Below are 57,189 nucleotides of genomic sequence, written 5' to 3' on the forward strand. Positions count from 1 at the left end.
GCCACCGGGTCAAGCAGCTGGAGCAGATTCTGGGCGCGCGCCTGTTTGGCCGCACGGATTTCTCGCTGACCACGGACGGCAGCTCCTATCTGGCCCACGTGCGCGAAGGCCTGGGCGCCTTGCAGCGTTTTCCCGGCGCATCGGCCTCGCCCGGACGCAGGCGCCTGAAACTGGCCGTAACCCCCACTTTTGCGCGCGTGATACTGATTCCTCGGCTGCGCCAGTTCACCGAGGCCTATCCCGAAATCGACATCGCGCTGCAGGTTTCGATTCCGCTGCTGGATGTCATCGGCGAGGATGCCGATCTGATGGTGCGCTTCGGCGCCGGCCACTATGCCGACGTGGAGCATATCGAGCTGGCCCGCGACACCGTCACACCGCTGGCCTCGCCCAGCTTCATCCGGGAACACGGACCGTTCGAACGCCCGGAAGACCTCGAAGGCATGCCGTTGCTGCGCAGTCCGCTGGAGCCCTGGCGCACCTGGTTCGCCGCGACCGGCCTCGACATGGCGGAGCCCAACGAAGGCTCCCAGTTCAACGATATCGGCCTGATGTGCGACGCTGCATCGGCCAGCATGGGGATCGCCCTGGTGCGTCACAAGCTCGGTGCCCCCTGGCTGGAAAACGGCACGCTGGTGCGCCTGTTCGACGTCGACGCACCCAGCCCCCATGCCCACTATCTGTGCTGGAAGACCGGCATCATGGACCGCTGGGAATGTGCGGCCTTCGCAGAGTGGCTGCGCAAGGCCATGGGCTGAGCGCCGACCGGCCGCTTCGCTGGGACGCAGCCTGCTGCACGGACCGCGGGATCGATTACGAAGATGGAGCACTCACGGCATGAACCTGCAGCCCAGGCTGTACCCCGGCCTTGACCAGAACCAGGCACTCAACAGCGAGGCGTCCTCGCTGCTCATTCGCGCCCTGGCCGGCACGGGCAAGACAACCACGCTGACCATCAAGGCCGTCGACCTGATCCGTACCCAGGGCGCGCGCCATGTGCTGATGCTGGCCTACTCGGAGGCCGGCATCAAGGCCATCCAGGCACGCCTGGACCGGCTCACCACCGCCCCCCTCGAAGGCCTGCACCTGCTCACTCTGGAGCAGTTTTGCGCCCGCCTGCTCGAAGAGCAGGGCGACCCGGTGCCCAGACTCTCCTCCGGCCTGGAAAAGAACCTGCTCATCCAGCAGGCCCATGAAGCACTGTTGCAAGAGGTCGAGCGGCATGCGGAGCTCGAGATTCCCGAGCTGGCCGACTTCTTCGCCCGCCCCCTGGACATCAGTGCCTTCCTCGCCTTCGAGGCCCAGGCCAAGCAGTGCATGCTGGAACTCGGCATCGACGACAGCGGCCTCGGCGCGCTTGCCTATTGCCGCGACAACGCTCTGGACTACGGTCTTTGCCGGCTGCTGCGCAGCTATGAGCGGCTGCGCGCGGGCCCCACTCGGGAGCCGCTGTTCTATGCGCCCGGCGACTGCACCTACGCCCTGGCCTGCCAGCTGGCCGCACTGGACTTCGATGCCGGCTTCCCGCTGCTGCAGGGCCGCTTCGACGCCGTACTGTTCGACGAGCTGCAGGACCTGGACGAGGCCGCCCTGCTGGTGCTGCGCCATCTGGCCCGCGGCAACGGGCGCTTCATCGGTGTCGGCGACTTCAATCAGCGCATCCTGCCGGGTGCCTCCTCCATTTTCGGCGACAGCGCCCAGCGCATCCTTCAGGAGCTGCCCTCGGGCACCGGCCTGGCCACGCTCAACACAACCTATCGTTTCGGCCCCGTCATCTGCCAGGCACTGAACCGGCTTTTCGGCGTGGGGTTCGACGCCCATTACCGCAACGCCTCGGCCTGGTTCGAACATCGCCGTGGCGATGATGAGGACTGCGCCCGGCAGTTGCTGGACATCCATGCCGCCGTGGCCCGTCTGCCCCGCAAACCGCAGGACCCGCCCGCCGTGCTGCGCGTCATCCTGCGCTCGCCCGAAGATTCGATACGGCTTGAATGGCTGTTCGCCCACGAAGGCGTGCACTATGCCTGCAAGGGCATGCAGCGCTTCTACCAGCGCCGTGAAATCGCCCTGGTGCTGGCCATGCTGTGGGCAATGCCCGGCTGCAGCGGTGCCGCCCGGCTCTCGCAAGGCATTCTGAACAGCGCCGCCGAAGGCCTGATGCGCTATGTGCGCCATGCCAGCCCACCGGACCGGGATCTGCTGGCCAACGGCCTGTTCGACATGAGCGCATTGGGCGAAGCCCCGCCGGAGTCCGACACGCTGCGCATCGCCGCCGAACTCATGGGACGGCAGAGCGCCATGCGCCGTTTCCTTGCCGTCCAGATCGCACCGGACTCTGCCGCCGCCCGCTTGCTGGCCCTGCCCGCCGAGCAATGCGCCGATGCCGGACAGCTGTGCCGTCATCCTCTGCTGCGGCAATTCTTCGCCCAGGCTCCCATCAGCCGGGAGGAGCTGCGCCAATGCCTGGCCAGCCTGCAAGCGCTGTCGCAGATCTGCACCGGGCTGTCCGTCGATGAGTTCCTGGGCCGCCTCAGCCTCATGGTCCAGTCGAGCATCGCGCAGCATCAGCGCCAGGAAAAACCCAGCCTGCAGCTGCTCACGGTGGAGCGCAGCAAAGGCCATGAATACGAATATGTGGCCGTGCCCTTCGTTCACGCCAGGCATTTCTCCTCCGATGCGAACGACCCGCAGCGCAATCTGCTCTACGTCGCCATGACCCGCGCCAGCAAGCGGCTGTGGCTGCTGGAAAGCCGCTGACAATGCAAGACCAGGGACTGATGCAGGTCAAGCCTGCGCCCCGCATGCGAGTCAAAACTGCGTAACGTCGCTGCGTGCAGACACTGCCGCAGTTGCCCTCTTTCCCCGCTCCGCTCCGCCGCCCACCATGAGCGCACAACAAGGAGGAGGACACCTATGCCAAACCGATTGCGCTGCGCCTGGCTTCTGGCCGGCGGCATTGCCGCCCTGCCCCTGCATGCGCAGGACAGCCCCGTCACCATCGGCGCCAGCCTGCCGCTGTCCGGTGCACAGGCCGAGGCCGGCAAGGAAGGGCTGAGCATCATGCAGGCCCAGGTGGAGGCGTTCAACAGGCAGGGCGGACTGGGGGGCAAGTCGCTGACGCTCAGGGTGCTGGACGATGGCTACGAACCGCAGCGCGCCGCCGGCAATGCACGCCAGCTGATCCAGGCAGGGGCCGTGGCCCTGCTCAACTGCTGGGGAACGGCGAGCTGCGCCGCCATGCAGACCGAAGTGCAGCAAGGCCAGACCGCGCTGGTAGGCGTGATTGCCGGAGCCGGCAGCATGCGCCAGCAGCCCAGCCGTTTCGTCTACCCGCTGCGCGCCAGCACCCAGGCCGAAATTGCGGCCATGCTGCAGCAGATGCAGACACTGGGCCTGAAACGAGTCGCCATCGTCCACCAGGACGACGACTTCGGCAAAGACAGCCTGCAGATTGCCCTGGCCGCCTTCGCCGCCAAGGATCTCCAACCCGCCATCACGCTGGCCGTGGAGGCATCCGGCGGCAACGCCCCGGAGCTGGCCAGACAGCTGGCCGCCCAGCCCGATCTCCAGGGCGTCATCGTGCTGGCGGGCGCTCCGGCCACCATCGGCCTGATCACCCTGGCCAGGCAGGCCCATGTCACCGCACCGTTCTACAACCTGGCCGCTCAGGCCAATCGCGCCGTGGTGCAAGGGCTGGGGTCGTATACGCGCGGCATCGCCTTCACCACCCTGGTGCCCAGCCCCTGGAAGGGCGCGATCCCGGCCATCAAGGATTACCAGCAACTCGTTGGCCAGCCAGGCATGCCGCCAGCCTCCTATCTGGGGCTGGAAGTCTTTCTCAACACTCGCACCCTGCTCGATGCGCTGCGCAAGGCCACGCCCTCCAATCAGCGTGCGAGCCTGACTGCTGCACTCGACGCCATGGGGGAGGTTCGCTATGGCGCCATGCACCTGCGCTTCACGCCGCCACGCAGCGGCTCCAGCTATGTCGGGTTGACCATGATCGACGCAGGCGGCCATTTCAGAGAATAAATCGACTCAATCGCTTACCCAAAAAGCGGTTGATGCTCTCATTTCAAAAGCCTTCTTGACTGTCATCGCAAAGCATTTCAAGCAGCTTTGCAATAAAGCTCACACCAAGGCGCGGGCGCATCCCCTACATTTGCAGGCATGACGTCCGCCAGCACATTCACCGATCTCGTCGCCACCTCCAGCACGGCGGCCAACGCAGCGCATCACCTGCCCGAGCCGTCCGAGCGCGCCAGACGCCAGGCCGAGGTGCTGGCGGCACTGCGCCCCCATGTACCGGTGCATGCCCTGCTCTATCAGAGCGAAGACACCACTCCCTACGAGTGTGACGGACTGACCGCCTACCGCCAGCGCCCACTGCTGGTCTGCCTGCCCGAGACTGATGCACAGGTGCAGGCCGTGCTCAAGGCCTGCCACGCCATCGGTGCCCCCGTCATCGCGCGCGGTGCGGGCACAGGGCTTTCGGGCGGCGCCATGCCCCACCCCATGGGCGTGACGCTGTCGCTGGCGAAGTTCAACAGAATCCTCGACGTCGACGCCTACAGCCGCACGGCCCTGGTGCAATGCGGCGTACGCAACCTTGCCATCAGCGAAGCCGCTGCCCCGTACGGCCTGTACTATGCGCCCGACCCCAGCAGCCAGATCGCCTGCACCATCGGCGGCAATGTGGCCGAGAACTCGGGTGGCGTGCATTGCCTCAAGTACGGGCTGACGGTGCACAACGTGCTCAAGGTCAAGGGCTTCAGCATCGAAGGCGAGCCTGTCGAATTCGGCTCGGATGCACTCGACACCCCCGGACTGGATCTGCTGGCCATCATGATTGGCAGCGAGGGCATGCTGGCCGTGGTGACCGAGGTCACGGTCAAGCTCGTGCCCAAGCCTCAGCTGGCGCGCTGCATCATGGCCAGCTTCGACGATGTGCGCAAAGCCGGCGACGCAGTGGCCGCGGTGATCGCGGCCGGCATCATTCCGGCCGGGCTGGAAATGATGGACAAGCCCATGACGGCCGCCGTTGAGGACTTTGTGCGTGCCGGCTATGACCTTACGGCGGAGGCCATCCTGCTGTGCGAGAGCGACGGCACGCCCGAGGAGGTGGAAGAAGAGATCGCCCGCATGAGCGAGGTGCTGCGCCACGCCGGAGCCACGGCCATCACCGTGAGCGAGAGCGAGGAAGAGCGCCTGCGCTTCTGGAGCGGGCGCAAGAATGCCTTTCCCGCCAGCGGCCGCATCAGCCCCGATTACATGTGCATGGACTCCACCATTCCACGCAAGCGCCTGGCCGACATCCTGCTGGCGATCCAGGAGATGGAGAAGAAATACCAGCTGCGCTGCGCGAATGTGTTTCACGCCGGAGACGGCAATCTGCATCCCCTGATCCTGTTCGACGCCAACAACCCCGACGAGCTGCACCGCTGCGAACTGTTCGGAGCCGACATTCTGGAAACCAGCGTGGCCATGGGCGGCACGGTGACGGGCGAGCATGGCGTCGGCGTGGAAAAGCTCAACAGCATGTGCACCCAGTTCACCACCGCCGAGAATGCGCAGATGTTCGCGCTCAAGTCGGCGTTCGACCCGCAGTCCCTGCTCAATCCCGGCAAGGTGATCCCCACGCTCAACCGCTGCGCCGAGTACGGCAAGATGCTGGTGCGCGGCGGCCAGATCGCCCATCCCGACCTGCCGCGCTTCTGACAACGTATCCAGGGCCTGCACGCCACCGCCCCATGGGCCGGCCATGGCAAGATCACGGCTGCTGAATGCATTTGTGGAGCCGTTTGATGATCTCTTCCATCGGTAGGACACTGGCCATGCTGCTGGTCCCGGCACTGCTGACGCTGGCTGCGAGCCCGCCCGCACAAGCGCGCGGCTACACCTCCACCGGCAAATGCGGCAACTATCCGCGCCTGGCCATCACCAGTCCTGCCGGCACCTGTGTGGGGCTGATTGCCGACGAGGCCCACGGCCTGCGCTTTCCGCGCCGCGTGCTGGAGATTGCACCGGGCCGCATCTGGGTGCTGGACATGGGCAACTGGATGCCCCATGTGGGCCAGCTGATCGAGCTCAGGCTGCCGCCTGACGCGGCCACTGTGGCCAATGCCAACACCACGGCCAAGGCGGTGGAATCCCGGGTGCTGCTGAGCAAGCTCAACTACCCTTCGGGCATGGTGCGCGGGCCGGACGGCAAGGTCTATATCGGCGAGGCCGACAAGATATGGCGCACCGCAGTGCCCGCACTCGGCCAGGCACCTCAGCCCGAGATGCTGGCCAGCGGCCTGCCGGCCGACGGCGCCCACCTGCTCAAGGAACTGGCGTTTGCGCCGGACGGCAGCCTCTACGTGAACATGGGCTCGGCCACCGATGCCTGCCGGGGTGAAGACCAGAAGCAACCCGTGCCCTGTCCCGAACGCGGCACGGCCATGCCGCGCGCTGCTGTCTGGCGCATGGTGTTGCAGCACGGCCCTCAGATCGTCAGGGAATTCAAGCCCTTTGCCGGCGGCCTGCGCAATTCCATGGCGCTGGCCGTGATGCCCGACGGCCCGGCGGCAGGCACGATCTGGCAGGGCGAAAACAATATCGACTACCGCGATCCCAGGCAGCCGCCCGAGGAGCTCAACCTGCTGCGCGCTGGCGCCGACTACGGCTGGCCTTATTGCATAGGTGCACGCCAGAGCGCGCAAGGCTATGAAAAACGCTTCGACTGCAGCAAGACTGAAGCCCCGCACATGCTCTGGCCCGCCCATGTGGCTCCGCTGCAAATGCTGGCGACTCCCATCGGCAGTGCATTTGGCGGGCAATTGCTGGTGGCATGGCATGGACAGCGAGCCGAGGGCCAGCGCCTCGTGGGCTTTGCACGCGACGGCAAGGGCCAGCCCTCGGGACCGGCGATTCCATGGCTGAGCCACTGGGATGCCAGGCCCGGCCTGCGCCCCGGCGGCCGCCCCACGGGCATGGGTATCGACCATGCGGGCCGGCTGCTGGTGGTCGAGGACTTCAACCGCAGCCTGCTGATGCTGATGAGCGAATCTGGCATGGCACCGCTGCCCAGGGGAGCCAGGTAGGCCGCGCTCAGCGCAGCAGATCGCGTCCGCGCGCCAGAAACCGCGCGTACTCTTCGTCCGGAACAAACAGACCGCCCGTGGTCCATACGATATGCGTGGCGTTCGCCATATGTGCCTGCAGCTTCTGGCGCTTCAGATAATCCTGTCCCGCAGCGCTGTCCAGCAAGGCGTGCGGACCGCCAAAGCCCGCTGCGGCCGATGGCTCGATCTGCAATCCCTCGCTGCCTTGCAGCAGGGCCAGATGGCGAAACAGGGTTTCGTCCTCCACCGTGAACACACCGCCGAGAAAGCCGCGCACCACGTCTGCCGCCAGCTGCGACGCTTGCGGCACGGCCAGGCCGTCGGCCTCGGTCCGGTTGTCCAGGCCCAGGTCATAGACCGAAGGATGAGCGCCCAGACCTGGCAGGGCTGCAGCGCCGGACAGCATCTCCACCATGAAGCACGGCGACTGCACGGGTTCCGCAAAAAAGCAGTGCGCGTGTGGCCCGAATGCCTGCTGCAGACCCAGCGCCACGCCACCAGGCGCGCCCCCCACTCCGCAGGGAAGGTAGACAAACAGGGGGTGCGACTCATCCACGACGAGCCTGTTCCGTGCAAGCTGAGCGGCCAGATACGGAGCCGCCGCCGCATAGCCGAGCAGCAGCGAGAGCGAATGCTCGTCATCCACAAAGTGACAGTGCGGATCCTGGTCGGCCAGCGCTCGGCCTGCAGCCACGGCCTGGGCGTAGTCGCCGGCATGCTCCACGACCTGCACGCCCCGCGCGCGCAGGCGCTGCTTTTTCCAGTCCTTGGCATCGGCAGACATATGGACCACCGCCTTGAAACCCAGGGCCGATGCCATGACGCCAATCGACAGGCCCAGATTGCCCGTGGAGCCGACCGCCACCTGGTACCGGGCAAACACCGCACGCGCAGCATCGGAGGCAAGCTTCCGATAGTCGCCATCGGCCAGCAGGCCATGCTGCAAGGCGATCCGTTCCGCATACTCCAGCACCTCGTGCACGCCGCCGCGCGCCTTGATGGAGCCGGCCACCGGCAGGCTGTGATCGGCCTTGAGCCAGAGTCGGCCCATCTGCTCGGGCAGTTGCAGCGACCGCTGCATCTGCGGCACGGGCTGCAGCGCCGATTCAATGCGCCCGCCAGACACCTCCAGCTCGGGAAACAGCCGCGCCAGCAAGGGGGCAAAACGCTCGAAGCGCTCTACGGCCTGCTGAACCTGGGCCGCGTCTATGACCTGCGAGGAGTGTTCTGCATCGCTGCGCCCGGCCCACAGCGTGGGCCGGGCATGGCGCAGATCTTCAACCAGGTCGTGCAGCACGGAAAAAGTCATGGCATGCATCCATCGTCATACAAGACAGCCATATTAGGGCCAATGGAGCATGCCGGACGGGACGGCCAAGGCGTGGCTGCTATGCCTCTCCCATGGCAGGGTCGCTGACCGTGTGCTGACCGGTTTCCACGCGGCCCGCAAAGCGCCGGTAGTACGCCGGATCGCTGTCGCAGGTCACGGCGAAGTCATACCACTGGCCGCTGGCCTTCAGCTCCCAGTGCCTCTCGGCACTGGCGGCGGCGCCAACTTCGACCGTCCACGGGCCGTCGCTGCGGTAGGCCATGGGCGTGATGGTGAACACCGCAGCCTGCACGCCCTTGTTCATCAGATCCACATAGACATTGCCGTTGGCGATGTCGTAGCAGACCCGCACCTCGGGGGATGCCTGCACACTGCCCAGGTGATTCAGGTCGCCCTTGAAGTGGCGATGGAATCCGTTGGGGCCCAGTACCCAGAGGTCGTACTTGCCGAAGTTGTCGCGCACGGCATCCCAGGTATCGGACAGCGTCTTGCCCGCTTCCACCATGTAGCGGCGAGGCGTGCGGTCCAGCTTGTAACGGTCATAGACATGAAAGACGGCTGCCTGCGTGCCGGTATTGGCAAACACCAGCTCCACCGGGCCGTTGCTCTGGCAGCGCGCACTGGTATGCAGTTCGTAGGGCAAGGCCCGCGACGGACGTGTGCCTGCGGCCTGCAAAGGCAGCTGCATATCGCGAGGCACAGGCACGGCGGGCAGCTTTTGCTGATCGGCACGCAACTTGTCGGCGACATCGCGCGTGGAGCGGCCGGCCAGCACGGGCAGGGTCTCGTTGTTCGGCGTCTTGAAATTGAAGCTGCTCAGCAGATCGCCGCAAACCGCCCGGCGGAACGGGCTGATATTGGGCTCCTTCACGCCAAAGCGGGCCTCCAGGAAGCGCAGCACCGACGTATGGTCGAACACCTGCGAGTTGACCCAGCCGCCGCGGCTCCAGGGCGAGATCACATACAGCGGAACGCGCGGCCCGGGGCCGTAGACACGGCCATCGGGGGCAGGCTGGCTACGGCTGCCGGCCGGTGCGCCATGCGTGAAGTATTCGGCCTGCAGATCGGCCTCCGGCAGCGTGGTCTTGCCTGCATAGCTCTTGTCGGCGTTCTGCGATGGTGCCGAGGGCGAAGGCATATGGTCGAAGTAGCCATCGTTCTCATCGAAGTTGACAAGCAGCACGGTCTTGCTCCAGACCTCGGGATTGGCCGTCAGCGCATCCAGCACTTCCTGCAGAAACCAGGCGCCCTGCACCGGGCTGGATGGGCCGGGGTGCTCGCAATAGATGGACGGCGCGTTGACCCAGGACACCTGGGGCAGCTTGCCTTCGCGGATATCGCGCTTGAAGGCGTCCAGATACTCCTCGGGCTGATTGCCGGGCAAGGTGTTGGCCACGCCTTTGTACAGCGGGTTGGCAGCGTCGTCGCTGGCCGCGTCATAGGCATGGTAGGGCAAAGCCTGGCCGGTGTTGGTATACGGTGCATTGGGCGCGCCGCCACTGGAGACAGGAAAGCCCGAAGCCAGATTGGCGCGACGAAAGCTCTGGAACGCGCCCAGCATGTTGTCGCCCCACTCGTCAGGCATGTTCTGATAGCTGATCCAGCTCACTCCGGCCTCCTGCAGCCGCTCCGCATAGGTCTTCCATGTATAGCCGGTGGTGGCATCGCTGGTCACGCCATTGATGGCATCCCACTCGTTATTCACGAAAGCCACGTTCTGGGGCATGGCCCCGTTGGTGCCCGTCATGTGGAAGGACCGGTTGGCATCGGTGCCGGTGTGCATGGCGCAGTGGTAGGCATCGCAGATCGTGAAGGCATTGGCCAGCGCGAACTGATAGGGCAGCTCCTGCTCCTTGAAATAGCCCATGGAGGTGTCCGTCTTGGCCACGGGCCAGCGCGACATGCGGCCGTTGTCCCAGGCCTGCTGACTGTCCAGCCAGGAATGGGGGGTGCCGGAAACGCGCTGCGCATTGTTGGCCGTACCGTCCAGGTGATAGGGGGTGATCACCGTGCCGTTGGCTCGCTCCTGCTGCCAGACCTTGCGGCCGTTGGGAACGGGAATGGTCATGCGGTCGCCAAAGCCGCGCACGCCCTTGAGCGTGCCGAAGTACTGATCGAAGGAGCGGTTTTCCTGCATCAGGATCACCACATGCTGCACGTCCATGACCGTGCCCGTGACATTGTTGGCGGGAATGGCCAGCGCACGGCGGATGCTGGGAGGAAAGGCGGCCAGTGCGGCAGCGGAAAAGGCAGCGTTCTTGCCGGCCTGCAGAAGATTGCGTCGCGAAATCATGGTGAAGCCTTGTTTGTCACCGCGCTCAGGGAGCACAGCGCATCTCCGGCTTGGCCGGCTCGGTGGGGTTCGTGGGGGTCGTGGGATTGGTCGGGTTCGTGGGAGCAGGCGGGCTGTCATCGCTGCCACCACAGGCGGCCAGCGTGGCGGCCGTCAGGCAGGCGAGCGCCAACGCCTTGATCAAACGCTTGTTTTGCATGGAGTCTTTCGCTTTGATGTCGACAGGTTTCGACCGGCAAGAATCTAGGAAAAGCTCATGTCATCCCGATGACGTCCATGTTTGAGTCCGTTTGCTCGCATCGCTGCTGCGTTCGAAGCTCGCGAGCCCTCTTCAGCGCGAAGCGCCATGCAAAAAGGGCCGACGCACCCACGTCGGCCCTTTGCAAGAAACATCGCAACGCCAGTCAGAACGCTGGCGCTTGCGCGGCTATTGCCGCTTTCCGTATCCCAGCCGATACAGCAGCGGCAGCACCAGCAGGGTCAGTACCGTGGACGAGAGAATGCCGCCGATCACCACCGTGGCCAGGGGGCGCTGCACCTCGGCTCCGGTGCCGGTGGCAATCGCCATGGGCACAAAGCCCAGCGATGCCACCAGGGCCGTCATCAGCACGGGACGCAGGCGCGTGAGTGCCCCTTCGGTCACGGCCTGTTCCAGATCCATGCCCTGCTCGCGAAGGCTGCGGATATAGGAGATCATGACCAGGCCGTTGAGCACGGCCACGCCGCATAGCGCGATGAAGCCGATGGCCGCCGAGATGGACAGCGGAATGCCGCGCAGCCACAGCGCTGCAATCCCGCCCGTCAACGCAAACGGAATGCCGGTGAAGACGATGAGGCCGTCGCGCACATTGCCGAACATGGCAAACAGCAGGGTGAACACCAGCGCCAGTGCCACGGGCACCACGATCATCAGGCGCTTGCGGGCGGACTCCAGGTTCTCGAAGGTACCGCCCCAGCGGCTCCAGTAGCCGGCCGGCAGTGCAATACCTTCAAGCTCCTGCTGGGCCTGGGCCACGAAGGAGCCGATATCGCGCCCGCGCACATTGGCGCTGACCACAATGCGGCGCTTGCCGTCCTCTCGGCTGACCTGGTTGGGCCCCGGCGCCAGCTCCACGGTCGCCACGGAGGACAGAGGCACAAAGCCCAGACGTCCGTCTCCGCCGCGCGGCAGCGCGATCGGCAGGCGACCTATGCCGTCCACATCGCTGCGCATGGCCTCGGGCAGGCGCACCTGGATGGCGAAACGTCTGTCGCCCTCGAATACCGTGCCGGCCTCGCGTCCACCAAAAGCCGTGCTGATGGCATCCTGCACATCGCCCATATTGAGGCCGTAGCGCGAAGCTTTCTCGCGATCGATCTGCACCGTGAGCATGGGCAGGCCCGTGGTCTGCTCGACCTTGACCTCGGAGGCACCGGGGATCTTCTGCAGCATGGCGGCCACGGCCTGCGCAGACTTCTCCAGCTGGGCCATGTCGTCACCGAAGATCTTGACGGCCACATCGCTGCGCACGCCGGAAATCAGCTCGTTGAAGCGCAGCTGGATCGGCTGCGAGAACTCGTAGTTGCTGCCTGGGATCCCTTCCACGGCCTCCTGCACGGCGCTCAGCAGATCGTCGCGCGAACGCGCCGGATCGGGCCACTGATCGCGCGGCTTGAGCATGATGTAGCCGTCCGAGATATTGGGCGGCATCGGGTCCGATGCGATCTCGGCCGTGCCGGTACGCGCAAACACGCGCTCGATTTCTGGGAACTGCTTCTTGAGCTCGCTCTCGAGCTGCATCTGCATCTGCACCGACTGCGTGAGGCTGGTGCCCGGTATGCGCAGCGCCTGGATCGCAAAGTCGCCCTCGTTGAGATTGGGCGCAAACTCGCTGCCCATGCGGGTGGCCAGCAGCAGGCTCAGTGCGACGATGACCCCTGCCGCCGTCAGCACCACGGCTGGCGCATGCATGACCTTGTCCAGCACCGGAGCATAGACACGGCGCGCCCAGGCCATGAGACGGTTTTCCTTCTCGGCCACCTTGTCGCCCATGAACAACGCAATTGCGGCGGGGATGAAGGTGATGGACAGCAGCATGGCACCCAGCAGCGCAATCACCACCGTCAGCGCCATGGGATGGAACATCTTTCCTTCCACGCCGGTGAGCGCAAAAATGGGCAGATAGACCACCATGATGATGAGCTGTCCGAACAGCAAGGGACGTCGGGCCTCCCTGGCTGCCGCAAACACTTCCTCGAAACGTTCGCTGCGGGTCAACGATCGGCCTGCTGCGGCCTGCGCATGGGCCAGACGGCGCACGCAGTTCTCCACGATCACCACCGCACCGTCAATGATGATGCCGAAGTCCAGAGCTCCCAGGCTCATCAGATTGGCGCTGACGCGCATCTGCACCATGCCCGTGAAGGTGAACAGCATGGACAGCGGAATGATCAGCGCCGTGATCAGCGCGGCGCGCAGATTGCCCAGGAACAGAAACAGGATCGCCACGACCAGGGCCGCGCCTTCGATCAGGTTCTTCTTGACCGTGGCAATGGCCTTGTCCACCAGATTCGTGCGGTCGTAGACCGTCACGGCCTTCACGCCGGGCGGCAGGCTTTTATTGATCGCCTGCATGCGCTCGTGCACGGCCTGGGCCACGGCACGGCTGTTCTCGCCAATCAGCATGAACACCGTCCCCAGCACCACTTCGCGGCCGTTGTCCGTGGCCGCACCGGTGCGCAGCTCGCGGCCCAGGCCCACGTCGGCCAGATCGCGCACGCGGATGGGCTGGCCTTGCGCCGAGCCCACGATGACTTCTCGAATATCGGCAATGCCGCCCACCTGCCCCGGGGCGCGGATCAGATACTGCTCGCCCTGGCGCTCGATATAGCCGGCGCCCACATTGGCGTTGTTGCGCTCCAGCGCGGCCACGATATCGGCCAGCGTGAAGCCGTAGGCCGCGAGTTTCTGCGGCTGCGGTGCCACCAGGTATTCCTTGGCGAAGCCGCCAATGGAGTTGATCTCGGTCACGCCCGCCACATTGCGCAGCTGGGGCTTGATGACCCAGTCCTGGATCTCGCGCAGATCCATGGGCGTATAGGGCGTTCCGTCGGGCTTGGTGGCACCGTCCTCCGCCTCCACGGTCCACAGGTAGATCTCGCCCAGACCCGTGGAAATAGGCCCCAGTGCAGGCGCTACGCCCGCAGGCAGCGCATCGCGTGCCTGCTGCATGCGCTCGTTGACCAACTGCCGCGCGAAGTAGATATCCGTGCCGTCCTTGAACACCACAGTCACCTGGGACAGGCCGTAGCGCGAGAGCGAACGCGTCTGGTCCAGCCCCGGCAGGCCGGCCATCACGGTCTCGATGGGAAAGGTGACGCGCTGCTCGGTTTCCAGCGGTGAATATCCGGGTGCCGACGTATTGATCTGCACCTGCACATTGGTGATGTCGGGCACGGCATCGATGGGCAGGCGCTGGTAGTTGTAGATACCCAGGCCCACCAGGGCCAGCGTGGCCAGCATGACCAGCCAGCGCTGGGCAATGGCAAAGCGGATGATGCGCTCAAACATTCAAACTCCAAAACAGGATTCAGGGTCCGCGCTCATTTGCGAGCTGACAGAGGGACACCGAGCAAGGGCCGCCTTGCGGCGGGGCCAGGGGATCGTCCCCTGGTGGAGGGCGCGCCGCAGAGGCTTCCATTCAATGCACATGCTCGGCCGATGCCTTGCCCAGCTCGGACTTCAGCACGAAGCTGCCATCCTTCACATAGCGCTGGCCGGGGCTCAGTCCCTGGAGCACCTCGGTGTTCCGGCCGTCGGTCTGGCCCAGCTTCACGGCCTGCGCCTTGAAGCCGCCGTCCACCGGCACGAACACCACGGGCTGGTCGCCGTCGATCTTCCGGATGGCCGCATTGGCCACCGCCACCGCCGCCTTCTGGCCTGCCGCCGTCAGCTGCACATTCACAAACAGGCCCGGGCGCCAAATGCCGTCCGGGTTGTCCAGCGTGATGCGCGCGGGCGCCGTACGGGTTTCCTGCCCGATCAGCGCGCCGACATAGGCCACGACTCCCGTGGCCCGGGATTCGAAGGCTGTCGCCTGCACCACGGCCTTTTCGCCCACGCGCACAAAGGGCAGATCGCCGGCCGCCACCTTCATTTCGGCCCATACCGAGCGCAGGTCGGAGACGGTGAACACGGCCGTGCTGTCCTGCACGGCTTCACCCACGGCGAGGTGCTTTTCCACCACCACGCCATCGAAGGGCGCGCGCAGCTCGAAGCGGTTCAGAGCGCCGGCAGAGCCTGAGCCAGCACCGATCGCGGCCAGCTTCTGCTGCGCATTGGCAGCCGCGATCTCGGCCTCGCGCAATGCCTGCTGGGCCTGCAGATAGTCCTGCTCGGCCGAGATCTTTTCCTGCCACAGCTGCTTTTCGCGCTCATAGGTGGTGCGCGCCAGCGACAGGCGCTTTTGCGCCGCCATCAGCTCGCTGCGCTGCTCGGAGACTGCCGGGCTGGTCAGCGTGGCCAGCAACTGTCCCTTCTTCACCACCTGCCCCAGATTGGCCGCCACGCTCTCCGCCACGCCAGCCACCCGCGGCACCACATGGGCCGTCCGGTCCTCGTTGAAACGGATTTCGCCGGGCAGCTGCAGCGTGCCGGCGATCGATGCCGGGCCGGCCTCGGCCAATGTCACGCCCGCCGCACTGGCGCGTTCGGCATCGAGCTTGAGCAGGCCTTCCTCCTCATCGGCATGGCCGGCCTCGGCAGCGGCTTTGCCCTTGTCCGGGCTCTGCCCGGCATGCCCGGCTTCGCTGCCATGGTCATGCTCCTTTTCTTCATGGGAATGGCCTTGTTCTGCAGCGCCGTGTTCATGGCCTTGGCCTTCCACGGCTAGGGCTGCCGGCCGGGTGCCGTAGACAATGGCCACGGCAGCTGCCGCGCCCAGCGCCAGAATGATGGCAATCGCAATCGCCGTGCGGCGGGGCTTTGGGGAGGTGGAATTCATGATGCGTGCTCTTACTCAAGGCCGGGCACATCGCCCAGCTGGCGGGTGATGTCGGCGGCCGCCTGATGGGTGGCCACCAGCTGCTCCAGATAGAGGCTGCGTGCCTCGGCCAGCGTACGCTGGGCATCCAGCACGTCCAGATAACTGAACTTGCCCAGGGCAAAGCCCTTGGCTGCGACTTCATAGGCCGATTCGGCCGCCGGCAGCACCTGCTGCGCGAGCTGCTCGGCCTGGGCCCGACTGGTCTGCAGCTGCTCGCGCTGCTGCTGCAGCAAGGCCTGCATCTGCTGGCGTGTGGCCAGCAGCTCGTCCTCGGCCTTGTCGGCCAGGCGCAGCGCCTGCAGCTGATTGCCGCGGTTGCTATCCAGAATCGGCAGCGGCACCGAGAGCCCCACCACCAGCTGATTGCGGCCCACTTCCTGGGCACGCTTCATGCCCAGGCTCACGCTGGGGTCGGGCAGGCGCTTGGCGCGCTCCAGTTCGGCGATAGACCTGGCCTGGAACACGGCCTGCTGCCCGCGCAGCATCTGAGGCGACTGCTCCAGTCTCTCCAGCATCAGGGCTTCAGCGGGCAGCACCGGAAGCTGCGCCAGATCCCCCACCGCTGCACCGAACGCTGAAGGCTGCGCTCCCCACAGCGCTGCCAGTTGCTGACGCGCCACACGCAGACCGGAGCGCGCCTGGGCCAGCGCCAGTTCGGCACTGCTCTCGGCCACGCGGGCCTTGGTTTCCTCGAGCGGCGCCACCTTGCCCGCCTGTACACGCTTGGCCGCCGCATCGCGGGCACTGCTGGCGATCTCCAGCGTCTTCTGGTGCAATTGCACGCGTTGCTGGCCGGCCAGCACATTGGCAAACGCCGTGCGCACATCGGCACGCAGGCCGGCCTGGGCGGCCTCCCACTCGGCCCGGGCCAGCTCGCGGCCATGCTCGGCCGCCTTCATGCGCGCCTCGCGCTTGCCGCCGATCTCGATGGACTGGTTCCACTGCAGCGTCATGGACCGGGTTTCGCGACGCGTGTCCTCCTGCGAATAGGCCAGCTCGGGATTGGGGCGGGCGCGGCTCTGGATCAGCGCCCCTTCACTGGCCGCCAGGGCCTGCGCCGCCGCCCGCAGACCAGGGTTGTGCGCCATGGCCAGTGCCAGCGCGCCCTGCAGGCTGATGGGCGCGGCCGCAGCGGCGCTTGCCGCTGCAGGCTGCTGGGCCCAGGCACCGGGCACGAAAAGGCCCAGGCCGCTGCCCAGCAACGCAGCGGCCGCCTTGGTAATGAATGTCATGGTGATGCTCCGCCTGCATGCCGGCCCCTGAGTGGGCGGCCCTCTCTGTACAGACCGGGCAAATCTAGCGTGCCGACACCCACAGGGTTCTGACCTCAAAATGACAAATTTGTCATCTTCGCCAGAGGCCGACTTGCTCGACAATCCGTCCCATGAAGCTTCTAGTCATCGAGGACGAAACCAAGCTCGCCGAGTACCTGAAAAAAGGCCTGGGCGAGGAAGGCTTCGTGGTCGATGCCGCGCACAACGGCATCGACGGCCTGCATCTGGCCACCGAGCAGCCCTACGACCTCATCATCCTGGACGGCATGCTGCCCGGCATCGACGGCCTGGCCGTGCTGGCCGCCCTGCGCCAGTCGAGCCAGACACCGGTGCTCATGCTCACGGCCCGCGCCCAGGTGGAGGACCGCGTCAAAGGCCTGCAGGCAGGTGCCGACGACTATCTGGTCAAGCCTTTTGCCTTCTCGGAACTGGTGGCTCGCATTCATGCGCTGCTGCGCCGCGGACTGCAGGCACAGGTCACGCTTGAAGCCACGGTGCTGCGCATGGCCGACCTGGAGCTGGATCTGCTGCGCCACCGCGCCACGCGCGCGGGCCAGCGGCTGGACCTGACGGCCAAGGAATTCAATCTGCTGAGTCTGCTGCTGCGGCGCCAGGGCGAAGTGCTCTCTCGTACCGAACTGGCATCCCAGGTCTGGGACATGAACTTCGACAGCGAAACCAACGTCGTCGAGGTCGCCGTGCGCCGCCTGCGCCTCAAGCTGGACGCGCCCTTCCAGCTGCCTCTGCTGCACACGGTGCGCGGCATGGGCTATGTGCTGGAGCTACGCCCCGATGTCTGAGCCCCGGAGCCTGCCTCTCGCACTGGGCGATACGCTCCTGCGCATCGGCATCTGCAAGGCCATCCGCCCTGGCGATGGCCTCGAAATCCGCCGCAACGCACTTCGTTGCACCGCCCCGTTCTCCAAACGCCTGCTGCAGCTTGCCAGGAAAACGGCGGTCCCGCCATGCCTCCTTCGGGCAGCCGTGGACATTCAGAATGGCACTGCCAGCACTCTCGGCTTCCTCCGCAGCAAACCATCCATCGCGCCGCATCGCTGCCTCCATGACCGCTGATTCCCGCACCCCGAACCTGAGCCGACGGCTGTCGCGCTCGCTGGCCCTGCAGACCATGCTGGGCCTGGGCCTGGTCTGCGTGGCCGTGTACTGGGGCAGCTGGCTGGCCCTGGCACAGCGCCAGCAGGAAAGCCTGGAGCAAAAGCAGGTCACGGTCACGCATCTGCTGCAGCAGGCACGCGCCAACCGCTCCGCTTCGAACATGCAGCACATGCTGTCCGACTTTCTCACGGGCCACGAGGACATGTCGATCCGCGTCAGCCATGCCGACGGCACGCTGCTGTTCGAGAAGCTGAACCAGCCGCTTGACGATGTGCACAGCGCGCGGCGCAACTTCGGCGTCGAACTGCCGACGCAGGCAGATCCCTCAGAGCGGCAGCTCGTACAGGTGCTGCTGGTGCTGGACCGCCGCCCCGACGATGCCCTGCTGCGCCAGCTGGCCTGGATTCTGGGCCTGGCGGCCGTCAGCGGTGCGCTGCTGGTGTCGCTGTTCAGCGCCTGGCTGGTGCGACGCGGGCTGGCGCCCCTGCATTCCCTGGTGGAGCAGACGCGACAGCTGGGTGCCAAGGACCTGAGCCGCGACTGGCAGACGCGGCTGGACGACAGCAACCAGCCCCAGGAACTGCGTCCGCTGATCGCCCAGTTCAACGCGCTGCTCGAACGTCTGGCCGTGGCCTACCGCCAGATGGAGGCCTTCAACGCCGATGTGGCCCATGAACTCAACACCCCGCTGACCACGCTCATCAGCAGCTGCGAGCTGGCCCTGCGCAAACCCCGAGAAGCCCGCGAGCTGCGCGACATCCTGGCTTCCAACCTGGAAGACCTGCAGCGCATGGCCGGCATCGTGGCGGACATGCTTTTTCTCTCCCATGCCGATCGCGGCGAAAGCGCGCACCGCATTCAGGTGGCCAGCCTGGCCAGCCTGGCCGCCGAAGTGGTCGAGTACCACGAAGCGGCGCTGCAGGAGGCCGATCTGCAGGTGAAGGTGCAGGGCGATGCCCGGGCCCAGGTCGATGCGCGATTGCTGCGCCGCGCTCTGTCCAATCTGCTGGGCAATGCCACGCGCTACGCCACGCCGGGCAGCTGCATCGAGATACAGATCAGCACACCGCAGGCCGGACAGGTCACGCTGGCGGTGCAGAACCTGGGCCTGGCCATAGCGCCCGAGCACCTGCCCCGGCTGTTTGACCGCTTCTACCGCTCGGACGCGGCGCGCAGTCAGGCCGATCGCAACCATGGCCTGGGCCTGGCCATCGTGGCCGCCATTGCACGCATGCACGGCGGACAGGCGTTTGCGCGCTCCGAGCAGCCTGTCACCACCATCGGCCTGAGCCTGCCGACGGATCCATCCGCCCAGGCACCTGCCAGCGGAGGCCACCAGGCGTAAATGACGGGGATGCCCACAAGCCGCGTCGTGCGAGGATGACAGGAAGCGGCGCGTTCAGGCCGCAAGATGGACCGCCCGTGTATCGCTGAGGGGAAACACCATGCACTGCTTGAGCAAGCCCGCCTGCCTGGCCGTGGCTGCCAGCGCCGGCCTGGCCCTGAGCGCTCTGGCCCAGACCCGGATGCCCGAGATGCAGCAGGCCGGCGCTTTGCACTACCGCTGCGGCGGCATCGGCGAAGACGAGTCCACGGCCATGCGTGCCGCGATGAAGGACTACCCGCTGTCGCTGCTGTTTGCGCAAAGGGACGGCGCCTATCTGGCCAATGTGGCGGTCGAGGTCGGCTCCGGCGAGGGCATCAGCCGCTTCACGGCCAACGGGCCAATCTGCCTGATCCAGCTGCCCGCCGGCAGCTACCGGATAACGGTCACCACCAGGGAGGGCGCAAGCCAGACCCAGGCGGCAGAGATCGGCAAGACTCCGCATCAGCTGGACTTTCGCTACTAGCGACGCACCGCTGGCGGGCGGCGGCAATGCCCCGGGCTCGTCCAGGGGAGATGCGCGCGGGCGCGCTCCGCCATTGGCGGCAATGAAGACAATATGAGCCATGTCCCAAGATCAAGACGCATCCACCTATCAGGCCCACCTGCAGGCCGGCAACGCGCTGGTGCAGCAGGCCCAGAAGATTGCCACGCAGGACTTCGAGCAGGCCCGCGCCTTCTGGCAGGCCGCCGGCAAGGAGTTCTATCGGGCGCACAAGGCCGACATGAACGAGCCGGAAGCCGCCTTTCGTCTGGCACAGGCCTGGATGGCCGAGGCCCATGCCTTGCAGAAGGAAGAAAACCGCAACGCATTGCTGATGTGGGCCAACGCCGCAGCCCAATGCGAGCTGGCCTTCGACCTGGAGCCCGACAACGGCCGCATCGCCATGACCGCGGCCAGCTGTCATCTGTTTGCCGGCCAGGCCGATGCCGCCAAAGCCTGGCAGCTGATCGGCCGGCAACTGCTGCCGCCCGAGCCTTCCGCACCCGATGCCTGATGGTTCTTGATCGCTGGCAACGCATGAAACAAGGGTTTTCGATGCGCTGATGCACAGGGCTCTGCGGCATAGGGTCCTTCGATGGGCGTGCCTGGCTGAGCCCAGGATTGCGCCAAGGCCTTCCCGTTGCGAACAGCGTCCGCTCCAGAGGGACCATCACAAGCACGCCAAGACCACGTTTCTCGAAGAACCGCGGTCGCGTGGAACTGCATCCCGCAGTTGACCAGGCCTGCGCGCTATCCCAGCCAGGCCAGCAGGCTGCGCCACAAGGCCGCGGCATGCGAGATCAGAAACAGCAGCAAGCCGATGGCACCGCCCACCAGCGTGCCGTTGATGCGTATGTACTGCAGATCCTTGCCGATATGCGCCTCGATCAGCGTGGCCAGTTGCCCGGCATCCCAGCGCTGCACCGTGTCGGCTATATGGCGGGCGATGAATTGCGAGACATCGGGTGCCAGCGCAGTCGCCCAGCGCTTGAGGCGCTCGTTCATGGAGCTGCGCAGCGCCTCGTCATGCGCCAGCGCCTGGCCCAGCCAGCGCCCCATCACGGCGGCGCGGCGGGCCATGGCCGAGTTCTCGTCGGCCAGGTCGTGCTCCAGCCTGGCGCGCCAGCCCGCCCACAGCTCGCGCAGATAGAGCGCCAGCTTCTCGTCATGCAGCAGGTAGTTGCGCAGTGTCTCCACCCGTTCGGCATAGGCAGGGTCATGCTGCAGACCGTCGATCAGGCGCTGCACGGAGCTGTCAAAGGCCTGGCGCAGACGGTGGCCGGGGTTCCGGGCCACGTCCTGCAGCAGACTGTCGAGGGCACTGGCAATCACGCTGGCGCCCTTGTCGCTGAGCCAGTCCGTGGGCAGCATTTTCTCCTTGATCGGGTGCTCGCGCTTGAGCCAAAGCACGATGGTCTGGGCCATCAGCACATGGGTCTGCTCCTGGCGCAGCACGCGGCTGATGCGCGCCAGCACATCGTCGAGCACCTCCTGGTGACGCCCGCCCGCCGTCAGCCCCGACAGCAGCGATGCGGCAGCGCGCGACAGATCCACATGCTGCATCACGGCCTTGAGCGACTGGGTCAGAAACTTCTCGACCTGCTTGTCCTGCACCATCTCCAGCGCAGCCAGCGCCAGCCGCGCCACCTGCCTGCCCAGCAGCTGGCTGTTGGCGGGGGCCGTCAGCCAGTCGGCCAGCGCCTGGGCAGGGTTGTGGCGCTCGATCAGCGCCACCAGCGAAGGCGCATCGAGGAACTTGTCGCGCACGAAAGTGGCCAGGTTGCGCCCGATGCGATCCTTGTTGCGCGGGATGATGGCCGTGTGCCGCCCCACCAGAGGCAGAGGAATATGGCGGAACAGCGCCGAGACCGCAAACCAGTCGGCCAGCGCCCCTACCATGGCGGCCTCGCAGATGGCCCGCAGACACACCAGCCACAGCGGAACGGCCCGGCCCTCGATCCCCCAGCGTGCGCCGGCCAGCGCGGTGGCGATGAAGCCGGCCGTCACCAGCAGCAGCAAAATCAGCGGCAGCCGCTTGGCGCGCTGCAGGGTCAGGCGTTGTTCTTCGGTAAGCATGGCGCCAGCATAGGCGAGTCGGACCGGCTCGCCTATGCCTGCGGCCCCGATGGACACGCATGGCCTTCGCTGCGCCATTGCGGCAACCGGCGGCAGGCTTTTGCAATTGCACCGAAAATAGCGCTCCTGTATTCCCTGACTCTCGAGAAATCATGACCGAAGCCACCCGCCCCGAACTGCCAGACCATCTGTCCGTTGACCCTCGCAGCCCCCACCATGTGGCCGCCGTGTTCGAGCACGACATCGGCATCCGTTTCAACGGCAAGGATCGCTTTGACGTCGAGGAATACTGCGTCAGCGAAGGCTGGGTCAAGGTGCCCGCCGGCAAGACCCTGGACCGCAAGGGCAAGCCCCTGCTGATCAAGCTCAAGGGCACGGTCGAAGCGTATTACCGTTGACCCCGAGGCGCTTGCGCGCCGGGGCGGCCCCGCCCACCAGGCCTTTGCTCGATGTCTCTCACTGGGCGTTCGCCCAGTTCAAAGAGCAATGAGCCCAATCGCCGCCTCAATAAAGAGAGCTGCTTGCGCTTTATTTACATGGATTTCAAATGCTTTAAGCACTGAAACCTAGTAATAAAATGCGCTAGTAGCTCTTTTTTTATGAGCAGCCATTGGTTTGCAGATCACAGCGCTCAAAACCGGCGCGCCCAAAACGAGGGACACCGAGCAAGGGCCGCCCCGCAGTGACGGTGTCGTCCCCCTCCCCTAGCGCGCAGCGCGTAGAGAGAGGGGGAAGCGGTGGGGCCGCCTAGGCAAAACCGCTCAGGGGGGTGCGATAACTCAGGCCAGGGCTTCGGCCGGGCCAAAGAACTCGTAGTGCACCTGGGCGTCGGGCACGCCCAGCTCGCGCAGCGATTGCCTGACGCTGTGCATGAAGCCGCGCGGGCCCAGGAAGTAGACATCGGCATCGCGCGAGGCGGGCAGCCACTGGGCCAGTCGGTCGGTGTTCAGCAGGCCCTGGGCGTCGACTTCGTCGCCTGCGTCCGCCTGGTCGTAGCAATAGCGGCGCGTGAGCTGCTCGTGGCGACTGGCCAGAGCATCGATCTTCTCGCGAAAGGCATGCACGCCGCGATCACGCGCGCAGTGGATGAAGGTGATCTCGCGACCCGTGGGCAGCGCCGCCTGCAGCATGGGCAGCGTGGGCGTGATACCCACACCGCCGCTGATCAGCACCAGGGGCCTGGCACCGGCCTGCAAGGTGAAATGGCCGGCCGGCGGAAACAGCTCCAGCGTATCGCCCAAGTGCAGCTGGTCGTGCAGATGGTTGGAGACCTTGCCGCCGGCCTCGCGCTTGACGCTGATGCGATAGCTCCTGCCGTTCGCAGGTGCCGACAGCGAATAGTTGCGGCGCTGCTCCAGGCCGTCGACCACCAGGCGCAGGCCGATGTACTGGCCGGGCTGGTGGGCAATCACCGCGCCGCCGTCCGCAGGCTCCAGATAGAAGGACGTAATCTCAGCGCTTTCGGCCTCTTTGCGCACCAGCTTGAAGGCACGCGCACCGCGCCAGCCGCCTTCGGCGGCAGCCGTCTGATCGTAGGCGCTGCGTTCTGCCGCCATCAGGATATCGGCCAGTTGCTGATAGGCCGCCGCCCAGGCGGCGATAACCTCGTCCGTGGCAATCTCGGCGCCCAGCACTTCGCGAATGGCGCGCAGCAGGCAGGCACCCACGATGGGGTAATGCTCGGCCTGCACCTGCAGCGCCACATGCTTGTTGATGATTTGCGCGGGCAGATTGCCCAGGTTTTCCAGGCGGTCGATGTTCTTGGCATACATCAGCACGCTGTGCGCCAGGGCGCGCGGCTGGGCACCGCTTTGCTGGTGCGCCTGGTTGAACAGCGGACGCACCTCGGGGTATTCGCCCAGCATGGTCTGGTAGAAATGCGTGATCAGCGCCTCGCCGCCGGTTTCCAGTAGCGGCACGGTGGCCTTGACGATCTCGCGTTGACGTTCGGTAAGCATGCAAATCTCCTGGTTGCTGCCTTGCCAGCTGCAAGGCTTGTACCAGTGAGTGCAAGCAGCATGCCAGCCTCAATACCACTGCAAAACAATGGCTTGCAGGAATATGCGTCAATATGACATTGCTCAATCAATGTCTTATTGACACCGAACGCTGTCGTTATGACAACATCCCACATTCTCAATGCTGTCAGCCCGCTGATCGCCGATCTGGCCCAGGACCTGCCCGAGCGCGAACGCCTGCGCCGCCTGCTGGCTGCGCTGCGCAATCTGCTGCCCGCCGATGCCGTCGCCCTGCTGAAACTGGAAGGCGAATGGCTGCGCCCCATGGCGATCGACGGCCTGATGCCGGACACGCTGGGCCGACGCTTTCGCCTGGCCGAGCATCCGCGCTTTGCCCAGTTGCTGGCGGCCGGCCAGGCCATGCGCTTCGAGCCCGACAGCCCCCTGCCCGACCCCTATGACGGGCTGGTAGCGCACAAGGGCCATGCCATCAGCGAGCTGCACGTGCATGATTGCATGGGCTGCGTGCTGCAGCTGGGCGGCCTGCCCTGGGGCCTGCTGACGCTGGACGCAATGGAGCCGGGCCGCTTTGCCGACCCTGCGGCGCTGGCCATGCTCCAGGCCTTCAGCAACCTGGCTGCGGCCACCGTGGCCACGGCCGAGCGCGTGCAGCAGCTGTCGCAACTCGCGCGCGGCGCCACCGGCTCGGCCAGTCCAGCCGCGCCGCCGGAGCGCGGACTGCAGGGCGCAAGCCCCGTCATGCGCCAGCTGCAAAAAGACATTGCCCTGGTCGCCGCCAGCGATCTGTGCGTACTCATCACCGGCGAAACCGGCACCGGCAAGGAGCTGGTGGCCCAGGCCGTGCATGCGCAGTCAGACCGCGCCAACAAGCCCATGATCAGCATCAACTGCGCAGCCCTGCCCGACAATCTGGTCGAGAGCGAGCTGTTCGGCCATGTGCGCGGGGCCTTCACCGGAGCGCTGAGCGAGCGCAGCGGCAAGTTCGAGCAGGCACATCAGGGAACGCTGTTCCTCGACGAGGTCGGCGAGCTCTCGCTGCCTGTGCAGGCCAAGCTGCTGCGCGTGCTGCAAAGCGGTCAGCTGCAACGCCTCGGCTCCGACCGGGAGCACCATGTGGATGTGCGCGTGATCGCCGCCACCAACCGCGATCTGGCCGCAGAAGTCGACGCCGGCCGCATGCGTGCAGACTTCTATCACCGCCTCAACGTCTATCCGCTCCATGTGCCGCCGCTGCGCGAGCGCGACAGCGACGTTCTGCAGCTGGCGGGCTATTTTCTCGAGGAGAATCGCTCCAGGCTCAGGCTCGGTGGCCTGCGCATGGATGCGGCCGCACAGGCGGCCTTGCTCCATCGCAGCTGGAGCGGCAATGTACGCGAGCTGGAGCACTGCATCAGCCGCGCCGTGCTCAAGGCCCTGAGCCGCCATGACGGCAGCTCCGGTCGCAGCGGGGCCAGGCTGCGCATCGTGACGCTGGGACTGGCCGATCTCGGGGAGCGAACCGAAACGCCGCTCACCACACAAGCTGCCGGGTCCATGGACGCGGCCACGCCGGCTGCAGCACCTGAGGGTGGCCTGCGAGCCGCTGTCAGCGCCTATGAGCGCCAGCTGGTCAGCGCCAGCCTGGCCCGCCACCGGGGCAGCTGGGCTGCCGCAGCGCGCGAGCTGCAGCTCGATCGCGCCAATCTGCAGCGCCTGGCCAGGCGGCTGCAGATTGCAAGGCCTTGATCAGCGCCCCTGGATGCCCAGCAGCTCCACATCGAAGTTGAGCGTGGCATTGGGCGGTACGGCACGGCCCGCGCCGCGTGTGCCGTAGGCAATGGCTGGCGGGCAGGTGAATCTGGCCTTGCCGCCGACCTTCATCTTCTGCACGCCCTCGGTCCAGCAAGGGATCACGCCATTGAGCGGAAACTCGATGGGCTGCTTGCGTGCATAGGAGCTGTCAAACTCCTTGCCGGTATCCGGGAAGTAGCCGCGGTAATGCACCTTGACGGTGTCCGTCGCCTTGGGGCTGGGGCCCGTGCCTTCCACCAGGCTTTCATAGATCAGACCGCTGGCGGTCGTGACCGGCGCAGCATGAACCACTGCGCCAGCACCGATGGCCCATACAAGCCCGATCACGGAGATTGCTTTTTTCATATCGGATGCGCTGAATGAACAAAACCCGACTTTAGTACGAAGTCGGGTCGAAAAAAATGTCACGGCCCCATGCCGCAGGCCGCATTTGGACTCAGCCGGCGATGCCGATATCGTCCAGCGCCTTGGACAGATGCGCCACGGAGCGATCCGCGTCATGCCATTTGTCCAGGCCGAACAGACCGATGCGGAAGGTCATGAAATCCGGGCCCTCGTCGCATTGCAGCGGCACGCCCGAGGCGGTCTGCAGACCGACCTTGAGAAAGGCGCGACCGCTCTGGATTTCCGGGTCGGTGGTGTAGCTCACGACCACGCCCGGGGCCTTGTAGCCCTCGGCGGCCACGCTGGGAAAGCCGCGCGACTGCATCAGCTCGCGCACCTTTCCTCCCAGTGCCAGCTGCTCCTCGCGCACCTTGGCAAAACCGTACTCGCGTGTCTCCAGCATCACATCGCGCAGGCGCAGCAGTGCATCGGTCGGCATGGTGGTGTGATAGGCGTGCTGGCCTTTTTCGTAACCCTCGGCAATCTGCATCCATTTCTTCAGGTCGCAGGAGAAACTGGAGCTTTGCGTGTGCTCTATGGCCTCGCGGGCGCGCGCCGAGAGCATGACCATGGCGCAGCAGGGCGAGCTGCTCCAGCCCTTCTGCGGAGCCGAGATCAGCACGTCCACGCCGGTTGTCTCCATATCGACCCACATGGCGCCGGAGGCCACGCAGTCCAGCACGAACAGCGCGCCGACCTCGTGCGCGGCATCAGCGACGGTGCGCAGGTATTCGTCGGGCAGCATGATGCCGCTGGCCGTCTCCACATGCGGGGCAAACACCACCTTGGGGCGCTCCACGCGAATGGTCTCCGCCACATCCCCGGCCGGGCATGGCGCCCAGGGGTCCTGGCTGCCCTCGCCCTGCTTGCGCGCCTTGCAGACCACGGAGCCGCCGCCCAGGCCCGCATCGGCATCGAAGATCTGCGTCCAGCGGTAGCTGAACCAGCCGTTGCGCACGATCAGCACCCGCTCGCGGTTGGCGAACTGGCGCGCCACGGCTTCCATGCCGAACGTGCCGCTGCCGGGAATCAGCACGGCCGTGTGGGCGTGATAGACCTCCTTGAGCATGCCCAGGATGTCCTGCATCACGCCCACGAATTTTTTCGACATGTGGTTGAGCGCCCGGTCGGTATAGACCACCGAGAATTCAAGCAGGCCATCGGGGTCGACGTCGGGCAATAGTCCGGGCATGGGGTATCTCCAATCGCAAAAGCTGGGCAGTCGAAGTCACCCCGGGGCCGCCGGGGCGCTGGTGCAGGACATTCAGCTTAGCATGAGCCGGAATACGGCTTTGCATATGCAGCTCATATCAAAAACATGAGCTGCAAGCGCTTTTCACATCGCTGACTCCTGCCGACCGAACACTGCAGATGCGGAATCTCCACCTGCCTCTACCAGGTGTCCACAAAGCGGCTTTCGCCCTCGCGCAGGCGCGCGCCGGCCAGGCCCCGCACCAGCCAGCCGCGGGTGTCTGCGGGGTCGATGACGGCGTCGATCTCCAGCGTGGCCGCCATGTGCATGGCCTCGCCATGCGCGTACTGCTGGGCCAGCAGCTTCTGGAACAGCGCTGCGCGTTCAGCCCCCTCGGGCAATGCCTCGAGTTCCTTGCGAAAGCCCAGCCGCACCGCCCCTTCCAGGCCCATGGCGCCGAACTCCCCCGTGGGCCAGGCCACATTGAAGATGGGCGCATGGAAGCTGCCGGCCGTCATGCCCATGGCACCCAGTCCGTAGCCCTTGCGCAGCACCACGCTGAAGTACGGGACACGCAGCTTGGCAGCGACGACGAACAACCGGCTGACATGGCGCACCTGGGCGGTTTTCTCGATCTCCGGACCCACCATGAAGCCGGGCGTGTCAACGAGGCTGACAATGGGAATGCCGTGGGCATTGCACAACTGCATGAAGCGCGCTGCCTTGTCGGCTGCATCGGCATCGATGGCACCGCCCAGATGGCCCGGGTTGTTGGCCATCAGTCCCACGGGCCGCCCCTCGATGCGCGCCAGCGCCGTGTGGATGCCAGCGCCGAAGCCGCTTCTGAGCATCAGCAGGCTGCCCTCATCCACCAGCCCGGCCATGGCGGCGCGCGTGTCGTAGACACGCAGACGGTGCTCGGGCACGACCTGGCGCAGCAGGCGCTGATCGGGCGCGGACCATTCGTCGATGCACCCCTGAAAGAAGGACAGATAGTGCCTGGCCGCAGCCACGGCCTGGGCCTCGTCGTCGACCAGGATGTCGATCACGCCGTTCGCATGCTGCACGTCGGCGGGGCCGACGTCCTCGGGCCGGAAGACCCCCAGCCCGCCGCCCTCGATCATGGCCGGTCCGCCCATGCCGATATTGCTGCTGCGCGTGGCGATGATCACATCGCTGCAACCCAGCAGCGCGGCATTGCCTGCAAAGCAACGGCCGTGGGTGATGCCCACCACCGGCACCCGACCCGAGAGTGCCGCATAGGCCGCGAAGGTATGCACATGCAGGCCCGCGACCACGGGCGTGTCGGTATCTCCAGGCCTGCCGCCGCCGCCTTCGGCAAACAGCACCACAGGCAGTTTCTGCTGCAGCGCGATGCCCAGCATGCGGTCGGTCTTGGCATGATTTCGCGCCCCCTGGGTGCCGGCCAGCACCGTGGCGTCATAGGACATCACCACGGCGCGCGACCGCTCGGCACCGAACTGTGCGGCATTGATGGAGCCCATGCCCGTGACCATGCCATCGGCCGGAGTGTTGGCCACCAGGTCGTCCAGGCTGCGCCTGCGTGTCTGGGCGGCGATCGCCAGTGCCCCGTACTCGATGAAACTGCCCTCGTCGCAGAGATCGGCAATGTTCTCGCGCGCGCTGCGGCTGCCCTGGGCATGGCGCCTGGCCATGGCCTCGGGCCGCGCGGCATCGAGCGCGAAGGCATGGCGATCCATGACGCGCCGGAGATCGGCCCGGATATGGTCCGGGTCCTGCCGCTGCGGCATCTCTTCGGCATGCGCAGCATCGCCCAGTCCGGGCTCGAGCACCAGCAAGGCCTGGTCCTGCGCCACATGGCTGCCGGGTTGCGCCAGCAGGGCCTGGATCCGGCCGGCGTCCTGCGCAAGCAGCACATGCTGCATCTTCATGGCTTCGAGAATGCCCAGCTCGGCCCCCTTGGCCACCGTCTCGCCCACCGCCACAGACCATTGCACGATCCTCGCAGGCATGGGGGCCAGCACCGCATTTTCAGGAGCAGCTTGCGCAAGATTCTCGGCGCTTTCCACGCCGATCAATGCGGGATTCATCGTTTGATTTACGTTTGCAGCTATCTTTTCAGCTGCTTCCACCAGCTGCGGCAAGACCGCCTCCAGCCAGCGCGTATGCACGTCCTGGTCCTGCATCTCGGGCCGCAGAGCGAGTGCCTGCAGCAGCGGCAGATTGGTGGACAGGCCCGCAATGCGGCATTCGGCCAGCGCGCGCCGGGAGCGGCGCAGCACATCCTCGAAACGCGGCGCGTGGCTGTGCACGACCAGCTTGGCCAGCAAGGTGTCGTAATGCGGCGACGGGCTGACACCCTGCTGCGCATGGCTGTCCAGGCGTATGCCCGGGCCTTGCGGCCAGTGCAGCTCGGCAATGCGGCCGCTGCCGGGGCAGGCGTGGCCATGGGCATCCAGGGTCTCGGCATTGATGCGCCACTGCACGGCATAGCCGCGTGGCCGGGGCGGGGCATCCGCGTTCAGGCCCAGATCGGCGAAATGGTCGCCCGCCGCAATGCGGATCTGGGCCTGCACCAGATCGACGCCGTAGACCTCTTCGGTGATGGTGTGCTCCACCTGCAGACGCGGGTTGGCCTCGATGAACACATAGGGCAGAGACTCGGACTGCAGATCGACCAGAAACTCGAACGTCCCCAGGCTTTCGTAGCGCAGCCTGGCAGCCATGCGCAGCGCATCTGCGGTGATGCGCTCGCGCAGCGTCTGCGTCAGGCTCGGACTGGGTGCAATCTCCACCAGCTTCTGGAAGCGCCGCTGCAGCGTGCATTCGCGCTCGCCCAACGCCATCGGCCATTCGCTGCCGTCCCCCAGCAGCTGGATCTCGATATGGCGCGCATTGCTCATCAGCCGTTCGACATAGACACCGTCCACGCCGAACGCGGCCTGGGCCTCGCTGCGGCAGCGCTGGTAGGCGGCCGCCACCTCGCTGGCCTCGGTGACCGCACGCATGCCGCGGCCGCCGCCGCCGCCGATGGCCTTGATCATGATGCCGCTGGCACCGTCGGCCTGCTGCCGCGCAAAGAACTGCCGAGCCTGCTCCAGCGTCACGGCCTCGGTGCTGCCGGGCATCAGGGGCACGCCGCATTGCTGCGCCAGCGCACGGGCTTTGGCCTTGTCACCGAGCAGCGCCAGCTGCTCGGGCGTCGGGCCGATAAAGCGCAGCCCCACGGCGGCACAGGCCCGCGCAAAGTCTGCGTTCTCGCTCAGGAATCCGTAGCCCGGGTGCAGCGCGTCGCAACCTCGCTCCTGCGCGATCCGCAGCAGCTGCGCGCCATCGAGATAGGCCGCCGGGCCGCTCGCACCCAGCGCCTGCGCCTCGTCCGCAGCCAGCACATGCGGGGCAGCCGCATCATCGCAGGCGTATACCGACAGGCTGGCGATTCCCAGTTCCTGCAGCGCTCGGATGATGCGCAGGGCGATTTCACCGCGATTGGCGATCAGGACTTTCTTGAACATAGGTCTTTCGTCTGAAGGGTTCTCAACTTGCACCGACACGGGCCCGTCAGGGCGTGCCGATCAGGGGATGTCCCTGAGAAGGCGGCGCAATACCTTGCCGGCACCTGTGGCGGGCAGCGCATCGATGAAGCGCACCTCGCGCGGAGCCTTGTAGCTGGCCATGTTTTCCTTGCTCCAGGCCAGCAGCCCGTCTTCGTCCAGGCTTTGCCCCGGCTTGCGCACGATGAAGGCGCGAACGACCTCGCCTTTCTGGGCATCGGCGACGCCGATCACGGCAGCCTGGGCAATGGCCGGATGCTTGATCAGAATCGTCTCCACCTCTTCGGGGAAAACGCTGTAGCCCGAGACCTTGATCATTTCCTTGAAGCGTCCGATGAAGGTCAGATAGCCGTCCGCGTCAAATTTGCCCATATCGCCGGTATGCACCCAGCCGTCCCTGAGGGTCTTGGCCGTGGCCTCGGGCTTGTTCCAGTATCCCTTGAAATTGCCGGGGCCGCGAATGATGATCTCGCCCACCTCGCCTGCTGCCAGCGGTGCCCCGGTCTCCGGGTCTATCACCCGGATCTCATTGCCCGGAGCCGGCTTGCCATGGGTGCCCCAGCGGATGGCGTCGCCCGGCATGAAGGTATCCATGGTGTGGGTTTCGGACAGGCCGTAAGCCGCCTCGCTGGAGATGGCATTGGGGGCAAACCGGCGCCATTGCTGCGCCAGATCCTCGGTGTAGGTGATGCCGAAGCTGGTGACGGTGTTGCGGCGCAGCGCGCTGAAGTCCATCTTCTCCACGCCGGGAAGCTGCATCAGCGCCACATTCATGGGCGCGATGCTGTACCACCAGCTGACGCGATAGCGCTCGAGCGCCTGGGCCACGGCCAACGGATCGAAGCGATGCAGAAGCACACAGGTCGCCCCCGAGTGCACGGGCATGTTCACTCCCATGGACATGCCGGCGATGTGATAGAGCGGCGCCACCGCCAGCAGGACATCCTCGGCGCTGACGCCGGTCACCCAGGACGCACCGGCCGTCTTGTACGCGGCCGCGCCAAGACTCAGCATGGCGCCCTTGGGCAGGCCCGTGGTGCCCGAGGTATAGGTCATCAGCGCCACTTCGTCCAGGTCCACCTCGACAGGCGCGGGCCTGGCACCGCTGTGCATGAGATCCCAGAAAGACGTGACATCGAGGGGCAGCTGTTGCAACGGAGCCTGCAGCTCGGCAGGCAGCGGCAGCGTGGTTCTTTCGGGCAGCCAGTCGCCGTAGCGCACGGCCAGCACGTGCTGCAGCGCGGTAGTGCTGCGCACCTTGTCCACCACGGGCAGAAGCACATCGGCCGCGATGATGACCCTGGCCTGCAGGTCGTTGAGCTGGTATTCGAGTTCGTGCTCCTTGTTCAGGGGTCCGCAGGGGCAGACGATGGCTCCGATCTTCTGCACCGCGTAATGTGCCACGATGTACTGCGGACAGTTGTTCATGAACAGTGCGACAGGCTCGCCCGGCTTCACGCCCAGTTGCTGCAGGTGCGCGGCCACGGCATCGCTGGCCTCATCCACCTGGCGCCAGCTGATGTGCTGTCCATACCAGATGTAGGCATCGCGCTCCGGATGCCGGCGCGCATTGCGGCGCAAGGCCTCGTGCAGGGGGATGAGGATGTCGGACTCAGCCATGGTTGTCTCCTGGGTGTCTCGTGAAGACCGGGCAAAGGTGCCACTTTTCGGGATGTCTCAGGGATTGCCTTAGGGCAATCAGCTGCTCGGCGTCTTGTCAATGTATACCTGCAGGTAGAACAATGCTACCCATCGGTATAACGAATGCGACACCCGCAAACCCTCATGCCCGCCCCGTCCAGAAAGACTGAGAAAAAGCCGGCCGCGCCCGTGGCGCCGCGCGGCCGCCAGCGCCTGCCCACTGCCGGCTCCGACGAGAAGCGCGAGCGCATTCTCAAGGCTGCCGAAGCCTTGTTCGACCGCTATGGCTATGCCAACACCACCATCGAGCAGATCGTGCAGGCGCTGGGCGTGACCAAGCCGTTCGTCTACTACTACTTCCGCAACAAGCAGGAGATCTTCGAGACCCTGTGCTGGGCACCGACCGAAGCCTGCTTCACGGTGCTGGACTTTGCGGACGACGACCCGAGGCCCGCCCATGAAAAAGCCATCGACGGCCTTCAGCGGCTGATCGCAGCCACCATTGCGCACTATCCGGCGGGCTTTTTCCCCTATCGCGAGCCGCAAGCCTTCAGCCCCGCCTATCTCAAGGCCTCGCGCAATGTGGCCCAGCAGTTCTACAAGCAGTTCTGCGCCCTGCTCGACGAAGGCCGCGCCAGCGGGCACTTCGATTTCCGCGACACCCGCATCACGGCCCAGGCAGCCTGCAGCCTGCCAGGCTTTCTCTACAACTGGTATCGACCCGGCGGCAAGCTGGGCCCGGCCGAGATGGTGGTCGAGCTCACCGACCTGGCCTCGCGCGTGCTGGGCCTGCGAAGGACTGCGGCCCCAGCGCGCAAACGTGCGGCCAGGACCACGCCGACGCCGACACCACAGAACCCTCCTCCGCCCAGGCGCCGCAAGAGCGCATCCTCCACCAGCCCCAGCGCCAGCTGAGTGCCCCGCAGGCAAAGGCGCCATTCCAACTCCCTGGAGACAAGACCATGTCCATTCGCTTCTCAGCCCTTGCGCTGGCTGCCAGCTTGTGTGCCGGCTCCGTATCCGCCCAGACGGCAGAGCCGTTCAAGATCGCGTTCATCGACCCGCTCTCCGGCCCCTTCGCCAATGTGGGAGAGGTCATGCGCAACCATGTGCTCTATGCCGTCGATGATGTGAATGCCAGGGGCGGCCTGTACAACGGCGCCAGGTTCCAGCTGCTGCAGTTCGACAGCAAGCTCTCGGCCCAGGAAAGCCAGAGCGCGCTGCAGGCCGCCATCGACCAGGGTGCACGCGTGGTGGTGACGGGTGGCTCGGGCTCATCGGTGGTTACGGCGCTGGTGCAGGCGGCAGCGCGCTACAACCAGCGCAATCCGGGCAAGGAGGTGCTGATCCTCAACCACAGCTCCATCGATCCCGAGCTGACGGGAAAATCCTGCAGCTTCTGGCATTTCATGTTCGACGCCAACACGGCCATGCGCATGCAGGCCATCGCCAACTACATCCAGACACAGCCCGAGATCCGGAAAGTCTTTCTGCTCAACCAGGACTATGCCCACGGCAAGCAATGGGCCAGCTTCGGCCGCACCATGGTCGGCAAGGCGAGACCGGATATCCAGTTCGTGGGCGAGACCCTGCACCCCATGGGCCGCATCAAGGACTTTGCGCCCTATGTGGCCAAGATCAAGGAAGTCGGAACCGATTCGGTCATCACCGGCAACTGGGGCCAGGATCTGGCCCTGCTGCTCAAGTCTGCCGGCGACTCCGGCTACAACCTGCGCTACTTCAACCATAGCGCAGGCGGTTTTCCGGGCACCGTGACCTCCATTTCCCAGGCGGGGATCGGCCAGGTGACCTGGGTCGCGGAATGGCACCCCGGCATGGCCGACCACGCCCAGGCCGACGCGCGGGCCAGGGAGTACAAGGCCAGGATGAACCAGGACTTTCTGGCGCCGCGCATGGATCTGGTGCCGCGCATGCTGGCCGCAGCCATGGCCAAGGCCCAGTCCACCGATCCCGTGAAAATTGCCAAGGCCATGGAGGACATGTCCATGGACACCATCTTCGGTCCCGTCAGGATGCGCGGCAAGGATCACCAGCTGCTGCTGCCCCAGGTCGTCAACACCATTGCACCGGTGGATGGCAAGCGGGTCAAGACCGGCTGGGAGGGCTCGAACTACGGCTTCAGAACCGACGCCGTCTACTCCGCCCAGCAACTTGATCTGCCCACGGAGTGCCAGATGAAGCGGCCGTAAAAATGGGACGAGTCTTCGACTCTGTCACTGGGCTTGTAGCGGGCATGGCCCCACACCAGAGACAGCAAGCAAGGGCCGCCCCGCCGCGAAGCTGTCGTCCCCCTCCCATAGCGCGCAGCGCGTAGAGAGAGGGGGAAGCCGCGTGGCGGCTCAGGGGGTGGGCGTACCGTAGGTGCGCCTTCCAAATATCCCGCTGCCCACGCGCACCATGGTGCTGCCTGCGGCCACGGCAGCTTCCAGATCGCCGGTCATGCCCATCGACAGCGTATCGAAGTGCTCCAGCCCCGCGAGACCACTGGACTTTATGGCATCAAAAATGGATGCAGCCCTTTTATGGACTGCGCATTGCGCTGCGAAATCAGGAGTATCGTCGGGAATGCTCATGATGCCGCGCAGGCGCAGATTGGGCAGTTTCACCATGGCTTCGGCCAGCTCCAGCGCTTGCTCGGCCACAACGCCGGACTTGGTGATGCCGCCATCCACATTGACCTGGATGCAGACATTGAGCCGTGCCATGCCCTGGGGGCGCTGGGCCGAAAGACGCTCGGCGATCTTGAGCCGGTCCACGGTCTGGGCCCAGTCGAAATTCTCGGCCACCAGCCGGGTCTTGTTGCTCTGGATGGGCCCGATGCAATGCCATTGCAGCGCCTCAGCGCCCTCCAGCTGCATGGCGCGCACTGCGGCAATCTTCTCCACGGCCTCCTGGATGTAGTTCTCGCCAAAGCTGCGCTGGCCGGCCAGCACCGCCTCGCGCACCGCATCCGCGCCGAAGGTCTTGGAAACGGCCAGCAGCTGCACCGATGTCACGGGCCGGCCTGCACTGGCGCAAGCGGCTGCCATGCGGGCATGAATCTGCCCCAGATTGTTTTCAATCGTCGTCATAATTGGCGCCAGAGTACCAAACCAGAGAGGGATCTCCGTGGATATCACGCAATTGCTGGCATTCAGTGTCAAGAACAAGGCTTCGGACTTGCATTTGTCGGCAGGCCTGCCCCCCATGATTCGCGTCCACGGCGATGTGCGTCGCATCAACATCGATCCGCTGGACCACAAGACCGTGCACGCCATGGTCTACGACATCATGAGCGATGCCCAGCGCAAACAGTACGAAGAGTTTCTGGAAGTGGACTTTTCGTTCGAAATTGAAGGCCTGGCGCGGTTTCGTGTCAACGCCTTCAACCAGAACCGCGGCGCGGCGGCCGTGTTCCGTACCATTCCCAGCAAGATCCTGACGCTGGAGCAGCTCAACGCCCCCAAGATCTTCTCCGACCTGGCACTGAAGCCGCGCGGCCTGGTGCTGGTGACGGGCCCCACGGGCTCGGGCAAGTCCACCACGCTGGCGGCCATGGTCAACTATCTCAACGAGACCGAGTACGGCCACATCCTGACGGTGGAAGACCCCATCGAATTCGTGCACGAGTCCAAGAAATGCCTGATCAACCAGCGCGAAGTCGGCCCCATGACGCTGTCGTTCGCGGCAGCGCTGAAGTCCGCGCTGCGTGAAGACCCGGACGCGATTCTGGTTGGCGAAATGCGCGACCTGGAAACCATCCGCCTGGCCATGACGGCGGCCGAGACCGGTCACCTGGTGTTCGGCACGCTGCACACCTCGTCGGCCGCCAAGACCATCGACCGTATCATCGACGTGTTCCCGGCCGAGGAAAAGGAAATGGTGCGCGCCATGCTCTCAGAGTCGCTGCAGGCCGTGATCTCGCAGACGCTGTGCAAGACCAAGGACGGCCAGGGCCGTGTGGCCGCGCACGAGATCATGCTGGGCACGCCCGCCATCCGCAATCTGATTCGCGAGGCCAAGGTGGCACAGATGTACTCCACCATCCAGACCAGCCAGAACATGGGCATGCAGACCCTGGACCAGAACCTGACCGATCTGGTGCGCCGCAACCTCATCAGCCCGGCCGAAGCCCGCAGCAAGGCGAAGATCCCCGAGAATTTTCCTGGATGAGGCTCCCCCTGAGCGGCGCTGCCGCGTCCCCCTGAGGGGGACAACACCTTCGCAGCGGGGCGGCCCTTGCTCGGTGTTTCTCGTCCGGGCCGCGCAAGTTTTGAGAGTGGCTGTGCAACGGCCACGGCACAAGGAGTGATCATGGAACGCGATCAGGCCAGTAAATTCATCAACGATCTGCTGCGGCTCATGGTCAGCCGCAACGGCAGCGACCTGTTCATCACGGCGGATTTTCCGCCCGCGATCAAGATTGACGGCAAGGTCACCAAGGTCTCGCCACAGCCGCTGAGCCCGCTGCATACGCTGGCCCTGGCACGCTCCATCATGAACGACAGGCAGGTGGCTGAATTCGAGCACACCAAGGAGTGCAACTTCGCCATCTCGCCGGCCGGCGTGGGGCGCTTCCGCGTCAATGCCTTCATGCAGCAGGGCAAGGTCGGCATGGTGCTGCGCACCATTCCCACCACCCTGCCCACGATTGACGGCCTGGGCGTGCCGCAGGTACTCAAGGAAGTGACCATGACCAAGCGCGGCCTGTGCATTCTGGTCGGCGCGACGGGTTCGGGCAAGTCCACCACGCTGGCAGCCATGGTGGACTGGCGCAATGAAAATTCCTTCGGCCACATCATCACGGTGGAAGACCCCGTGGAGTTCGTGCATCCGCACAAGAACTGCGTGGTCACGCAGCGCGAGGTGGGACTGGATACGGACAGCTGGGAGGCCGCCCTCAAGAACACGCTGCGCCAGGCACCCGATGTGATTCTGATGGGTGAAATCCGCGATCGCGAAACCATGGAGCACGCGATTGCCTTTTCGGAAACCGGTCACCTGTGCCTGGCCACGCTGCATGCGAACAATGCCAACCAGGCGCTGGATCGCATCGTGAACTTCTTCCCCGAAGAGCGCCGCCCGCAGTTGCTGATGGATGTATCGCTGAACCTGCGGGCCATCATCTCCCAGCGTCTGATTCCCAAGCAGGACAGCAAGGGCCGTGTCGCCGCCATCGAAATCATGCTCAACTCTCCGCTGATTGCCGACCTGATCTTCAAGGGTGAGGTCGTCGAGATCAAGGAGATCATGAAGAAAAGCCGCAATATCGGCATGCAGACCTTTGACCAGGCGCTGTTCGACCTGTTCGAATCCAATCTCATCACCTATGAGGATGCGCTGCGCAATGCAGACTCGGTCAACGACCTGCGTCTGCAGATCAAGCTCAACAGCCAGCGCGCCCGGACTCTGGATCTGGCGGCCGGCACCGAACACCTGACTATCGTCTAGCTGTCAGGGCACCGATACGCCCTCCCACGCAAGGGCGGCTGTCGTGCTGCGGACGGGCCGGCGCCGTCAGCCAGGGCCCTCACTGCGGCGCTACCATGATCGAACTGTTCCGCACCAAGTCTTAGAGGATTCCATGAGCACAGCCATCATCGCCTCCCGCAGCTACGCCCCCTGCACTTCCACGCCTGTGGCCTTTCTGGGCCTGGGTGTCATGGGCGCCCCCATGGCCGGGCACCTGGCGGCCGCAGGCCACCAGGTCGCGGTCTACAACCGAACGACCGCCAAGGCCGAAGCCTGGGTCGAGGCGTTCCCCGGCGGCCGGCTCGGGGCCACGCCGCGTGAGGCCGTCAAGGGCGCGCGCATAATCTTCTGCTGCGTGGGCAACGATGACGACCTGCGCTCGATTGCACTGGGAGACGACGGTGCTTTTGCCGGGATGGAGCCCGGAGCCATCTTCGTCGATCACACCACGGCATCGGCCCAGGTGGCGCGCGAGTTGTATGCCGAGGCCCGCCAGCGCGGCCTGCACTTCATGGATGCCCCGGTGTCCGGGGGCCAGGCCGGCGCGGTCAACGGCCAGCTCACCGTCATGTGTGGAGGCGATCAGGAGGTATTCGACCAGGTTGCCCCGGTGGCAGAAGCCTTCTCGCGCGCTTTTACCCATATGGGCGCCTGCGGCAGCGGCCAGTTGACCAAGATGGTCAATCAGATCTGCGTGGCCAGCGTGGTGCAAGGCCTGTCCGAAGCCATCGCCTTTGGTCTGCGTGCAGATCTGGATGTGGACAAGGTCCTCGACGTCATCGGCAAGGGGGCGGCCCAGAGCTGGCAGATGGACAATCGCGGCAAGACCATGGCCGTGGGGAAGTTCGACTTCGGCTTTGCCGTGGACTGGATGCGCAAGGATCTGGGCCTGGTGCTGGCCGAGGCCCAGCGCAACGGTGCGCGTCTGCCGGTCACCGCGCTGGTGGACCAGTTCTATGCCGACGTACAGGCCATGGGCGGCAATCGCTGGGATACCTCCAGCCTGATCCAGCGTCTGCGCTGAACGCCGGCCCCATGCAGAAAGCCGGACGCGAGTGCGGCTTGTCTTGGCCTGTGAAGCCGCTTCAGTTCATGCTGGAGCGGTCTTCGACCAACGGCGCAGCCCTGGATGTGGACGCGGCCAGTTCCTCTTCGGAGATGACGTCGAACAGCCTCACCACCTTGCTCACATCATTGACGCCACGGGCGATCTCGGCCGCGCGCTTGGATTCGCGCGGCGTGACGATGCCCATCAGATAGACCACGTTGTTCTCGGTCACGACCTTGATGGCCGAGGACGAAATATCCTTGGCATTGACGAGGCTGGCCTTGACCTTGGTCGTGATCAGGGAGTCCTGGGAGCGCTGACCCAGCGTCGCCGTGAAAGGAACGACCTCGATCTCGTTATAGACCTCGCGCACGGTGGCCTGCTCGCGCACCAGCTTCTCGATGGTCGCCTTGTCCGTCGCATTGCCGGCCTGGCCGGTCAGCAGCACCACGCGGTTGTAGCTGGTGGCGCTGACGCGGGCCTTATCGCCCATCACCTCGCTGATGCGATTGCCGGCACGCAGCTCGATGCCCTGGTCCTCAACCTGTGTGCCGGTGGTGCGTCTGTCCACGGCCGACATGCCCGCCACGGCGGCACCGCCGCCCACCAGAGCCACGCAACCGCTCAAGGCGCCACCCAGAGCGGCAACGGTCAGGGCCGCACATGCAACACGGGTCCACTTCAACTTCATAGAGGCATCTCCTGGTCACCAAGCAGTTGAGAGTCCACACCGTCGGCCAGACAGTGCAGGATCAAGGTATGGGTTTCTCGGACACGCGCCGCACGGTCGTGGGGCACGCAGATCAGTACATCGGTCTCGCGCACGGCGGTAGCCAGATTGCCGCCGGTGCGGCCTGTCAGCACCACGGCCATCATGTCGCGCTCGTGGGCGGCTTCCAGGGCCTCCAGAACGGCCATGTCGTTGCCGGTCACCGATATGAGCAGCAGCAGGTCGCCGGGCTGGCCCAGCGCCCGCACCTGACGCGCCAGGTACTGGCTGGCATTGCCGCCCGAGCCCGTGGCGCCCACGCTGCCCAGCAGGCCTCCGTCGGAAGTCAGGGCCACGGCCGCCAGCTCGGGACGGTCGCGCTCGAACCCTGTCACGCACAGGGAGGCAAATAACTGGGCATCGCTGGCCGAAACACCCGTACCGCAGGCCAGTACCTTGCCGCCGCCCGTCACGCAGGCCAGCAGGGCCTGTACGGCGGAAGCAATGGGTTGGCTCAGCGCCTGGGCGGCCTGGTACTTCAGGTCGGCACTGTCGATGAAATGCTGTTGAATTCGTTGCTCTAGCATGGAGGCCCGATGATACCCGCCACCTGTTATCTCTTTGGTAGCAAACCGTTATTTGCGCATCAGTGTTGCGCACAACCATGACGCGGCGACTAAAGTGCCTCGAATGCCGCTTGGAGCCACTCGATGCGCATCTGGTTCCCGGAGCTGTCGACCAGCACCACATCAAAGCGGCATGGCGGCGCTGCCGCAAGCCTCATCAGATAGTATCTGGCGGCCAGCACAATGCGCTGCTGCTTGAGGCGGCCGATGCTGCCGCCGGCACCGCCGAAGCGCTCGGTGTTGCGGCTGCGGACTTCGACGAACACCAAAGACCCGTCGCGGTCACGCAGGATCAGGTCGATTTCGCCGCCACCACGGCCTGGCGTCCGATAATTGCGCTCGACAAGCTTCAGGCCCCGCGCCTGCAGATGGGCCAACGCCGCATCCTCGGCCTGTTGCCCGCGTGCGGTGGTGCTTTGCGCCGGCTTGGGCCGCCTTCCAAGGAAATCCATTGACTACCTCTTTCGCCTCTGCACTGACTGCCGCACATGACGCGGCCGCTTCCCAGCATTATCCGCAGGGAGCCCTGTATGTGGTGGCGACGCCGATCGGCAATCTGGCCGACATCAGCCTGCGCTCGCTGCATGTGCTGCAGATCGTGGACTGCATCGCCTGCGAAGACACGCGTCACACCCAGGGCCTGCTGCGCAGCTACGGACTGGAGCGCCCCGGCAGCCAGTTGCTGGCCGTGCACCAGCACAACGAGGCAGAAGCCGCCCAGCAGGTGATCGAGCGGCTGCAGCAAGGCCAGCGCATCGCCTATGTCAGCGATGCAGGCACACCCGGCGTCAGCGACCCCGGCGCGCGCCTGTGTGCGGCCCTGCAGACCGTGGGTCTGCGCTGCATTCCCCTGCCCGGCGCCAGCAGCGTGACGTCGGCCATCAGCGTCGCCGGTGCCGTCACGCCGGCCCAGGGAGAAAGCGGCTTCGTGTTTGCCGGCTTCCTGCCCACCAAGAATGCAGAGAGGCTGGCCGCCGTGCAGAAGCTGGCTGGCCAGCCGCGTTGCACCGTGCTGCTGGAAGCCCCGCACCGCATCATCGAGCTGGCCCAGGCGCTGGCCCTGCTGGGCGAACGTCGCGTCACGCTGGCACGCGAGATCACCAAGCAGTTCGAAGACATCGCCAGCATGCCGGCCCATGAGCTGGCGGCCTGGCTGCAGGCCTCGCCGCAGCGTGTGAAGGGCGAATTCGCCATCGTGCTGCACCCCGTGACGGTGCAGCAGGAGTCGGGCGAGGCCGAACGCGTGCTCAAGCTGCTGCTGGCCGAGCTGCCCACCAAGACGGCCGTGAAGCTGGCCGCCGAAATCACGGGCAGCAGCCGCAATACGCTCTACGACCGGGCGCTGGAACTCAAGCGGGCCGCCGAACAGGAATAGGAACGCCAGCCGCAACGGTACAAACCAGACCACCCCGCCACGGGCCGCCCTCGCCTTGGGGAAAGCCGCGTGGCGGCTTCGAGGGCTTCAAGCTCAGGCATAGGCCAGACCGGTCGCCACGCCACCAAACAGGTCGCCTTCGACCTGCGGCACATCCGGAAAGGCGGTTCCCAGCGCATCGCGCAGGGTCCGCAGGGCCGACGAGCCGCCGGTCAGATAGATGGCATCCGGCACCGCCACGCCGGCCTGCCGCACACAATCCTGCGCACATTCGACCACCTGCAGCAGCAAGGCCTGCAACTGCTCCTGCAGAACCTCTGGAGAAATGAACGCGGGCAGATCCTTCTCCAGCCAGTCCAGAGCGATGGCCGAAGCCGCATGACCTTGAGAAGCGGCAATCTTGGCCTGTTCCACCGCATCGGCCAGACGATGGCCTTCGCGCCAATCCAGCACCTTCATCAGGCGCTGGTGCAGTTGCGGATCGCTGTAATCACTCCTGAGGCCGCGCGCCGCAGCCAGGGCCTTGGCGGTGTAGAGCCACTGGATCAGATGCCAGGTGGAGAGATCGAAGAACACGCTGCTGGGCACCTCGCGCCCACTGGGGCCGATGTGCTTGTAGCCCAGCAGCGGCATGACCTGCGCCACATTGAGGCGATGGTCGAAATCCGTCCCTCCGATATGTATGCCGGTGGTGGCCAGAATATCCCGGCTACGGTCGGCATGCCCCGCCTGCTGCGGACCCAGACGCACGACCGTGAAGTCCGAGGTGCCACCACCGATATCGACCACCAGCACCAGTTGCTCCTCGCTCAGGCGCTGCTCGTAGTCGAGCGCCGCCGCAATCGGCTCCAGCTGAAAGCTGACTTCACCCAGGCCGGCGGCGCGCGCCGCTGCGGCCAGCGCATCCTGCGCCTGGCGGTCCCGCTGCGGGTGCTCGTCGACAAAATGCACGGGACGCCCCAGCACGACACGCTCGGGCAGACGGCCGTCCAGCGCCCGGCGGGCCTGATCGGCCACCCGCTTGAGGAAGATCGCGATGATGTCCTGGTAGCTGACCAGCTGATCATGCACCGCAGTCTTTTCCAGCAACAGACTGCTGCCCAGCAGGCTCTTGAGGGAACGCATCAGACGCCCCTCTTCACCCGCCAGATACTGCTGCATGGCATCGCGGCCGAAATGCGTGCTGTGCTCCTCGGCATTGAAGAACAGAGCCGTGGGCATGCCGGTGGCGGTGCCTTCCAGTGCCAGCAGACGCGCGACCTTGCCAGGCAGGCGATAGGCAGCAGCAGAGTTGGAGGTTCCGAAATCGATGTCCAGAGTGGCAGGCGTGAGAGCTGTGGTCATGAAAGGCGGCGCTGCGCCGCGTCCCCCCGCAAAGGCTGACGCGGCCGCAACGAAAACGCCCACCGAAGTGGGCATGGGTGTCAGCGGGGGCGCTATTCTAGCGCCCTGTCATTGGGCCTAGGCGGCGGCGGTTTCCGCCTCTATCCCCGACGGCCGTGCCAGTTCAAGGCGCACCCGGTGCGTGGCAGCTTCGTCCAGTTTTCGCGCCGACTCCTGTCGCGGCACCGACAGCACGACGGCATAAGGGCCTTCCCCGCGCGTGTCCAGTCTTTGGGCCAGCTCCCCTGCCGCCTGGAGCGGAGCGGCAAGCACCAGCTCGGTGGAGCCCAACCTGAGCGATACCCGCTCGCTGCGGCCATCGGCCGAAGCCTGCAGCGGACCGACATCCACGCCTTCACCCAGCAATGCCCGCCAGCGCGCCAGGCTGGCCTGCAGATCCCGCACTGCCACTTCCAGACGGGCCACGCCGGTCACCCCATTGGGATGGACGCGGGCCTGGCCTTCGGGCACGCGCAAGACGCGCGGTGTCAGGTCGCCGCACAGAAACGGGAGGTCCTGGCTGCGGGCACGTGCATTGCGCCAGCGCAGCTGCGCTCCATCGGGCCGAAGACGCCCTCCCTCGTATGGCGCTTCATAGCTCAGGCCGCGCGCCTGGGCCTCCGCCACTGCGGTGCCGGTCTCGGTGGGCAGCAGCGCGAAGTCGACCAGCCCCTCGCCGTGCTGCTGCAGCTGCTGCCACCAGCGCTCCTCGGGCGCGGGTGCCCGCCAGGCAATGAGTTCGAAATAGACGCCGTCGGCAAACACCACCAGCGCGTTGTGCGTGGAGCGGCCCGGGTGCTCGCCGCCACGCAGCACATTGAAACCCAGGGTCTGGTAGTCGGCAATCGTGCGTTCCAGGTCCTGGACCGCGATGACGATATGGTCGAGTGGCAAGCGCATGGCTAAGGCTTTCCGAACAGGGTCTCAGGCCGCCAGGCGCTCGGGCGCGCTGGAATCGGTATGGCGCACTTCGGCGCGGATGGACTGGGGGTTGCGCAGCAGGTTGAGGATGGGGCAGGTTCGCTCCACGGCCTCGAACAGCGCATCGATCTCGGCGCGGCTGGCCGGCGAATCGATATGCACGGTGTAACCGATATCGTGCGGCCAGATCGGCGTCGCCTCGTGGCCGGGCTTGCCGCCACGCGGGTCGATGACGCCCGTGACCTCGACCTCCAGGCTCTCCAGCGGCACCTGGCGCTCGGCCGCCTGGATCAGAAAGATGTGGGTCACGCAGGTGCCCAGCACGCCCAGCTGCAGCTCGGGCGAGCTCGGGCCCAGGTTGTAGCCCGCGAAGTCGGGCGGGCTGTCGCTGATGACCTGGTGTTCGCGGATACGCAGACGGCGCACGCCGCTGCGCCCCTCGGCACGCACGCTGGCCTTGAGTCTGGCGGCCTGCGCCGTGCCCGCCGCAATGGCAGCGCTGCGTGCCAGCACGGCCGCGCGTTTTTCGGAAAGATATTCGTTGAGATGGCTCATGAGCGGGCTTTCGGTAGAGGAATGCCAGTCCATTGTTGTGAGAGTTGCACGCCAGGCCAACAAAGGATTTCGTCTGCGCTTATGCGCTCCGCAAATATGCAGGCCCACGCCTCTTAGTTGTTTTTCGAATAACGATGCTACCCAATATATGAGCATGAATATTTGCCGTCGATAGCATGACAACCATGAATCCGGTCGGCCGCTGCGGCGAAGCCCCCGGAACCTGAGTTTTCAACGCCATGCGGCGATGAGGTATGAACGTGTTTTTCCCTTCGCAGACGGATCCATCGACAAAACAGCCGGCAAACAGGTCGGCCCGACGCCGCGCCCTATGGGCCGCAGTGGCGGTACTGACGGGCAGCATGCTGCTGGCCGGCTGCTCCAGGCAATCCGGCTCGGCCCAGGCCGATGCCTCGGCAGAGCCGGTTCAGGGCGGCACCCTGGTCTACCTCGAACAGCAGGCACACACCAATCTCTATCCGCCTGCCGGCGGCTTCTACCCCAATGGCGGCGTGCTCAACCAGATCACGGACAAGCTGACCTACCAGGACCCCGAGACGCTGGAGATCCAGCCCTGGATCGCCGAATCCTGGACCGTGAACGCCGATGCCACCGAGTACCTCTTCAAGCTGCGCCCGGGTGTGAGTTTCTCCGACGGATCACCACTGGACGCAGCCGCCGTGGCGCGCAACTTCGACACCTACGGCCTGGGCAACAAGGCGCTCAAGCAGCCGGTTTCCGAGGTCATCAACAACTACGAGCGCAGCGAAGTCGTCGATCCGCTGACCGTGAAGTTCTTCTTCAAAAAGCCCTCGCCGGGCTTTCTCCAGGGCACATCGGTGATCGGCTCGGGCCTGGTCTCGCCGGCCACGCTGGATCGGCCCTTCGAGGAGCTGGGCGATGCCACGCGCATCATAGGGTCTGGACCCTTCGTGGTGGCCAGCGAGACCCTGGGCAAGGAGCTGGTGCTCAAGGCGCGCAAGGACTACCGCTGGGGTCCGGCCAAGCTGGCCCACCAGGGCCGCGCGCGCCTGGATGAAGTCCGATTCGTCGTGACGCCCGAGGACAGCGTACGCATAGGCGCACTGCTGGCCGGCCAGGCCGGCTTCATCCGCCAGGTCCAGGCCTATGACGAAAAACGCGTGGAGCAGCAGAAGTTCACCATCTACGCACCGTCGACCCGCGGCGTGAACAACAGCATTGCCATCCGGCCCGACAACGCCCTCGTGGCCGACCTCAAGGTGCGTCAGGCCCTGCTGCACGGGACCAATACCAAGGAGATTGTGGAAACCCTGTTCTCTTCGCGCTACCCGCAGGCACGCTCGGTGATCGCCTCTACGGCGGCCGGCTTTGTGGACCTGTCGGCCAAGCTGGTCTTTGACGAGGCCAGGGCAAAGCAATTGCTGGAAGAAGCCGGCTGGACCCTTGGGGCTAACGGTGTACGCCAGAAGAACGGCCAGGAATTCGTCCTCTCCACCTACGAATCCCTGCCCCAGCCACAGAACAAGGAGACCTTGCAACTGGTGGCCCAGCAATGGGCCAGGCTGGGCATCAAGCTCAATGTGCTGGCCGGAGATTCAGGCAGCCGCACGGTGGACACACTGGACCCCGACAAGACCGGTGTGCTGCCGGGTATGGTGGGCCGCGCCGATCCCGATGTGATCAAGAGCAACTACTACCCTGGCAATCGCAATGTGCTTCTGCAAAAAGGCGGTGTGAGCCAGAAGGTCAAGTCCTTCGAGGACCACAAGCTCAACCGCCTGTTCGAGGCCATCGCTGCAGAGACCGATGCGGCGCGGCGCCTGGCGCTGACCGGCGAGGTGCAGAACTACCTGATCGATCAGGCCTATGTGATCCCGATCTTCGAGGAGCCCCAGGCTTTCGCGGGTGCAGCCTGGGTGCGTGACGTGGGCTTCGAGGCCGTGGGCCGCCCCAGCTTCTACGGCACCTGGCTGGCCAAGCGCTGAGTGCGCACCGATCAAGGAAGCGCACCCATGCCACGCCGCTATCTGCTTGGCCGCATCGCACAGGCCGCCCTGGTGCTGTGGGCGGCTTTCACGGCCTCCTTCATCCTGCTGCAGCTGCTGCCGGGGGACGCCGTGCTGATCAAGTTCCTGAACCCGGAACTGGGCCTGGGCCCGCAGGAGATCGCCGACATCCGCGCCGCCTACGGAGCCGACCAGCCCGTCTGGCAACAGTACCTGCACACCCTGGGGCAATTCCTCACAGGCCATTTCGGCTACTCCTTGCAGGCCGGGGTGCCCGTGAGCCAGGGGCTGGCCACCAGTCTGCCGCCCACGCTGCGTCTCGCGGCCCTGGGCTTTTCCACAGCGGCGCTGCTGGCCATCGCGCTCGCGGCAACGGCAAGCCTCGCGCCGCTGGCCTGGCTGCGCAATGCCTTGCATGCGCTTCCCTCGGTCTTCGTTTCCGTGCCGGTGTTCTGGCTGGGCATCATGCTGATCCAGATCCTGTCCTTCCGTCTCGGCTGGATCTCCGTCATCAATCCCGGCCCCTGGGAAGGTCTGATCCTGCCCACGCTGACGCTGGCCGTGCCGATCTCCGCGCCACTGGCCCAGATCCTGCTGCGCAACATCGACACCGTGCTGGCCCAGCCTTTCGTGGCCGTGGCACGCGCCAAGGGGGCCTCGCGCGCCTGGGTATTGCTGCACCATGTGGCGCGCAATGCCTTGCTGCCCACCCTGACCATTGCCGGCGTGCTGTTCGGAGAGCTGCTCGCCGGTGCCGTGGTCACCGAGGCCGTGTTCGGCCTCAACGGTCTGGGCACGCTGACCCAGCAGGCCGTGGGCAACCAGGATACGGCCGTGCTTCAGGCCGTGGTCGTCGTTTCGGCCGCCGCCTTCGTGCTCATCAACCTCGCCGTGGACCTGCTCTACCCACTGCTCGATCCTCGTTTGCGTCATTCTGTGGAGAACCGGGCATGAATACCGCCGTCTCGACCGTCATTCCCAAGCCTCTGGCCTCCGGGGTCGCGTCGCCCCCAGCGCCCAAGCAGCCGATCCCCCCGGCACCGGCCGCGAAAAGCCTTCGCCCCGTGTTGATCGACCTGCAAAGGGTCAGGCGCCTGCCGCCCACGCTGGCCCTGGCCTGGCTGGTGATCGCCACGGTCACCCTGTGGGCACTGGCGCCAGCCTGGTTTGCCCATCAGAATCCCGTCGCCGGCCTGTCCGGCCAGCAGTTGCTGATGCCCGGCCTCGCGCACTGGCTGGGCACGGATGCGCTGGGGCGTGATCTCTGGGCCCGCGTGGTGCATGGCTCCGTGCACTCGCTGTCCGGCGCTTTCCTGGCCGTGGCCGTCGGCCTGGTGGCGGGCACGCTGATCGGCCTGCTGGCCGGAGCCACGGGGGGCCGCACAGAGGACGCGTTGATGCGTCTGGTCGACGTGCTGCTGGCCGTTCCATCGCTGCTGCTGTCGCTGACCATCATCATCCTGCTGGGCTTTGGCACCATCAATGCTGCCATCGCCGTCGGGGTGGCATCCGTGGCCAGCTTCGCGCGCCTGGTGCGCTCCGAAGTGGTGCGCGTGCGTCGATCCGACTATGTGGAGGCGGCCTTCGGCAGCGGTGGACGCTTTGCGCAGGTGCTGTGGCGCCATGTCTTGCCCAACTCGCTGACTTCCGTGGCGGCATTGGCCGCGCTGCAGTTCGGTTCGGCCATTCTGTCGATTTCCACGCTGGGCTTTCTGGGCTATGGCGCACCGCCTCCCACGCCCGAGTGGGGTCTGCTGATCGCCGAAGGGCGCAACTACATCGCCACTGCCTGGTGGCTGACCACGGCACCAGGCCTGGTCGTGGTGGCCGTGGTGCTGGCGGCGAACCGCATCGGCGCGTCATTCGCCCGGAGGCCGGCATGAACACCGTGCTGCAAGAGCGCCCCGCCGCGCCGGTTCCTGCCTCCGCTGTCGCCCCGCTGCTCGAGGTCAAGGATCTGGTGATCGCCTACCGCGATCACGGCGGCCAGGAACAGCGCGTGGTCCACGGCCTGTCGTTTTCGATCGCACCAGGCGAGGTCGTGGCCCTGGTCGGCGAATCGGGCTCTGGCAAGACCACCACGGCCCAGGCCGTGATCGGCCTGCTCGCCGACAATGGACGCCGCGAGCAAGGCAGCATCTGGCTGCAGGGCACCGAAGTCTCGGATTGGAGCCCCGCGCGCTGGAACAGTATTCGCGGCCGCGTCGTCAGCCTGGTGCCTCAGGATCCAACCACCTCGCTCAATCCCGTGCGCACCGTGGGCGACCAGGTGGGCGAAATCCTGCGCATCCACGGCCTGCGGGATCGTGCCGCCGTCGAGGCACGTGTGATCGATCTGCTGGCACGCGTGGGCCTGTCCCAGCCTGCGTTGCGCGCGCGCCAGTATCCGCACGAGCTGTCGGGCGGCATGCGCCAGCGTGTGCTGATCGCCATCGCCATCGCGCTGCGGCCTGCGCTGATCATCGCCGACGAGCCCACCAGCGCGCTCGATGTGACGGTACAGCGGCGCATCCTGGATCTGATCGACGAGCTGCGCCGCGAGACCGGCACCGCGGTGCTGCTCGTCACCCACGACCTGGGCGTGGCCGCCGACCGCGCGCATCGCCTCATCGTCATGCAGGGCGGTCGCATCCAGGAACAGGGCCCGACACTGGAGCTTCTGCGCAATCCGCAAAGCGCCTATACGCGCCGCCTGCTGTCCGACGCACCCTCGCTCACACCCGCCCCTCGTCGCACTGCGTCATCGACGGCGGAGGCTGTCCAAGACTGGGCCATCGAGGTCGAGGACCTGATCCACGATTTCCGGACACCCGGCCATGGGCGCGGCGCCTTCCGTGCCGTGGACGGCGTGTCGCTGCGTGTACGCCGGGGTTCCACGCATGCCATCGTCGGCGAGTCGGGCTCGGGCAAGACCACGACCATCCGCGACATCGTGGGCCTGGGACGCCCGACCTCCGGTCGCATCCGCATCGCCGGCACCGAGCTCACGGGCCTGCGCGGCGAGGCCCTGCGCCAGTTGCGGCGCAAGGTCCAGCTGGTCTACCAGAACCCGTTCAGCTCGCTGGACCCGCGCCAGCGCGTTTTCGACATCATCGAGGAGCCATTGCGCAACTTCGCCCCATTGCCGCCCCTGGAGCGCCGCCGGCGCGTGCTTGACATGCTGGAACGCGTGGGCCTGCCGGCCGCCGTGCTGGAACGGCGCCCGCATGCCTTGTCGGGCGGCCAGCGCCAGCGCGTGGCCATTGCGCGCGCCCTGGTGCTCAAACCCGAGGTGGTGGTGCTGGACGAAGCGGTTTCGGCGCTGGACGTCACCGTGCAGGCCCAGATCCTGACCCTGCTGGCCCAGTTGCAGCAGGACCTGGGCCTGACCTATCTCTTCATCTCGCACGATCTTGCCGTGGTGCGCCAGATCGCCGACACGGTGTCGGTGCTGCGCGCAGGCAAGGTGGTGGACGCTGGCAGCGTCGAGGACGTGTTCCTGCGCCCCGCCAGCGACTACACGCGTGAACTCATGGATGCCATTCCCGGCAAAAGGAGCATTGATTTTGTCCCCCACCCCGCCTGACAGTCTTCACCCCGCGCGAGCGGCCCCGCGCCTGGGCTTCTTCAGCCGCTTGCTCGATGACGCACCCGCCGGTGAACGCTACCGCCTCGTGACCGAGCAGATCGCCCATGCCGAAGCCCAGGGTTTCGACACGGCCTGGGTCGCCCAGCACCATTTCCACGAAAGCGAGGGTGGCCTGCCATCGCCCTTTGTGTTTCTCTCGCATGTGGCGGCCCGCACGCGGCGCATCCGACTGGGAACCGGCGTGGTCACGTTGCCGCTGGAAAACGCGCTGCGCGTGGCCGAGGATGCGGCCGTGCTGGACCTGCTGTCGGGCGGCAGGCTCGAAGTAGGCCTGGGCACGGGCGGCACGGCAGAGTCCTTCGAGGCCTTCGGCGTCGCAGGCAGCGAGCGTGGTGCCGTCTTCGCACACAACTTCGCCCGGCTGCAGGATGCGTGGGCCGGACGCGAACTGGCAGGCGGCGTGCGCCTGTACCCCGCAGCCCCCCAATTGCTGAAGCGCGTCTGGCAAGCCACGTTCTCGCCCGATGGCGGCGCGCGCGCGGGTGCCAACGGCGACGGACTCATGCTGTCGCGCACCCAGCCCCGGCCCGAAGGCAGGCCCCTGGCCACCCTGTCGGAGATACAGAATCCCATCATCGACGCCTACCTCGCGGCCCTGCCCACCGGGCAGGCACCGCGCATTCTGGCCTCACGCACGCTGCTCGTCGCCGACCAGCGCACGCAGGCACTGCACTGGGCCGAGGCCGGCCTGCGCCGCTCGGCCCTGCGTCATGCGGCCCTGGCCTCGTCCTCGTCCGCGCAATGGGCAACACGCATCGACCCACAGGCGCCGCTGGAGCAGCTCATTGCGGCCTATGACGTGCACGTGGGAACGCCCGAGGAGGTGATTGCCTCGCTCAGTGCCGACACAGCGCTGGCGCGTGCCACCGACATCGTATTCCAGGTCCACTCCATCGACCCACCGCACACGGCCGTTCTGCGCTCCATCGAGTTGACGGCGGGCGTCGTGGCTCCCGCCCTGGGCTGGCGCCGCAGCGATGCCTGCACCAGCGCATCCCACCCCGTGGCCCGGCCCGAACTGCTTCAACCCGCATGACCATGAGCACCACCGCACAGACCCGCTTCCCTGAAGACGTGATCGACCACCTTGCCGAAATCGCCGCCGGCAGCGCGCTGGATCAGGTGCGTCGCCATCGCAGCGAAGCGCGCATCCAGGCCCAGCAGAGCTTTGCCGCGCTGTTCACCCCGACCGAGCCCATCGCCGGAACTGTCTCGCTGCGCGAGCGCCTGGCACTGGCGGCCTTCACGGCTGGCCTGCATGGGGAGCCGCGCAGCACGGCCTTCTACTCAAGCGCCCTGGCGGCACAGGATGCCGGTCTGGCAGAAGCCGTGAACGCGGAAGTGGTGCGCGGGCGCGCTGCCAGCCTGCGGCCCGGCAGCGGCCCGCACGGCCCCTACGGGATCTATCCGCCCGGCCCCCTGAGCCGTGAGAACCAGAACGGCCCCAGCTACGCCACGGACCCGGCTCATGCGGCTTTGCTAGGTCCGCGCCTGATCGCCGCACTGGCCCATGCCCATCTGTTGACCTATCACCCGCGCGATGCGAGTGCACAGGCCCTGCTGGCGCTGCAGCTGGCCGGCTGGAGCGAGACCGATATCGTCATCCTGTCCCAGCTCGCCTCTTTTCTGTCCTTCCAGATCCGCCTCGTGGCGGGGCTGCGCGTGCTGGGCGCACGACCCACCGTCAGCACTGCATCTTCCACCATCCCCCTGCAAACCCAGCCATGACCACGACCACATCCAATGCCTCTCCCCAGGTCTTTACCCAGGACCAGCTCGACTGGCAGCCATGGATCGCTCCACTGCACGAGAGCGAGCTGACCGAGCGCCACAATGCCGGACTGGTGGATGCCGCACGTGCCAGGTCGCCCTATTTCCGGCTGCTGGCGCGCGACCCCGACACCCTGGGTGCGCGCACGCGCACCGACAAGGACATCTTCTACAACCCCGACGCCGGCCTGCCACGCGCCGAACGCGAGCTGGCAGCGGCTGCAACCTCACGCGCCAACGGCTGCATTTACTGCGCGTCGGTACATGCGCGCTTTGCCACGCATTTCTCGCGCCGCGATGCCGATGTGCAGCGCCTTCTCGATGAAGGCCCCGGTGCCGATCTGGGCCCTCGCTGGAATGCGATCGTCGCCGCCGCCGTGGCGTTGACACAGACGCCGCCTGCGCTGGAAACCCGTCACATCGACGCACTGCGTGCCGCTGGCCTGGACGACGCAGCCATCTCCGACGGGCTGCTCGGCACGGCATTCTTCAACTGGGCCAACCGGCTGATGCTGTCCCTGGGCGAGCCCCTGCGCGCTGCCGGCTGACATCACAGCTCACCAGAGCCCCAGCAACTTCCACCAGGCACTGCCGACCGCCGCGAAGATCAGCAGCTCCAGAACGCACATCGCAGCCCCCACGCGCCACCAGACGCCCAGGGTCACGTAGCCACTGCCGAAGATGATGGGCGAAGTACCCGTCGCGTAATGCGTCAGCGTCATCATGATGGCCGAGCCGGCAGTCATCATCAGCATGAAGGGAACAACGTAGTCGGCTGGGATCAGCTGCGCTCCCACGGTCAGAAAAGCCAGCATCATGGCGCTGATATGGGCGGTGGTACTGGCAAACAGATAGTGCGAGAAGACGAAAACGCCCACCAGGATGGCCGCCACGGGCAACCAGTCAAGACCGCTGGCGACGATGGCATTCCTCAGCCCCTCGGCAAACCAGGCGACCACCCCCAGCCTGTTGAGCTGCTCGGCCAGCATCACCAGGGCCCCGAACCAGATCAGGGTGTCCCAGGCGCTTTTCTCGGACAGTACGTCATCCCAGTCGATGGTTCCCGTGATGATCAAGGTGAACAGCCCCAGAAAAGCCACGACGGTCGGATCCAGCGTAAAGGCAGGACCAAACAGCATCTGCGGCACATTGGCCCACAGCAGCAGCATCATGCCGAAGGTTCCCAGCATGACTCGCTCCTTGCCCGACAGCGGCCCCATGCGGGCCATCTCGTCACGGGCGTACTGCACGGCATTGGGCGTGGCCTTGAGCTCCGGTGGCGACAGCAGGTAGACCGCCAGCGGCATCAGCAGCAGACACAGCAGGCCTGGCATCAGCATGTACAGCGCCCAGCTTGTCCAGCTCAGATGCAGGGACTGGCCCGTGGCCTTGGCCACCAGATCCACGACCAGAGGATTGGGCGCCGTCGCGGTCAGGAACATGGCCGACGTGATCGGATTGGAATGGTAGTTGACCAGCGCCAAATAGGTCCCGACCTTGCCCTGGGTCCCCTTGGCCGGATCCGAATCGAAGGCATTGGCAATGGACTTCATGATCGGATGCACGATACCGCCGCCGCGTGCGGTGTTGCTGGGCGTGAACGGGGCCAGCACCAGCTCGCAGATCGCAAGCCCGTAACCGATGCCCAGGGTTCGCTTGCCCAGCAGCGCGATGAACAGCAGACCGATGCGGTTGCCGAGCCCCGTCTTCTTGAGACCGCGCGAGATCAGAACGGCGACGACGATCAGCCAGATCAGGGGATTCGCAAAGCTGCTCAGCGCATCCGTGATCGCGCCCTTGGAAGAGCTGGAAGTGACCTGGGACAACGACACGATGACAATCGCCATCAGCGCCATCACACCTATGGGCATGACCTTGAGGATGATCGCCACAATGGTCGTCAGAAAGATGGCCACCAGTTGCCATGCCTTGGGATCCAGCCCTGCGGGCACCGGCGTCAGCAGCAGACCGATCAGCACCAGCGAGGCAATCAATGCAGGCACGACGCGAAACGGTACGGCCGATTTGAAGTAGCGGAACATCGAGACGATTTTCTCGAACATACAAGTCCTTCTCTTTACCTGCGGCGCATCGGGACACCATACCTCAGCTGGGAGAAATCCAACAGATCCGGGCAGGCATTGGTGCTCAGCTCGCAGACTGGCATCATGATGCCGTGCCGCATGGCCTCGACGCTGCGCCGACCTTCACCTTATCGATGTTTGACAGGCGTCAAGACTTGTAGCCGCACAGCCGACGGCCACAGCCCGGTTATGCCAGCATCCTGGCCTGACAGATGTCCATGGATTGAGCAGGAGAACCACCCGACATGCCAGCGAACCGATTCATGCCCGATGAATGGGAAAACCGCCTGGGAGAGATAGACCTGGAGATCCTGCATCAGGCGGCGATCTGCAAGATCCATCTGTTCGACCCCGGTGCCGTCGAACGGGTGCTGGCCAATGATGCCGGCATCTGCGGAGCCGAGCATGGGACGGCATTCCGGACCTTGCGCGGCCTGCTCTATCTGCACTACACCGAGCTTCTGCATATCAGCGAGGTGCTGAGCCCGGAAATCGCACAGGTGATCGCCAACCGGGTACGCGAGCATCTGCGTCATCGCTCCGGCGAGCAGCCAGGGGTATGACGAGTCAAGGCGGGTGCTGCCTTCTGGTCCATGGAGAAAATGGACAAAAAAAAGGTCACGACAATGTCGTGACCTTTTCAATTTGGTTGCGCGAGAAGGATTTGAACCTCCGACCTTTGGGTTATGAGCCCAACGAGCTACCAGACTGCTCCATCGCGCGGTATTTCCAAATTATAGCAGGCTTTGCAGCCTGCTCGGGCTTATTCAGCTGCTGCAGCGGCTTCTTCAGCGCGCTCAACCAGTTCCACATAGGCCATGGGAGCGTTGTCGCCCACGCGGAAGCCCATCTTCAGGATACGTGTGTAGCCGCCAGGACGCTGAGCGTTGCGGGGACCCAGCACGTTGAACAGCTTGGTCACGCTGTCGCGGTCGCGCAGACGGTCAAAAGCCAGACGGCGGTTAGCCACGGTGTCAACCTTGGCCAGAGTGATCATGGGCTCGATGACGCGACGCAGTTCCTTGGCCTTGGGGACCGTAGTCTTGATGGCTTCGTGCTCGATCAGCGAGTTCATCATGTTCTGCAGCATTGCCTTGCGGTGTGCAGAAGTGCGGTTCAGTTTGCGGAGGCCGTTGCCATGACGCATGGTGCTTTTCCTTTGCTCCCCGTTTTTATCCGGAGATCTTTATTAAATTAATTCGGGCAGCCGTATCAGGTACTGCCCGAGGCACTTGGACTCAGCCAAAACCCACTCGGTTTCAGCCAAGTCCTCCATTGTAGCGATTAACGCTTTTCCAGGCCAGCTGGCGGCCAGTTTTCGAGCTTCATGCCCAGCGTCAGACCGCGAGAAGCCAGAACTTCCTTGATCTCGTTGAGCGACTTGCGACCCAGGTTGGGAGTCTTGAGCAGCTCGTTTTCGGTACGCTGGATGAGGTCACCGATGTAGTAGATGTTCTCTGCCTTGAGGCAGTTGGCAGAACGCACGGTGAGCTCGAGCTCATCCACGGGACGCAGCAGGATGGGATCGAACGACGTGGCAGCACCACGGCCACCGGCAGGAGCGTCGAAGACGCTGGCAATATCGCCACCGTCGAGCTGGGCAAACACTGCCAGTTGTTCCACCAGGATCTTGGCGGATGCGCGCACTGCGTCTTCAGCGGTGATCGCACCGTTGGTTTCGATTTCCAGGACCAGCTTGTCCAGATCGGTACGCTGTTCCACACGTGCGGATTCGACAGCATAGCTCACGCGCTTGACGGGCGAGAACGAAGCGTCGAGCACGATACGGCCGATCGACTTGGTCGATTCGTCACCATAGCGGCGCACGTTGCCGGGCACATAGCCGCGGCCCTTTTCCACCTTGATCTGCATGTCCAGCTTGCCGCCTTGCGACAGATGGGCAATCACATGATCAGGGTTGACGATTTCTACGTCGTGGGGGGTCTGAATGTCACGGGCAGTGACAACACCTTCGCCATCCTTGCGCAGGCTCAGGGTGACTTCGTCACGATTGTGCAGCTTGAACACCACACCCTTGAGGTTCAGCAGGATGTTCGTCACATCTTCCTGGACACCGTCGATGGAGGAGTACTCATGCAGCACTCCAGCAATCGTCACTTCCGTCGCTGCGTAACCCACCATGGAGGAGAGCAGAACACGGCGCAGGGCATTGCCCAGCGTATGACCGTAGCCACGCTCAAACGGCTCCAGAACAACCTTGGCACGATTGTGGCCAAGTTGTTCGACATTGATTGTCTTGGGCTTCAGCAAATTCGTTTGCATGCAGACTTCCTCTCAATACCCTCGGCTCGTTACACCGGTAAGGCTGGTGAAGCACCCACGGCGCGATGCCTCGCGCCGTGGGGACGGTTTACAGAAATGTCGCTGCTAAAGATTAACGCGAGTACAACTCAACGATCAGGGATTCGTTGATGTCCGAAGCGAATTCGTCGCGGTCAGGAGACTTCTTGAAAGTACCTTCTGCCTTGTCGGCAGACACTTCGACCCACGCGGGGAAGCCCACTTGAGAAGCCAGTTGCAGGGCTTCGACGATACGAGCCTGCTTCTTGGACTTTTCACGCACGGCAACCACATCGCCTTCCTTCACGGAGTAGGAAGGAATGTTCACGGCCTGGCCGTTCACAGTGATGGCCTTGTGGGAAACCAGCTGACGTGCTTCAGCACGTGTGGAGCCGAAGCCCATGCGGTACACGACGTTGTCCAGACGCGATTCCAGCAGAGACAGCAGGTTGGCACCAGTGTTGCCACGCTTGCGGTCAGCAGCTTCGAAGTAGCGGCGGAATTGCTTCTCCAGCACGCCATACATGCGCTTGACCTTCTGCTTTTCACGCAGTTGCAGACCGTAGTCGGAAGTACGCTGACCGGAAGTGCGGCCATGCTGACCGGGCTTGGTGTCGAACTTGGCCTTGTCAGCGATGGAGCGACGTGCGCTCTTCAGGAACAGATCGGTGCCTTCGCGGCGGGAGAGTTTGGCCTTGGGGCCGATATAACGTGCCACT

48 protein-coding genes and 1 tRNA gene are annotated in these 57,189 nt (G+C 65.3%); 25 read left to right on the forward strand and 24 right to left on the reverse strand.

Going from position 1 to position 57,189, the window contains the following annotated elements; genetic code table 11:
- The 5 genes from E2583_RS11880 to E2583_RS11900 form a co-directional block, all read left to right on the forward strand.
- Positions 1-758: LysR substrate-binding domain-containing protein (locus E2583_RS11880; protein WP_291596035.1), on the forward strand; the 758-nt coding region annotated here is incomplete at its 5' end.
- Positions 759-837: 79 nt separating this feature from the next.
- Positions 838-2,757, forward strand: coding sequence for a UvrD-helicase domain-containing protein (locus E2583_RS11885; RefSeq protein ID WP_291596037.1), 1,920 nt, complete (start codon positions 838-840; stop codon positions 2,755-2,757).
- A 156-nt stretch (positions 2,758-2,913) separates the two neighbouring features.
- The gene (locus E2583_RS11890) at positions 2,914-4,032 is read left to right on the forward strand and encodes an ABC transporter substrate-binding protein (protein ID WP_291596038.1); all 1,119 of its coding nucleotides are present in this window, start codon (positions 2,914-2,916) and stop codon (positions 4,030-4,032) included.
- Positions 4,033-4,170: 138 nt separating this feature from the next.
- Positions 4,171-5,718 carry an FAD-linked oxidase C-terminal domain-containing protein gene (locus tag E2583_RS11895; protein WP_291596040.1) on the forward strand — a complete coding sequence of 516 codons (1,548 nt, stop codon included), beginning with the start codon at positions 4,171-4,173 and terminating at the stop codon, positions 5,716-5,718.
- An 86-nt stretch (positions 5,719-5,804) separates the two neighbouring features.
- Positions 5,805-7,085 carry a PQQ-dependent sugar dehydrogenase gene (locus tag E2583_RS11900; RefSeq protein ID WP_291596042.1) on the forward strand — a complete coding sequence of 427 codons (1,281 nt, stop codon included), beginning with the start codon at positions 5,805-5,807 and terminating at the stop codon, positions 7,083-7,085.
- Between the two features lie 7 nt (positions 7,086-7,092).
- Here the strand turns inward: E2583_RS11900 and E2583_RS11905 are convergent, their stop codons facing one another.
- The 6 genes from E2583_RS11905 to E2583_RS11930 all read right to left on the reverse strand — a co-directional run bounded on the left by E2583_RS11905 (position 7,093) and on the right by E2583_RS11930 (position 16,985).
- Entirely contained in the window at positions 7,093-8,415 is a 1,323-nt protein-coding gene (locus E2583_RS11905) for a D-serine ammonia-lyase (RefSeq protein ID WP_291596045.1), read from the reverse strand.
- 79 nt (positions 8,416-8,494) lie between these two features.
- Positions 8,495-10,729, reverse strand: coding sequence for a phosphocholine-specific phospholipase C (locus E2583_RS11910; protein ID WP_291596047.1), 2,235 nt, complete (start codon positions 10,727-10,729; stop codon positions 8,495-8,497).
- Between the two features lie 25 nt (positions 10,730-10,754).
- The gene (locus E2583_RS11915) at positions 10,755-10,928 is read right to left on the reverse strand and encodes a hypothetical protein (protein ID WP_165570867.1); all 174 of its coding nucleotides are present in this window, start codon (positions 10,926-10,928) and stop codon (positions 10,755-10,757) included.
- A gap of 228 nt (positions 10,929-11,156) precedes the next feature.
- Positions 11,157-14,279: a CusA/CzcA family heavy metal efflux RND transporter gene (locus E2583_RS11920; RefSeq protein WP_291596053.1), complete on the reverse strand. Its 3,123-nt coding sequence runs from the start codon at positions 14,277-14,279 to the stop codon at positions 11,157-11,159.
- 130 nt (positions 14,280-14,409) lie between these two features.
- Entirely contained in the window at positions 14,410-15,711 is a 1,302-nt protein-coding gene (locus E2583_RS11925) for an efflux RND transporter periplasmic adaptor subunit (protein ID WP_291596055.1), read from the reverse strand.
- 11 nt (positions 15,712-15,722) lie between these two features.
- On the reverse strand, positions 15,723-16,985 hold the full coding sequence (locus E2583_RS11930; RefSeq protein ID WP_291596057.1) for a TolC family protein: 1,263 nt from the start codon (positions 16,983-16,985) through the stop codon (positions 15,723-15,725).
- Between the two features lie 152 nt (positions 16,986-17,137).
- Between E2583_RS11930 and E2583_RS11935 the strand changes: the two genes are divergently transcribed.
- The 4 genes from E2583_RS11935 (at position 17,138) to E2583_RS11950 (ending at position 20,525) form a co-directional block, all read left to right on the forward strand.
- Entirely contained in the window at positions 17,138-17,827 is a 690-nt protein-coding gene (locus E2583_RS11935) for a heavy metal response regulator transcription factor (protein WP_291596059.1), read from the forward strand.
- 263 nt (positions 17,828-18,090) lie between these two features.
- Positions 18,091-19,488 (forward strand): heavy metal sensor histidine kinase, encoded by a 1,398-nt coding sequence (locus tag E2583_RS11940; RefSeq protein ID WP_291596107.1) that lies wholly within the window; start codon positions 18,091-18,093, stop codon positions 19,486-19,488.
- 100 nt (positions 19,489-19,588) lie between these two features.
- A complete protein-coding gene (locus tag E2583_RS11945; protein WP_291596061.1) occupies positions 19,589-19,993 on the forward strand; it encodes a hypothetical protein in 405 nt (134 codons plus the stop codon).
- 100 nt (positions 19,994-20,093) lie between these two features.
- Positions 20,094-20,525, forward strand: a complete 432-nt coding sequence (locus E2583_RS11950; RefSeq protein WP_291596062.1) for a hypothetical protein — start codon at positions 20,094-20,096, stop codon at positions 20,523-20,525.
- A gap of 236 nt (positions 20,526-20,761) precedes the next feature.
- Here the strand turns inward: E2583_RS11950 and E2583_RS11955 are convergent, their stop codons facing one another.
- Entirely contained in the window at positions 20,762-22,087 is a 1,326-nt protein-coding gene (locus E2583_RS11955) for a DUF445 domain-containing protein (RefSeq protein ID WP_291596064.1), read from the reverse strand.
- A gap of 152 nt (positions 22,088-22,239) precedes the next feature.
- Here E2583_RS11955 and E2583_RS11960 point away from each other — a divergent pair, with 152 nt between their 5' ends.
- Positions 22,240-22,485: a DUF3297 family protein gene (locus tag E2583_RS11960; protein WP_003050615.1), complete on the forward strand. Its 246-nt coding sequence runs from the start codon at positions 22,240-22,242 to the stop codon at positions 22,483-22,485.
- Positions 22,486-22,866: 381 nt separating this feature from the next.
- On the opposite strand, the gene hmpA is transcribed toward E2583_RS11960, so the two are convergent.
- Positions 22,867-24,045, reverse strand: a complete 1,179-nt coding sequence (gene hmpA, locus E2583_RS11965; RefSeq protein WP_291596069.1) for an NO-inducible flavohemoprotein — start codon at positions 24,043-24,045, stop codon at positions 22,867-22,869.
- A 159-nt stretch (positions 24,046-24,204) separates the two neighbouring features.
- On the opposite strand from hmpA, the gene norR reads away from it, so the two are divergent.
- Positions 24,205-25,791, forward strand: a complete 1,587-nt coding sequence (norR, locus tag E2583_RS11970; RefSeq protein ID WP_291596070.1) for a nitric oxide reductase transcriptional regulator NorR — start codon at positions 24,205-24,207, stop codon at positions 25,789-25,791.
- On the opposite strand, the gene E2583_RS11975 is transcribed toward norR, so the two are convergent.
- The 4 genes from E2583_RS11975 to E2583_RS11990 all read right to left on the reverse strand — a co-directional run bounded on the left by E2583_RS11975 (position 25,792) and on the right by E2583_RS11990 (position 32,589).
- Positions 25,792-26,202, reverse strand: coding sequence for an FKBP-type peptidyl-prolyl cis-trans isomerase (locus E2583_RS11975; protein WP_291596071.1), 411 nt, complete (start codon positions 26,200-26,202; stop codon positions 25,792-25,794).
- 91 nt (positions 26,203-26,293) lie between these two features.
- Positions 26,294-27,433 carry an aminotransferase class V-fold PLP-dependent enzyme gene (locus E2583_RS11980; RefSeq protein ID WP_291596072.1) on the reverse strand — a complete coding sequence of 380 codons (1,140 nt, stop codon included), beginning with the start codon at positions 27,431-27,433 and terminating at the stop codon, positions 26,294-26,296.
- Positions 27,434-27,633: 200 nt separating this feature from the next.
- Positions 27,634-30,930 carry a carboxyl transferase domain-containing protein gene (locus E2583_RS11985; protein WP_291596073.1) on the reverse strand — a complete coding sequence of 1,099 codons (3,297 nt, stop codon included), beginning with the start codon at positions 30,928-30,930 and terminating at the stop codon, positions 27,634-27,636.
- A gap of 60 nt (positions 30,931-30,990) precedes the next feature.
- Positions 30,991-32,589, reverse strand: coding sequence for an AMP-binding protein (locus E2583_RS11990; RefSeq protein WP_291596074.1), 1,599 nt, complete (start codon positions 32,587-32,589; stop codon positions 30,991-30,993).
- A gap of 165 nt (positions 32,590-32,754) precedes the next feature.
- Between E2583_RS11990 and E2583_RS11995 the strand changes: the two genes are divergently transcribed.
- Together E2583_RS11995 and E2583_RS12000 are read left to right on the forward strand one after the other, a co-directional pair.
- Positions 32,755-33,525, forward strand: coding sequence for a TetR/AcrR family transcriptional regulator (locus E2583_RS11995; protein ID WP_291596075.1), 771 nt, complete (start codon positions 32,755-32,757; stop codon positions 33,523-33,525).
- 47 nt (positions 33,526-33,572) lie between these two features.
- On the forward strand, positions 33,573-34,820 hold the full coding sequence (locus tag E2583_RS12000; RefSeq protein WP_291596076.1) for a branched-chain amino acid ABC transporter substrate-binding protein: 1,248 nt from the start codon (positions 33,573-33,575) through the stop codon (positions 34,818-34,820).
- A gap of 150 nt (positions 34,821-34,970) precedes the next feature.
- Here E2583_RS12000 and E2583_RS12005 read toward each other — a convergent pair whose 3' ends face one another.
- Entirely contained in the window at positions 34,971-35,702 is a 732-nt protein-coding gene (locus E2583_RS12005; protein WP_291596077.1) for a YggS family pyridoxal phosphate-dependent enzyme, read from the reverse strand.
- Positions 35,703-35,739: 37 nt separating this feature from the next.
- Between E2583_RS12005 and E2583_RS12010 the strand changes: the two genes are divergently transcribed.
- From E2583_RS12010 to E2583_RS12020, 3 genes are all read left to right on the forward strand, one after another.
- Positions 35,740-36,783, forward strand: a complete 1,044-nt coding sequence (locus tag E2583_RS12010) for a type IV pilus twitching motility protein PilT (RefSeq protein WP_003050584.1) — start codon at positions 35,740-35,742, stop codon at positions 36,781-36,783.
- Positions 36,784-36,924: 141 nt separating this feature from the next.
- On the forward strand, positions 36,925-38,061 hold the full coding sequence (locus E2583_RS12015) for a PilT/PilU family type 4a pilus ATPase (protein ID WP_291596078.1): 1,137 nt from the start codon (positions 36,925-36,927) through the stop codon (positions 38,059-38,061).
- Between the two features lie 133 nt (positions 38,062-38,194).
- Positions 38,195-39,106: an NAD(P)-dependent oxidoreductase gene (locus E2583_RS12020; RefSeq protein WP_291596079.1), complete on the forward strand. Its 912-nt coding sequence runs from the start codon at positions 38,195-38,197 to the stop codon at positions 39,104-39,106.
- A gap of 61 nt (positions 39,107-39,167) precedes the next feature.
- Here E2583_RS12020 and E2583_RS12025 read toward each other — a convergent pair whose 3' ends face one another.
- From E2583_RS12025 to E2583_RS12035, 3 genes are all read right to left on the reverse strand, one after another.
- Positions 39,168-39,821 (reverse strand): BON domain-containing protein, encoded by a 654-nt coding sequence (locus E2583_RS12025; RefSeq protein ID WP_291596080.1) that lies wholly within the window; start codon positions 39,819-39,821, stop codon positions 39,168-39,170.
- The gene (locus tag E2583_RS12030; RefSeq protein WP_291596081.1) at positions 39,818-40,426 is read right to left on the reverse strand and encodes an SIS domain-containing protein; all 609 of its coding nucleotides are present in this window, start codon (positions 40,424-40,426) and stop codon (positions 39,818-39,820) included. Before E2583_RS12030 ends, E2583_RS12025 begins: the two co-directional genes overlap by 4 nt.
- Positions 40,427-40,515: 89 nt before the next feature.
- Entirely contained in the window at positions 40,516-40,917 is a 402-nt protein-coding gene (locus tag E2583_RS12035; RefSeq protein ID WP_291596082.1) for a YraN family protein, read from the reverse strand.
- Between E2583_RS12035 and rsmI the strand changes: the two genes are divergently transcribed.
- Complete coding sequence (gene rsmI, locus E2583_RS12040) at positions 40,917-41,840, forward strand: 16S rRNA (cytidine(1402)-2'-O)-methyltransferase (RefSeq protein ID WP_291596083.1); 924 nt, start codon at positions 40,917-40,919, stop codon at positions 41,838-41,840. The genes E2583_RS12035 and rsmI overlap by 1 nt on opposite strands.
- Before the next feature lie 93 nt (positions 41,841-41,933).
- Here rsmI and E2583_RS12045 read toward each other — a convergent pair whose 3' ends face one another.
- From E2583_RS12045 to E2583_RS12055, 3 genes are all read right to left on the reverse strand, one after another.
- On the reverse strand, positions 41,934-43,184 hold the full coding sequence (locus E2583_RS12045) for an Hsp70 family protein (RefSeq protein ID WP_291596084.1): 1,251 nt from the start codon (positions 43,182-43,184) through the stop codon (positions 41,934-41,936).
- 117 nt (positions 43,185-43,301) lie between these two features.
- The gene (locus E2583_RS12050; protein WP_291596085.1) at positions 43,302-44,123 is read right to left on the reverse strand and encodes a VOC family protein; all 822 of its coding nucleotides are present in this window, start codon (positions 44,121-44,123) and stop codon (positions 43,302-43,304) included.
- A 24-nt stretch (positions 44,124-44,147) separates the two neighbouring features.
- Positions 44,148-44,732 (reverse strand): OsmC family protein, encoded by a 585-nt coding sequence (locus E2583_RS12055; protein ID WP_291596086.1) that lies wholly within the window; start codon positions 44,730-44,732, stop codon positions 44,148-44,150.
- A 221-nt stretch (positions 44,733-44,953) separates the two neighbouring features.
- Between E2583_RS12055 and E2583_RS12060 the strand changes: the two genes are divergently transcribed.
- From E2583_RS12060 to E2583_RS12090, 7 genes are read left to right on the forward strand one after another with little or no spacing between them, the layout of a single operon-like run.
- On the forward strand, positions 44,954-46,666 hold the full coding sequence (locus E2583_RS12060; RefSeq protein WP_309468491.1) for a TIGR04028 family ABC transporter substrate-binding protein: 1,713 nt from the start codon (positions 44,954-44,956) through the stop codon (positions 46,664-46,666).
- A gap of 27 nt (positions 46,667-46,693) precedes the next feature.
- A complete protein-coding gene (locus E2583_RS12065) occupies positions 46,694-47,641 on the forward strand; it encodes an ABC transporter permease (RefSeq protein WP_291596088.1) in 948 nt (315 codons plus the stop codon).
- Positions 47,638-48,570, forward strand: a complete 933-nt coding sequence (locus E2583_RS12070; RefSeq protein WP_291596089.1) for an ABC transporter permease — start codon at positions 47,638-47,640, stop codon at positions 48,568-48,570. Before E2583_RS12065 ends, E2583_RS12070 begins: the two co-directional genes overlap by 4 nt.
- Entirely contained in the window at positions 48,567-50,252 is a 1,686-nt protein-coding gene (locus tag E2583_RS12075; RefSeq protein WP_291596090.1) for an ABC transporter ATP-binding protein, read from the forward strand. Before E2583_RS12070 ends, E2583_RS12075 begins: the two co-directional genes overlap by 4 nt.
- Complete coding sequence (locus tag E2583_RS12080) at positions 50,233-51,351, forward strand: putative FMN-dependent luciferase-like monooxygenase (protein WP_291596091.1); 1,119 nt, start codon at positions 50,233-50,235, stop codon at positions 51,349-51,351. The genes E2583_RS12075 and E2583_RS12080 overlap by 20 nt, the downstream gene beginning before the upstream one ends.
- Positions 51,348-52,043, forward strand: a complete 696-nt coding sequence (locus E2583_RS12085) for a CMD domain protein (protein ID WP_291596092.1) — start codon at positions 51,348-51,350, stop codon at positions 52,041-52,043. Before E2583_RS12080 ends, E2583_RS12085 begins: the two co-directional genes overlap by 4 nt.
- Entirely contained in the window at positions 52,040-52,633 is a 594-nt protein-coding gene (locus tag E2583_RS12090; protein WP_291596093.1) for an alkylhydroperoxidase domain protein, read from the forward strand. Before E2583_RS12085 ends, E2583_RS12090 begins: the two co-directional genes overlap by 4 nt.
- Before the next feature lie 9 nt (positions 52,634-52,642).
- Here the strand turns inward: E2583_RS12090 and E2583_RS12095 are convergent, their stop codons facing one another.
- Complete coding sequence (locus E2583_RS12095; RefSeq protein WP_291596094.1) at positions 52,643-54,148, reverse strand: DASS family sodium-coupled anion symporter; 1,506 nt, start codon at positions 54,146-54,148, stop codon at positions 52,643-52,645.
- Between the two features lie 266 nt (positions 54,149-54,414).
- On the opposite strand from E2583_RS12095, the gene E2583_RS12100 reads away from it, so the two are divergent.
- Entirely contained in the window at positions 54,415-54,732 is a 318-nt protein-coding gene (locus E2583_RS12100; protein WP_291596095.1) for a hypothetical protein, read from the forward strand.
- A gap of 83 nt (positions 54,733-54,815) precedes the next feature.
- Here E2583_RS12100 and E2583_RS12105 read toward each other — a convergent pair.
- The 4 genes from E2583_RS12105 to rpsD all read right to left on the reverse strand — a co-directional run bounded on the left by E2583_RS12105 (position 54,816) and on the right by rpsD (position 57,188).
- Positions 54,816-54,892, reverse strand: a tRNA-Met gene (locus E2583_RS12105).
- Positions 54,893-54,932: 40 nt separating this feature from the next.
- Positions 54,933-55,316 (reverse strand): 50S ribosomal protein L17, encoded by a 384-nt coding sequence (rplQ, locus tag E2583_RS12110; RefSeq protein ID WP_003050544.1) that lies wholly within the window; start codon positions 55,314-55,316, stop codon positions 54,933-54,935.
- Positions 55,317-55,453: 137 nt separating this feature from the next.
- Positions 55,454-56,452 (reverse strand): DNA-directed RNA polymerase subunit alpha, encoded by a 999-nt coding sequence (rpoA, locus tag E2583_RS12115; protein ID WP_003050542.1) that lies wholly within the window; start codon positions 56,450-56,452, stop codon positions 55,454-55,456.
- 112 nt (positions 56,453-56,564) lie between these two features.
- Complete coding sequence (gene rpsD / locus E2583_RS12120; RefSeq protein WP_291596096.1) at positions 56,565-57,188, reverse strand: 30S ribosomal protein S4; 624 nt, start codon at positions 57,186-57,188, stop codon at positions 56,565-56,567.
- Between the last annotated feature and the right edge of the window lies 1 nt (position 57,189).

It is taken from the genome of Comamonas sp. (genome assembly GCF_009360615.1).
Lineage (GTDB): Bacteria > Pseudomonadota > Gammaproteobacteria > Burkholderiales > Burkholderiaceae_C > Comamonas.

Excerpts from the sequence above, each read along its gene's own strand:
- E2583_RS11980 (WP_291596072.1), bottom strand. The coding sequence starts at position 27,433 with ATGCCCGGACTATTGCCCGACGTCGACCCCGATGGCCTGCTTGAATTC.
- E2583_RS11935 (WP_291596059.1), top strand. The coding sequence starts at position 17,138 with ATGAAGCTTCTAGTCATCGAGGACGAAACCAAGCTCGCCGAGTACCTG.
- E2583_RS12095 (WP_291596094.1), bottom strand. The coding sequence starts at position 54,148 with ATGTTCGAGAAAATCGTCTCGATGTTCCGCTACTTCAAATCGGCCGTA.
- E2583_RS11955 (WP_291596064.1), bottom strand. The coding sequence starts at position 22,087 with ATGCTTACCGAAGAACAACGCCTGACCCTGCAGCGCGCCAAGCGGCTG.
- E2583_RS12020 (WP_291596079.1), top strand. The coding sequence starts at position 38,195 with ATGAGCACAGCCATCATCGCCTCCCGCAGCTACGCCCCCTGCACTTCC.
- E2583_RS11920 (WP_291596053.1), bottom strand. The coding sequence starts at position 14,279 with ATGTTTGAGCGCATCATCCGCTTTGCCATTGCCCAGCGCTGGCTGGTC.
- E2583_RS11885 (WP_291596037.1), top strand. The coding sequence starts at position 838 with ATGAACCTGCAGCCCAGGCTGTACCCCGGCCTTGACCAGAACCAGGCA.
- E2583_RS11950 (WP_291596062.1), top strand. The coding sequence starts at position 20,094 with ATGTCCCAAGATCAAGACGCATCCACCTATCAGGCCCACCTGCAGGCC.
- hmpA (WP_291596069.1), bottom strand. The coding sequence starts at position 24,045 with ATGCTTACCGAACGTCAACGCGAGATCGTCAAGGCCACCGTGCCGCTA.
- E2583_RS11925 (WP_291596055.1), bottom strand. The coding sequence starts at position 15,711 with ATGAATTCCACCTCCCCAAAGCCCCGCCGCACGGCGATTGCGATTGCC.
- E2583_RS11960 (WP_003050615.1), top strand. The coding sequence starts at position 22,240 with ATGACCGAAGCCACCCGCCCCGAACTGCCAGACCATCTGTCCGTTGAC.
- E2583_RS12075 (WP_291596090.1), top strand. The coding sequence starts at position 48,567 with ATGAACACCGTGCTGCAAGAGCGCCCCGCCGCGCCGGTTCCTGCCTCC.
- E2583_RS12005 (WP_291596077.1), bottom strand. The coding sequence starts at position 35,702 with ATGACGACGATTGAAAACAATCTGGGGCAGATTCATGCCCGCATGGCA.
- E2583_RS12100 (WP_291596095.1), top strand. The coding sequence starts at position 54,415 with ATGCCAGCGAACCGATTCATGCCCGATGAATGGGAAAACCGCCTGGGA.
- E2583_RS12055 (WP_291596086.1), bottom strand. The coding sequence starts at position 44,732 with ATGGACTGGCATTCCTCTACCGAAAGCCCGCTCATGAGCCATCTCAAC.
- E2583_RS12015 (WP_291596078.1), top strand. The coding sequence starts at position 36,925 with ATGGAACGCGATCAGGCCAGTAAATTCATCAACGATCTGCTGCGGCTC.
- E2583_RS12070 (WP_291596089.1), top strand. The coding sequence starts at position 47,638 with ATGAATACCGCCGTCTCGACCGTCATTCCCAAGCCTCTGGCCTCCGGG.
- E2583_RS11895 (WP_291596040.1), top strand. The coding sequence starts at position 4,171 with ATGACGTCCGCCAGCACATTCACCGATCTCGTCGCCACCTCCAGCACG.
- E2583_RS11890 (WP_291596038.1), top strand. The coding sequence starts at position 2,914 with ATGCCAAACCGATTGCGCTGCGCCTGGCTTCTGGCCGGCGGCATTGCC.
- E2583_RS12050 (WP_291596085.1), bottom strand. The coding sequence starts at position 44,123 with ATGCGCTTGCCACTCGACCATATCGTCATCGCGGTCCAGGACCTGGAA.
- E2583_RS11905 (WP_291596045.1), bottom strand. The coding sequence starts at position 8,415 with ATGACTTTTTCCGTGCTGCACGACCTGGTTGAAGATCTGCGCCATGCC.
- E2583_RS11945 (WP_291596061.1), top strand. The coding sequence starts at position 19,589 with ATGCACTGCTTGAGCAAGCCCGCCTGCCTGGCCGTGGCTGCCAGCGCC.
- E2583_RS11985 (WP_291596073.1), bottom strand. The coding sequence starts at position 30,930 with ATGTTCAAGAAAGTCCTGATCGCCAATCGCGGTGAAATCGCCCTGCGC.
- E2583_RS12025 (WP_291596080.1), bottom strand. The coding sequence starts at position 39,821 with ATGAAGTTGAAGTGGACCCGTGTTGCATGTGCGGCCCTGACCGTTGCC.
- E2583_RS11910 (WP_291596047.1), bottom strand. The coding sequence starts at position 10,729 with ATGATTTCGCGACGCAATCTTCTGCAGGCCGGCAAGAACGCTGCCTTT.
- E2583_RS12045 (WP_291596084.1), bottom strand. The coding sequence starts at position 43,184 with ATGACCACAGCTCTCACGCCTGCCACTCTGGACATCGATTTCGGAACC.
- E2583_RS11975 (WP_291596071.1), bottom strand. The coding sequence starts at position 26,202 with ATGAAAAAAGCAATCTCCGTGATCGGGCTTGTATGGGCCATCGGTGCT.
- E2583_RS11915 (WP_165570867.1), bottom strand. The coding sequence starts at position 10,928 with ATGCAAAACAAGCGTTTGATCAAGGCGTTGGCGCTCGCCTGCCTGACG.
- E2583_RS12030 (WP_291596081.1), bottom strand. The coding sequence starts at position 40,426 with ATGCTAGAGCAACGAATTCAACAGCATTTCATCGACAGTGCCGACCTG.
- E2583_RS12065 (WP_291596088.1), top strand. The coding sequence starts at position 46,694 with ATGCCACGCCGCTATCTGCTTGGCCGCATCGCACAGGCCGCCCTGGTG.
- E2583_RS12035 (WP_291596082.1), bottom strand. The coding sequence starts at position 40,917 with ATGGATTTCCTTGGAAGGCGGCCCAAGCCGGCGCAAAGCACCACCGCA.
- norR (WP_291596070.1), top strand. The coding sequence starts at position 24,205 with ATGACAACATCCCACATTCTCAATGCTGTCAGCCCGCTGATCGCCGAT.
- E2583_RS12085 (WP_291596092.1), top strand. The coding sequence starts at position 51,348 with ATGACCATGAGCACCACCGCACAGACCCGCTTCCCTGAAGACGTGATC.
- E2583_RS12090 (WP_291596093.1), top strand. The coding sequence starts at position 52,040 with ATGACCACGACCACATCCAATGCCTCTCCCCAGGTCTTTACCCAGGAC.
- E2583_RS12000 (WP_291596076.1), top strand. The coding sequence starts at position 33,573 with ATGTCCATTCGCTTCTCAGCCCTTGCGCTGGCTGCCAGCTTGTGTGCC.
- rpoA (WP_003050542.1), bottom strand. The coding sequence starts at position 56,452 with ATGCAAACGAATTTGCTGAAGCCCAAGACAATCAATGTCGAACAACTT.
- E2583_RS11995 (WP_291596075.1), top strand. The coding sequence starts at position 32,755 with ATGCCCGCCCCGTCCAGAAAGACTGAGAAAAAGCCGGCCGCGCCCGTG.
- rplQ (WP_003050544.1), bottom strand. The coding sequence starts at position 55,316 with ATGCGTCATGGCAACGGCCTCCGCAAACTGAACCGCACTTCTGCACAC.
- E2583_RS11990 (WP_291596074.1), bottom strand. The coding sequence starts at position 32,589 with ATGGCTGAGTCCGACATCCTCATCCCCCTGCACGAGGCCTTGCGCCGC.
- E2583_RS11930 (WP_291596057.1), bottom strand. The coding sequence starts at position 16,985 with ATGACATTCATTACCAAGGCGGCCGCTGCGTTGCTGGGCAGCGGCCTG.
- E2583_RS11940 (WP_291596107.1), top strand. The coding sequence starts at position 18,091 with ATGACCGCTGATTCCCGCACCCCGAACCTGAGCCGACGGCTGTCGCGC.
- E2583_RS11900 (WP_291596042.1), top strand. The coding sequence starts at position 5,805 with ATGATCTCTTCCATCGGTAGGACACTGGCCATGCTGCTGGTCCCGGCA.
- E2583_RS12060 (WP_309468491.1), top strand. The coding sequence starts at position 44,954 with ATGAACGTGTTTTTCCCTTCGCAGACGGATCCATCGACAAAACAGCCG.